This window comes from Pseudomonas sp. MPB23, assembly GCF_046605395.1.
Lineage (GTDB): Bacteria > Pseudomonadota > Gammaproteobacteria > Pseudomonadales > Pseudomonadaceae > Aquipseudomonas.
In genome coordinates this window covers 629,382-685,927 of the sequence record NZ_CP176771.1, presented here as the reverse complement: position 1 = coordinate 685,927, position 56,546 = coordinate 629,382, and the positions used below count along the sequence as shown (strand labels likewise).

Below are 56,546 nucleotides of genomic sequence, written 5' to 3'. Positions count from 1 at the left end.
TCAAGCAGTTCTTGTTGGCCAACCACCCGGAAATCCTGATCGTTTCCAACGTCATCGAAAATGGCCAGTCCATCGGCCTGGGGGATGCGGGCAAATTCTGGCATTCGGACCTTTCCTATAAAGAGCTGCCGAGCCTTGGCTCGATGCTGCATGCCCAGGAACTGCCCTCCGAAGGCGGCGACACATTGTTCGCCGACATGCACAAAGCCTGGGACCAGTTGCCCGAGCACTTGCGCAACGCCGTCGATGGCCGCCACGCCGCGCATTCCTACACCGCGCGCTACAGCGAAACCAAATTCGAAGGCAACTGGCGCCCGACGCTGACGCCAGAGCAACTGGCCCAAGTGGCAGAAGTGGTGCATCCCATCGTGCGCACTCACCCGGAGAATGGCCGCAAGGCGCTGTTCGTCAGCGAAGGCTTCACCACTCGCATCGTCGGTTTGCCGGAAGACGAAAGCCGCGACCTGCTGGCCCAGCTCTACGCCCACAGCGTGTTGCCGGAAAACACCTACCGCCACCAATGGCAGCCCCACGACCTGGTGTTCTGGGACAACCGCTCGCTGATCCACCTGGCCGCCGGTTGCCCGAGCCATCTGCGCCGCAAGCTGTACCGCACCACCATCCAGGGCGACGCGCCTTTCTGATTCGGAGCATGACCATGTCCAGGAACATTCCATTCGCACGGCTGGCCGCCACCCTTGGCCTGGGCGTCAGCCTGCTGGCCGGCAGCCTGGTTGCCCCGGCGGCCGCGCAGGCCGAAGGCGAGATCCGCATTGCCGAGCAGTTCGGCATCGTCTACCTGTTGCTGAACGTGGTACGCGACCAGCATCTGATCGAGAAATACGGCCAGCAGGAAGGCCTCGACATCAAGGTCGACTGGACCCAACTGTCCGGCGGCGCGGCGGTCAACGATGCGTTGCTTTCCGGCTCCATCGACATCGCCGGTGCCGGCGTCGGCCCGCTGCTGACCATCTGGGATCGCACCCACGGCAAGCAGAACGTCAAGGCGGTGGCATCCCTGGGTAACTTCCCGTACTACCTGGTGAGCAACAATCCCAAGGTCAAGACCATCGCCGATTTCACCGATAAGGACCGCATCGCCGTACCGGCGGTGGGTGTGTCGGTGCAATCGCGCTTCCTGCAATACGCTGCCGCCAAGCAGTGGGGTGACAAGGAGTTCAATCGCCTCGACAAGTACACCGTTGCCGTGCCACACCCGGATGCCACCGCGGCATTGATCGCCGGCGGCACCGAATTGACCGGGCACTTTTCCAACCCGCCATTCCAGGACCAGGCCCTGGCCAATCCTAATGTGCACGTCGTGCTCAACACCTATGACCTGCTCGGCCCGAACTCGCCGACGGTGCTGTTTGCCACCGAAAAATTCCGCAACGACAACCCGAAAACCTACAAGGCATTTGTGGACGCGTTGACCGAAGCTGCACAGTTCGCCCAGAACGACAAAGGCGCCGCGGCCGACACTTACATCCGCGTGACCAAGGCCAAGATCGACCGCGCCGAGTTGCTGAAAATCATCGACAACCCGCAATTCGAGTTCAGCGTCACGCCGAAAAACACCTACCCGCTGGCGGAATTCCTCTACCGCGTCGGCGCCATCAAAAACAAGCCTGAATCGTGGAAGGACTACTTCTTCCAAGACGCCAAGCCCCTGCAAGGAAGTTGAGATGAACGCGCCCTTGCAAGGCCACACGGCCAGCAACCCGCACACCACCGCCCCATTGCTGGCGGTGGATAACGTCAGCCTGGAATACCGCACCCCCGAGCGCGTGGTGCGGGCCACGCACCAGGTCAGTTTCGAGATCGACCCCGCCGATCGCTACGTATTGCTCGGCCCTTCGGGTTGTGGCAAGTCCACCTTGCTCAAGTCTATCGCCGGGTTTATCAAGCCTTGCGAGGGCGAGATCCGCCTGCTGGGGCAAAAGGTCGAACAGCCGGGCCCGGACCGCATTGTGGTGTTCCAGGAATTCGACCAGTTACCGCCGTGGAAAACCGTCAAACAGAACGTGATGTTTGCGCTGCTGGCGTCGAAAACCCTGCCGCGTCGCGAAGCCGAACAGCGAGCGCTGCACTACCTCGACAAAGTCGGCCTCAGCGCCTTTGCCGATGCTTACCCGCACACCCTGTCCGGCGGCATGAAAGCCCGCGTAGCGATCGCCCGCGCCCTGGCCATGCAGCCTAAAATCCTGCTGATGGACGAACCCTTCGCCGCCCTCGATGCCCTGACCCGGCGCAAGATGCAGGAAGAATTGCTGCTGCTCTGGGAAGAGGTGCGGTTCACCTTGCTGTTCGTCACCCACTCCATCGAAGAAGCGCTGGTGGTGGGCAATCGCATCCTGTTGCTGTCGCCCCATCCCGGGCGCGTGCGCGCGGAAATCCACAGCCATCAATACGACCTGCACAGCCTCGGTGGCGTGGCGTTCCAGGCGTCGGCGCGGCGGATTCATCGCCTGCTGTTCGACGAAGCGCCTGAAGCCGAACGTGAGTTGGGCTTCGCCGATATCCGCATCGCTTACTAAGGCGTTACTTTTTTCAGGAGCGTCCATGCGCCAGGAATATGAAATCACCCTCGAACCGTTGCTCAGCGTCCCTGTGGAACGCGAACTGCCGCTGCGCCAACGCCTGTGGCAACAAGGCTGGCTGCGCAAAGGCCTGATCCTGATCGTGCTCGCGATCCTCTGGGAAGCCGTTGCGCGCTACCAGAACAATGACCTGCTGCTACCGAGTTTCCTGCAGACCTTTCACGCGCTGTACGAAGGCCTGCTGAGTGGCGAATTGCTCAGCAAAGTCAGCATCTCGCTGGTGGTGCTGATCAAGGGCTATCTGATCGGCATCGTGCTGGCGTTTGCCTTGACCACGCTGGCGGTCTCGACGCAATTGGGCCGCGATTTGCTCAGCACACTGACCTCGATGTTCAATCCGTTGCCAGCCATTGCGCTGCTGCCGTTGGCGCTGCTGTGGTTTGGCCTGGGCCAGAACAGTTTGATTTTCGTGCTGGTGCATTCGGTGCTGTGGGCGCTGGCGCTCAACACCTATTCGGGGTTCCTCGGCGTGTCCGAAACCCTGCGCATGGCCGGTCGCAACTACGGCCTCAAGGGCATGCGCTTCGTGCTGTTCATCCTGATCCCGGCGGCACTGCCGTCGATCCTGGCGGGCCTGAAAATCGGCTGGGCATTTGCCTGGCGCACGCTGATCGCCGCCGAGCTGGTGTTCGGCGCCACCAGCGGCAAGGGCGGCCTGGGCTGGTACATCTTCCAGAACCGCAATGAGCTGTACACCGACAAAGTATTCGCCGGGCTGGCGGTGGTGATCCTGATCGGCCTGTTGGTGGAAAACCTGGTGTTCGACACCTTCGAGCGGCTGACGGTGAAGCGTTGGGGCATGCAGCGCTGATCCACAAGGGCAGCGCTGACAATCAATCAGGTGACCACTGTTCCAGAGCAGTGGTCACCTGCGTCACGGATTACGCAAAAACACCACATACCCCCGAAACCACTCACTGCCCTGCAAATACCCCGGCGCCTGCCACTCCCCACCTTGTATCAGGCCAATCTTGAACGGCACCCCCAACCGGTTCATCCGCGGCAAATACGCGGCGTAGTCCGGGATGCTGTGGCGCCCCTGGTACGTCTGCACCACCACTTCATCCACCACGCCCTTGAGCTGGGCGATGGCGGTGGGGTCGGCGTTGCTGCTCCAGTCCATCAGGCCGGTGATGCTCAGGCGCAGGTCGGCGGGCAGGCGTTGGCGCAGGTCGCGCAGGAAGGCGGCGTATTCGTGCAGGTATTGGGTGCGGGCGTCGAAGTCGATCTGGATGCCGACCACCGGGTTGCCGGCGTCGCGCCAGCGTTGTACTTGGCCGAGCAATTGGGTGTAGACCCGCTCCGGCCAGTGCAGGGTGTGGGCGCGGTAGACGATCCAGACGTCGCCTTCGGTGATACGCGGCACGCTGATGCCCTGGGCGATCAATTGCACGCCGCGCTGAGGGGCGCGGCGGGTGGCGTTGATCTGGCCCTGGAGGATGTACAGGGTTTTCGCCTGCTTGAGCACCGGCTGCGGGGTAACGCCGCTCCACAGCCAGAAGGCGTCATAGTCGCGGGCGTCGACGGCGCCGAACGCCGGGCTTGCCAGCAACAGCACGCCTAGCCACAGGTGTTTCACCAGTAGTACTGCAGCGATTTGCCCCATTGGGTGTCGCCGAAACCGCTCTTGAGCTGGCGGAACCAGGCTTTGCGCACCGCGGGTTCAACGTCCTGGCCGCCACAGCTGTTGTAGCCGGACGGCGCGTAGCAATTGATCGCGCGGAACAGGGCGTAGGCCTTGTCGTTTTTCGCCGCCTTGGCGTTGCCGATCACCTGTTTGTAGCCGTCGAGCCGCGAGAAGGTTTCGCCCTTGAAGTCCGACGTGGTGCTGCCCAGGCTACCGGCGGCGCGCGCCTGTTCCAGGGGCATGCCGTCCAGGCCGTTGCGCAGGATGAACTCACCCAGGCAGTTCAGGCCCTGTGGGCTTTTTGCGTCGTTTTGCAGGGTCGCGGCGGTTTGCGCGAGGGTCGGGCAGGCGTAGCCGGATTCGGCTTTGTCGCCGTTCCATTGGAACAGTTTCAAGCTCTGGCTGGCGCTGTAGACGTAGCCCAGGCTGGTGCCCAGTTTGTCTTCGGGCGCCTGGGCGGGCAGTTGCTTGAGGTCGTCGAGGAAGGTGGCGAACTGGCTGTGCAGCAGATCTTTATAGAGCAGCACGAATTGCGCGGTCTGGCGCTCCAGCGGGTCGTTGGCCTGGGCGATCCGTTGGCGCAGCAGTTCAGGCCCGGCGACGTTGCGCAGCAGGATGTAGCGCACCTGCCTGGCGCCGATCGGTGAGTCGGCGGCGAACACCTTGGCCAGTTGGCCGCTGCGTTCGTAGTTCATCGCCAGGGCCAGTTCCAGTTGGTCGCGCTGCAGCGGCGCTTTCGCCAGCGGTAGCAGTTGCAGCCACAGGGCTTGGGCGCCGCTCCAGTCGTTTTTCTCTTCAAGCGCCAAGGCGCGCAGCGTCTGCTGGCTGAAGGCGAAGTAGTCGAGGTTCGATGGCACATCCTGGGGCAGATGCTTCAAGGCGCTGTCGGGCTGATGCTCGACATACAGGGCGTACACCGCTTGCAGGTAGTCGAACAGCGCCGGATGGCTGGCAAACGTGGGCTTCTGCTGGTCGAGGTCTGCGCGGCTCAGGCGCGGCGGGGTTTGCGCGCGCATCAACATCAGGTCGGTGACGGCTTGCAGCATCGGCTCCCTGACGCTGGCGCTGTTGACCATCAGCAGCTTGAGGTCGGCTTCTTCCACCAGTTCGTCCACCGACACATTGCGCTGGGCCTCGGTGGCCTCGCTCATTTGCCAGGCAAAGTCTTCGGCGAGTTTGTTGTTGTCGCCGGCCAGCCAGTGCACGCGGCGCAGCAGGCCACGGGCGGAGGCACTGTATTGGCCCTGTGGATAAGTGTGCAGGTAGTTGAGCAGGCCCTGTTCGGCCTGGCCCAAGGCGGACTTATCCACATGCTCGAGCTGCGGCATGCCGTATTCATCGAACGCGTCGGCCTGCGCCTGGTTCAGCGTCGTGCGCGCGCTCATGTACAGCGCGGTTTCCTTCAGCCAGGGCAACTCGCTGCTGCTGGCGGCGGCAAAACCGCGCTCGGCTTCACTGAACCGCCCGCTGTAGAAGTCGGCGGCGGCCTGTAGATAAGTGCGCAGCAAGCGGCCGTTGGCGGACTCGAGCGGCTCGGCCACCACTGGGCCATCCCCGTTGCAGGTGCTGAGCAATTGCAGGCGCGCCTTGGCCAGCGTCTGGCGTTCGGCAGCCGGCATATCGGCCTGGGTCACTTGGCGAATGAACGCCGTGGCGCTGTCGTCGTCGTTGCTGCGGCAGCGGCTGCCTTCTCCGTTGAGGAAGGCGTCGCCGGCCGCTTTGGCGTCGTCGCGCTTGATGCCCAGGGGGGCGAGCACGGTGTCGAGTTCGCGGCTGGGTGACTGGCCGGCTTCATCGGTCGTGGCCGGGGCGGGTGTCAGGCGATACACCGCAAACGGCACCGGGCCGAAACCCTGGGCCAGATCGTCTTCGCTCAAGGCATTCGGCGCCAGCGGCGCGGCCTTTTTGTCGGCCAGCAACAGGCGCAGGTTGACCCGGCTGTCGTTTCCCGGGCTGAGAAAAGGCAGGTTGCTGCATGAGTCGAGGCTGTCATGGGAGACCCGCCAGTCGGGGTAGCACGAGTCGTCGGAGCTGGCCTGGGCCGGCAGCGAAATAGCGGCGAGCAGTGCCAGTGCCAGAGGTGACAGAAAACCGATGCGCATGACGTGTCCTTGATCCTGAGTCCTTGGAGGGGGGCAATAATAGCTTGATCCGACGGCGGCTTCGGTAGAGGCCTACACAAAATGCCGATTTGTCCGATTCAAGCAGCGAGCCAGAGGCTTTTGTCCTAGAGTGGCGGTGTTTGTGCTTAGGCAATCAGAGCAGCAGGGGAATCGAGGTGCGTCGGTCGGTGGTGGAGCAAGACGAAAAGGTGTCAGCGTTGCCTGTATTTCAGCGCCTCGGGTGGGAGGACGCCGCCTGGATCAGCCGACTGTGGTGGGTGCCGATCCTGGCATTGGCCCTCGCAGTGCGGTTTTACAAGCTGGCGTCGGCGGCGATCTGGGGCGACGAAGGCTCCAGCCTGCTGCTCAGCGAGTACGCGGCGAGCGATCTGTGGTTTCACGCCGCCCATGATGTGCACCCGCCGCTGTATTTCTTCCTGCTGCGCGGTTGGATCGGGCTGTTCGGCGACGGCATCTGGTCGATTCGCGGCATGAGTGCCCTCCCCGGCGTCGTGGCCGTCGGCCTGGGCATCTGGCTGACGCGGCAACTGTCCACCCGTCGCGCCGCCGTGCTGGCCGGTATCCTGCTGGCGCTGCTGCCGACGGCGGTGCGCTACAGCCAGGAAGTGCGCATGTATTCGCTGCTGGGCGTGTGGGTGCTGGGCGCTACGCTGGCGCTGGTGTACTGGGTACGTCATCCCGCGCGCACGCGTTATCTGGTGGCTTATGTACTGTTGATGAGCGCCGGGTTCTATACCCATTACTTCACGGCGCTGTGCGTGCTGGTGCACTGGGCCTACCTGGGGCTGTTGAGTACCACGCGCTCACCGGGCCCGCGGCTGATCACGCGCCCGGCCTGGTGGGCGGCCAACGCCATGATTGTGCTGGCGTACCTGCCCTGGCTGCCGAACCTGCTGGACCTGGTGCGGCATGTCGAACAACTCAAGGTGGGCGGTGACATTGGCTGGGAAGCGCCGGTCGATGTGTTTTCCCTGCCGTCGATGATCTGGCAGTTCGTGCAGCAGGACGAAGGCGTCGGCTTCTGGCCGCCGTTGTTCTGGGCGTTCCCGCTGCTGCTGATCGCCGTGGTAGGCGTCACCGCCTGGCGCGATCGCGGGCGCTATCGGCCGGCCGGCCTACTGGCGCTGTTTTTTCTGCTGCCGCTGATGCTGGTGTATGGGGTGTCGTTTTTCTCCCCGGTGTTTATCGAGCGCTATCTCACCGTTTACGCCCTGGGCCTGCCGATCCTCGTGGCCGTGGCCATCGACCGCTTGCCAAGGCGCCTGGCATTGCTGGGGGCGGCGTTGTTGGTGCTGTTCGTGGGGGCCGAACTGGTGGGGTTGAATAACAATTTCACCGTGGATGAACAGGACCAATTCAACAGGCCGGTGGAGTTCGTCAATCGCAATTACCACGAAGGCGATCGCATCGTCCTCAGCGACATGATGTGGTACCTCAGCTACGTGTATTACGACCAGACCGACGCCCAACTGCAGCTCTACACCCCGCCCAAACCCGACGGCACACCCACGCGGCCGAACGCCTACGGCTTCGGCACCCTGGTGGACCAGGACGGCGGGCGCATCTACCTCGACCGTCTGTCGGCATTGCCCGCCGACACCCGCCGTGTGTGGCTGATCAGCAGCACCGACATGCCCGACGATTTTGCCCCACTGCCCGAGGGCTGGCGCGAGCTTGGTCGCCAGGACGGCGGCGGCGCGAGGGCGCGCTTGTTTGGGGTGTGCAACATGCCGCAGCCGCTACCCGAAGGTTGCCGCTAGACTCAGGTAACGTTGTTCTATCAGGAGCTCACCATGGAATCGCCAGTGCACAGCTTGCCGTCATTGTTCAAACAACTGGGTTTGCCGAACGACGCGGTCAGCATCGAGCAATTTGTGGTCGCCCATTCACCGCTCAAACCGGAATTGAAACTGGCGGATGCGTCGTTCTGGACGGACAGCCAGAGAGCGTTCTTGCGCGATGAGATTCTGGAGGATGCGGATTGGGCGGAGGTGGTGGATGGGTTGAACCTGATGTTGCGCGGCGGGCGAGGGGTATAACAATCCGATGACAGGTGAAAAAATCCGAGCCTCATTCGCGCTCTCGGCGTCTTGAGCGCGTCGGATTTTGCCGACGCGCCGCAACCAAGTGGCGCGGCACCCACCCATCCGCAAATGTGTTTCAAAACTTGACGGCCTTGGTGCCATCGAGCATATTGATAGTTAGCAAACTAACTGTATGCGAACTATTTCAGTGCCTCGATCCCTCGAACAACTCCAGATGAACCTCAGCAGCAGCATGGTGGTGGGCGCCCGTAACTGGCGCAAAATCTGCCAGAGCACGCTGGTGAGCTACGGTATTTCCGAAGCCTGCGCCGTGCCGTTGTTGATGATCGGCCGCTTGGGCGACGGCGTGCATCAGGTCAAGGTGGCCCAGGCTTCGGGGATGGAAAGCCCATCGCTGGTGCGCCTGCTCGACCGACTGTGTCATGACGGCTACGTGTGTCGCACCGAAGACGTCCACGACCGCCGCGCCAAGGCCTTGAGCCTCACCGCGCGCGGCCGCGAGTTGGTGCAGGCGGTGGAAGTGCAACTGGTGCGCCTGCGCCGTGACGTGTTGGCCGATATCGCACCGGCGGACTTGGAGGCTGCGCTGCGCGTGCTACGCGCCTTTGAAGCCGCCTATCAACACCCAACGGTCGTGGCCCCTTGAACGGATTTTTTACCGGCATGCCGCCGGCGAAGGACTGGTTCTACGGCGTACGGACGTTTGCCGCGTCGATGATCGCGCTGTACATCGCCATGCTCATGCAAATGCCGCGTCCGTATTGGGCGATGGCCACGGTGTACATCGTCTCCAGCCCGTTTGTCGGCCCCACCAGTTCCAAAGCCTTGTACCGCGCCATCGGCACCTTCATGGGCGCGGCGGCGGCGGTGATTTTCGTGCCGATGTTCGTGCAGTCGCCGTACCTGCTGGTGGTGGTGATTGCCCTGTGGACGGGCACCTTGCTGTTCTTGTCCATGCACCTGCGCACCGCGAACAATTACGCGCTGATGCTGGCCGGCTACACCTTGCCGCTGATCGCCCTGCCGGTGGTGGATAACCCCCTGACGGTATGGGATGTGGCCGAGGCGCGGACCGAAGAAATCTTCCTCGGCATCGCGGTCGCGGCGGTGGTGGGCGCGATGTTCTGGCCTCGGCGCCTGATGCCGGTGTTCGACGGGTCGGTGGCCAAGTGGTTTTCCGATGCCCAGGTCTACAGCCAGCGGTTTCTCAGCCGCACGGTGCAGCCGGGCGAAGTCAGTGCCCTGCGCGGTGGCATGGTTGCCACCTTCAACACCCTCGAATTGATGATCGGCCAACTGCCCCACGAAGGTGCGCGGTCGCAGACGGTGCGCAATACCAAGGAATTGCGTGGGCGCATGATCCACCTGCTGCCGGTGGTGGATGCCCTGGACGATGCGTTGTCCGCCATCGAACACCGGGCGCCGCAGTTTCTCGATCAACTCAAGCCGCTGCTCGAGGCGGCCAACGAATGGCTGCAAAGCACCACCAAAGCCGCACCGCTGGAACGCTGGCGCGCCCTGCGCGATCGACTCGACGCCCAGCAACCCGAGGGCGAGGCGCTGGACGATCGCCACACGCTGCTGTTTTCCAACGCCCTGTATCGCCTCGGCGAGTGGATCGACCTGTGGCAAGACTGCCGAAGCCTGCAAGCCGCCATCCAGTGCGAAAGCGAAGACACCTGGCGCGCCGTCTATCGCCACTGGCGCCTGGGCCGGCTCACACCGTTCCTCGACCGCGGGCTGATGTTCTACTCGGCGTTTTCCACCGTCACCGCCATCATCGTCGCCTCGGTGCTGTGGATTCTGCTGGGCTGGACCGACGGCGGCAGCGCGGTGATCCTGGCCGCCGTCGCCTGCAGCTTCTTCGCCTCGATGGACGACCCGGCGCCGCAGATCTACCGGTTCTTTTTCTGGACCGCCATGTCGGTGCTGTTCGCCAGCCTGTATCTGTTCCTGGTGCTGCCCAACCTGCACGACTTCCCCATGCTGGTGCTGGGGTTCGCCGTGCCGTTTATCTGCATCGGCACGCTGACGGTGCAGCCGCGTTTCTACCTGGGCATGCTGCTGACGCTGGTGAACACCTCGTCGTTCATCAGCATCCAGGGCGCCTATGACGCCGACTTTCTCAACTTCACCAACGTCAACCTGGCCGGGCCGGTGGGCCTGTTGTTCGCGTTTGTGTGGACGCTGATCGCGCGGCCCTTCGGGGCCGAACTGGCCGCCAAGCGCATGACCCGTTTCAGTTGGAACGACATTGTCAGCCTGACTGAACCGGCGACCCTGGCCGAGCACCGGCACCTGGCTGCGCAGATGCTCGACCGCCTGATGCAGCACCTGCCGCGCCTGGCCATCATCGGCCAGGACACCGGTGTCGCCCTGCGCGATCTGAGTGTGGCGCTGAACCTGCTCGACCTGCTGGCCTACTCGCCGCGCATCCTCGGCGTGCCACGGGTACTGCTCGACCAGGCGGTCGAAGGCGTGGGCGGTTACTACAAGGCGTGTCTCAAGGCGGGTGAACGCTTGCCGGCGCCGGGTGGTCTGTTGATGACCCTCGATCGCACGCGCCGCGCCCTCAGCGACCAGGGCCTGCGAGACGACACCCGCCTGCACCTGCTGCATGCGCTGGCGGGCCTGCGCCTGGCGTTGTTGCCCGGCGTGGAATTCATTGGCGGCGCCGATGTGGAAGCGCCGCTGCCTGATGGAGCGCCTTTATGATCGGTGATCTGGATATCAGCGGGGTCTTCCTGCCCACGCTGCTGGTGCTGATGGGCATTGCGTACGTGTTGTTTCTGGTGGTGCACGGGTTGTTGAACCGCGTCCACTTCTATCGCCTGGTCTGGCACCGGGCATTATTCAATGTGGGGCTCTACGCGCTGTTGCTGGGCGCGGTGGACTCACTCAGTCGATACCTGATGACATGAAAAAACCTTTTTTGACCATCGGCCGTGTAGTCCTCACGTTGTTGATCGTGACGTTCGCGGTCGTCGTGGTGTGGCGCATGGTCATGTACTACATGTTCGCGCCCTGGACCCGTGACGGCCACATTCGGGCCGACATCGTGCAGATCGCCCCGGACGTGTCCGGGTTGATCCAGCGCGTCGACGTGCGCGACAACCAACTGGTGAGCAAAGGCCAGGTGCTGTTCGCCGTCGACCAGGACCGCTTCAAGCTGGCTCTGCGCCAGGCCCAGGCCGCCGTGGCCGATCGCCAGGAAACCCTGGCCCAGGCCCAGCGCGAGTACAAGCGTAACCGTGGCCTGGGCAACCTGGTGCCGATCGAACAACTGGAAGAAAGCCAGTCCCGCGTCGCCCGCGCCCAGTCGGCCCTGGCCGAAGCGCAAGTGACGGTGGACTCGGCCCAACTCAACCTCGACCGCTCGGTGATCCGCAGCCCTGTGGACGGCTACGTTAACGACCGTGCACCACGCGCCCAGGAATTCGTCACCGCCGGGCACCCGGTGCTGTCAGTGGTGGACAGCAACTCTTTCCATATCGACGGCTACTTCGAGGAGACCAAGCTCGACGGCATCCACGTCGGCATGGGCGTCGATATCCGCGTGATCGGCGACGGCGCACGCCTGCACGGCCATGTGCAGAGCATCGTCGCCGGTATCGAAGACCGTGACCGCAGCAGCGGCGCCAATCTGTTGCCCAACGTCAACCCGGCGTTCAGTTGGGTGCGCCTGGCCCAGCGGATTCCGGTGCGCATTGCCTTCGACGACGTGCCGGCGGACTTTCGCATGATCGCCGGGCGCACGGCGACGGTGTCGATCATTGGCGACAAGCCCAAGGACGGAGCCCAGCCATGAAACAGCTTGTGGCCACTGCCGCGTTGGGTTTGCTGCTGTCGGCCTGCCAAGTGGTGGGTCCGGATTATCAATTGCCGGACAAGGCCGCGCTCAACCGTGGCGACCTGCAAGGGCCACTGGCGGGCGAAGGCAGCAACGTGGTGTCGGCGCCGGTGCCTGCTGACTGGTGGAAGCTGTACCAGGACCCGCGCCTGGATGAACTGGTGCGCCAGGCCATGGCCTCCAACACCGACCTGCGCGTGGCGGCGGCCAACCTGCAGCGCTCGCGCTATCAGGTGCAGCAAGCCGAATCCGCCGGCGGCTGGAGCGCCGGCGCCAAGGCCGAGGCCCAGCGCCTGCAGGAATCGGGCGAAGCGTTTTTGCTGGCGGATAAAGTCCCGGTGGCGAATATCGGCAGCGTCGGCATCAGCACCTCCTACCAGTTCGACCTGTTCGGCACCTTGCAGCGCGGCATCGAAAGCGCCCAGGCCAGCGCCGATGCCGCCCAAGCCGCCGCCGACATCGCCCGCATCACCCTGGTGGCCGATGTGGTGCGGTCTTACACCCAGGTGTGCGCGGCCAACGAAGAGCTGGCGATTGCCAACGAATCCCTGGACCTGCAAGCCCAGAGCACCCGGCTCACCCAGCGCCTGCGCGACGCCGGGCGCGGTGATGAAACCCAGGTGACCCGCTCGCAAACCCAATACAAATCCTTGCGCGCCGACATACCGCGCTACGAAGCCGCGCGCCAGGCCGGGTTGTTCCGTCTGTCGATGCTGCTGGCCAAACCGGTGGAGCAGTTGCCGGCGGGCACCGGGACGTGCGCCGAGCTGCCGCACATCGCCCAGTTGCTGCCGGTGGGCGACGGCGCGGCGTTGCTCAAGCGTCGCCCCGATGTGCGCCAGGCCGAACGCCAATTGGCGGCCGCCACCGCCCGTATCGGCGTGGCGACCGGCGCGCTGTACCCGGACATCAGCATCGGTGCCTCCATCAGTACCGTGGGTATTCTGGAAAACCTCGGTCAGCCGGCCACCAACCGCTGGGGCTTTGGGCCGCTGATCAGTTGGTCGGTGCCGACCAACGGCGCGCGTGCGCGTATCCACGAGGCCGAAGCCGCGACCCAGGGCGCCCTGGCGCACTTCGACGGCGTGGTGCTCAACGCCATCCGCGAAACCCAGACGGGCCTTGCGCAATACACCGCACAGTTGCAACGCCGCGACGCCCTGGCCGAAGCCGACGACTCCGCGCGGGAAGCCGCCGACCAGACCCACCGTTTCTTCCAGGCCGGCCGCGCGTCGTTCCTGGCCGACCTGCAAGCCACCCGCACCTACACCGATGTGCGCGCACAACTGGCGGCGGCCAACAGCCAGGTTGCCATGAGCCAGATCGATCTGTTTCTGGCCCTGGGCGGCGGTTGGGAAAGCGGACGAACGCAAGCCTCGCAGGCCGGCAAACCCTGAGCGACTAGCTATGCTTTGACAGGCGAGTCGCGCGGCTTTTTGTCCGGCCGGCGGTTCGCTTGACACTGCTCGCGTTTGCTCATGGGGATTCCAATAATGAAAAACCCTTATGCTCCCGCTTTCTGGTGCGTGTTCTTCGCACTGGTGCTGTTATCGGCGACTTACTTCTACGGCGTCATGCTCGCCCATCAAATCGACAAGGCCATGGTCTTCCTCGACAGCGCGTGCCTGGTGATCGGTACCTTGTCGATTGGCGTGGTCGCCTGGGCGTCCTACCAAAACCTGCGGGTGAAGAAAAAGCTCCTCGAACAAGGCAAGACCCGCGTGGCGATCTGGGACACCAAGGTCGCCCTGCGCCGGGTCGAGACGGTCTTCGACCGCTATTTCTGGGGCAGCTATTGGCAGCCCGGGCGCACCTTCCAGGAAGTCATGGGCGACCTCACCGGCACGCCCCTGGAAAAGAGTCTCGAAGTCCTGAAAAAACAATGCGTGGTGCTGGATCGACAGGTCGCCGAAGGTAGGCACTGGCTGAATAACGCGCGGGAATTGTCCGACGTCGCCACGCAGATGGCCCGTGAGCGCTACCAACTGGACTTCTGCGATCCCAAGGTCGACACCCCCGGAAATGCGGTGATCCACCGTGAATTCGAGGTGCTGGTGTACACCTGGACTGCGCGCCTGAAGAGTTTCGATCACCAACTCGACGAAATCGAATTGGAATACTCGTGAACCAACGGCCGACCTGAACCCTCTGAAAAGCTGGGCCGTTCGCGGCCGCCAGTGCTAATCTTCCCCCCGTTTTCAACCCCCCTCTCGGGGGTCAAGGAAGACAGCCCACTTCTCACAGGATTTGATCAGGTCACTTCATGAATAAGCCAGCCGTTGTTCTCTTGGGTTTCGTTGTCGCCGTCGGCGTCGTCAGTGCAGGCGGTGCCTGGTACACCGGTAAGCAACTGGAGCCCGTGCTGCAAACGGCGGTTCAGGATGCCAACAAGGAACTGCAGCGCTCCATGGCCGGCGTCGACGGCAGCCTTGCCCTGGAGCTGGTGTCCCTGGAGCGTGGTTTGTTCAGCAGTACCGCACACTATCGCCTCAAGGCGCAGGGTTCGTTCTTTGGTGAGCAGAATCCCAATCCCGAACTTCTGTTCGTCGACCATATCGAACACGGCCCGCTGCCGTTCTCGCGCCTGGTGTCGCTGAAATGGCTGCCGGTCATGGCCACCAGTCACTACGCGCTGGAAAAGAACGCCACCAGCGAAAAATGGTTCGCCGCCGCCAAGGACGTGTCGCCGCTCAAAGGTGTCGTCAATATCGGCTACAACCGCTCGGTCAACGGCAATCTCGAACTGCTGCCCCTGGAGTTCAAGGACGACACGTCCTCGGTGAGCTTCTCCGGCGCCAACCTGGACGTGGACAGCACCGCCGAGGGCAAGAAGGTCAAGGCGGATGGCTACATGAACAGCCTTAAAGTCGCGGTGATCGACGCCAATGGCGCGCCGTTCGACGTTGAGTTCGCCGGCTTGACCGTGGCCAGCAATGTCGAGAAATCCACCTTCGGTTTCTACACCGGCCAGAACACGATTGAGCTGACCGACACCAAGCTGACCTTCGGCCCGCAGAAGGCCGTGCTGACCCTCAAGGGCTTCGAGCAGAAAGACAGCAGCGAAATCAAAGAAAACAACATGGACGGTCGCGTCGACTACAAGATCGACGAGATCGGCTACCAGGGCAAACCGGTCGGCTCCGCCGCCATGGCCGTGAGCTTGAAGAACATCGACGTACCGTCGAGCCTGCTGCTGACCAAGCTGTACCAGGACAAGATGCAGCCGGTGCAAGCCGCTGCCGCCGCCGGCGAACCGGTGCCGGAGTTGCAACTGACCGAAGCCGAGCAGGCCCTGGCCGAAGCCAACGTCAACCAGTTGCTGGCGGCCAAGCCCCATCTGGCGCTGGAAAACCTGTCGCTGAAAACCACCCACGGCGAAAGCAAATTCAGCCTCGTGGTGGACTTGGCCAAGCCGGCGTCCATGGAGCTGCCGCCGGTTGAACTGGGCAAGCAGATGGTCGCGCTGTTGGACGCCAACCTGACCCTGTCCAAGCCGATGATCGCCGACGTTGCCGCCCTGCAAGCGCAGGTGAGTGGCGTGACCGACCCGCAAGCCATCGAGCAGCAATCCCAGATGGCCAGCGAGATGGTCAGCGGCATGGCCGTTGGCACGCAACTGGCGACCCTGGTGGGCAGTGACGTGGTGTCCAAGCTGCATTACGCCAACAATGAAGTGACCTTCAACGGCCAGAAGATGACCGTCGAGCAGTTCATTGGTTTTGTGATCGCCAAAGTCGGTTCGGTGAGCGGCGCGCAGTAAACATCTTCACATCGGTCAAAAAAGCATGGGGGGCGCGGGGTTACCCGCGATAAGGGTCAAAGGGTCGACGCATAAGTCGCCCGAGCGCCGTTATCGCAGGTAAGTCCGGCCCCCATTTGTATTTCAGAATCACGGGGCAAATCTGAACAAATGTTCCGGTTTGTGCTTTTTGATTCAGACCTCGCCGATAGTGATCCCAGGAAAGCCTGGCCGGGTCATCAGACGTCGGCACCCTGAGGTAAATCGCTCAGGACCACCTATCGTTAAAGCTTTCCGTGTGTAAGGAAGCTCACGATATGTTGCGAAACCTCCCCCTCAGTGCTTCAGGTCGGTTGCGACTGCTCATCGGGATCGCCTTGTGCAGTCAACTGCTGGTACCCGCGTTTGCCAAGGCCGATCCGGCCTACGACGCCCTGATCATCCAGGCGCGCAATGGCAACTTCACCCCCGCGCTCATGCAACTTCGTCAGCTCTCCAGCGAACGCCAGACCCCGGGCCAGGTCAGCGATCATCTGGTCATCGCCGGGTGGGCCGGGCAGGACGCCGAAGTGCTGCAGGTGTACGAGGCCCAGGGTAAACATCGCAACCTGAGCACCCAGGCGCTGGCCACCGTCGCGCGCACCTATCGCAACCAGAAGCAGTGGGCGCAGGCCGAGGCGGTCTATCGTCAGGCGCTGTTGCGCGAGCCGAACAATGTCGACTTGCAATTGGGCCTGTCCCTCACCCAGGCCGATGGCGGCCAGGCCAGCGAGGCCGTGCAACGCACCCGCGCGTTGGTGGCCGCCAAGCCTGACGATCCCAACCGGCGCATGGCCCTGGGCTACGCGCTGACCCGTGCGGGCTTGAACTACGACGCGCTGCACGAATTCGACCAGGCGTTTATCCGCGCCGGCGACAAACCTGATGTGGCCCGCGAATACATCGTCGCCCTGCAAAAAGCCCGTCTGCCGGAGCCGGCGTTGCGTCTGTCGGCCCAGCGCCCCGGCCTGTTGGACGCAGTCACCCAGCGCCGCCTGGAAGGCGACCTCGCCGCCGAGCGTGTGCGCATGGCCGAGTTCGCCACGCGCACCGAACAGGAACGCTATGTCATCGCCGACCGCGCGCTGCAGGATTACGACCGCCTGCTCGCCCGCTGGACCCCGGAGCCCAGCGCCCACGACGACGTGGTGACCTGGCGCATCGACCGCCTGGGCGCCCTCAAGGCGCGGGCGCGCATGGCGGACGTGATCCGTGAGTACGAAACCCTCAAAGGCGAAGGCGTGCAATTGCCGACCTACGCTGTGCGCTGGGTGGCCGCCGCCTACCTCGACCAGCGCGAGCCGGAAAAGGCCGAGCCGCTGTATCGCCAGGCGCTGACCGCAGCGGACGCCGACCCGGCCGATCGTGTCGAAGACAGCACCGCGCTGTTCTATGCCTTGCTCGAAAGCGACAAGGTAATGGAAGCCCGCGACGTTGCCAGCAACCTGGCCAACCAGGAAAAACCGCGCGTCGAACTCAAGGGCCTGCCGATCGGCAACCCCAACGACAGCTGGATGGACGCACAACAACTCGCGGCCCAGGCCGGCACCTACGGCGGCGATCTGCCGGGCAGCGAAGCCGGCCTTGAAGCCCTGGTGGCCAGGGCGCCGGGCAACGTTGGCCTGCGCGTGGCCCAGGCCGACATGTACCGCGCCCGTGAATGGCCGCGCCGCGCCGAAGGCACCCTCAAGGAAACCGAAACCCAGGCCCCGCGCGATATCGGTCTGGAGGTGAGCCAGGCCTACACCGCCATGGACCTGCAGGAGTGGCGGCAAATGGATACGCTGACCGATGACGTCCTGGCGCGTAACCCCGACAACCGCCAGGTGCAGCGCCTCAGCCGCCTGCGCGATGTGCACGACATGGCCGAACTGCGCGTCGAGGCCTACACCGGTAAAAGCTATGGCGGCGGCAATAACCAGGATGCCGGTGCGGTGAGCGGCAGCCGTGACTGGGGCATCGAAAGCGTGCTCTACAGCCCGCCTATCGACGAAGACTGGCGCGTATTCGCCGGCGCCGGATACGCCACCGCCGACTTCACCGAAGGCACCGGCCAACACCGCTGGCAGCGCGTGGGCGTGGAGCGGCGCACCCGTGACATGACCCTGGAAGCCGAGGTGTCCAACCATTCCTATGGCTTCGGCAGCAAGCAGGGCGCGGCGGTGTCGATGACCCGCGACATCAACGACAACTGGCAATACGGCGCCAGCCTTGGCTACCTGCTGACCACCACGCCGCTGCGGGCATTGAACGCCGACATCACTGCCAACGGCGGCAGCGGCTTTATCCGCTGGCGCGCCAACGAAAGCCGCGAGTGGAAACTGTCCCTGAGCCCGTCTCATTTCAGCGATGGCAACGACCGGGTCGAAGCCTTGCTCACCGGCCGCGAAGGCGTCTACAGCTCGCCCCATGTGCAAGTCGACCTGGGCCTGGAAGTCGGCGCCAGCCGCAACAGCAAGGAGGACACGGTGTACTTCAACCCCAGGTCCGACTTCAGCGTGTTGCCCACCGTCAACATCAACCATGTGCTCTATCACCGCTACGAGACCCAGTGGAGTCAGCAGTTCCAAGTCGGTGCGGGTACCTACAGCCAGCGGGATTACTCCACCGGTGGCGTCGGTCTGATCGGTTATGGCCAACGCTTGCGCTGGAACGATGTCCTGGAAGTGGGCGCCAACCTCAGCCTGATCAGCCGACCCTACGACGGTGATCGCGAACGCGATCTGCGCCTGCTCGTCGACCTCACTTACCGTTTCTAGAAGAGCCTGACCATGACCGTCCTCAGCCGTTGCTTGTTGGTCCTGGGTGTATTGCTGGCCAGTGCCTGCGCCCAGCAACCCGCGCCGTTCACTCCACCCGCCGAGCGGCCGACCCCGGCCAACGAAGCGCCGTGGCCGAAAAACCACTTCCTGGGCATTGCCTACCACGACGTCGAGGACCGCGACCCCGATCAGGCGGTGGTGGCGGTGCGTACCGAACGGTTGATCGAGCAGTTGGCCTGGCTGCGCGAAAACGGCTATCAGCCGGTGAGTGTCGACCAGATCCTCGCGGCGCGCCGTGGTGGTCCCGCGTTGCCGTCCAAAGCCATCCTGCTCAGCTTCGATGACGGCTATTCGAGCTTCTACACCCGCGTGATGCCGATCCTGCGTGCCTATCGCTGGCCGGCCTTGCTCGCGCCGGTGGGCACCTGGATCGACACGCCGGCGAACCAGCCGGTGGACTTCGCCGGTTCACCACGGCCGCGCGGCGAGTTCCTCACCTGGCAGCAGATTCGCGAAGTGTCGCAGTCCGGCCTGGTGGAAATCGCCGCCCACACCGACGCCAGTCACAAGGGGATTCTGGCCAACCCCCAGGGCAACCTGGAACCGGCGGCGACCTCCCTGCGCTTTGACCCGGCCACCGGTCGCTATGAAAGCGAGGCGCAGTTCCAGGCGCGGATGCGTGCGGATGTGGTGGCGATCTCCAACAAGATCCGCACCGTCACCGGCCAGGCACCACGGGTGTGGGTGTGGCCCTATGGCGCGGCCAAGGGCACCTCGCTGGCGATCGTCGGCGAGCACGGCTATGAGATGGCCCTGACCTTGGATGACGGCCTCGACAGCTCGGGAAGCCTGATGAACAGCCCGCGCTTCCTGGTGGCTTCCGACCCGGACGGCGAGCATTTCGCCAACAGCATCGTTGCGGTGCAAACCCAGGCGCCGCTGCGCGTGCTGCATGTGGACCTGGACAACGTCTACGACCCGGACGCGGCCCAGCAGGCGCGCAACCTCGACCAACTGGTGCAGCGCGTGGTGGACATGGGCGCGGGCACCGTGTTCCTGCAAGCCTTCGCCGACCCTAAGGGCGACGGCTTGGTGCATGAGCTGTACTTCCCCAACCGCCACCTGCCGGTGCGTGCCGACCTGTTCAACCGCGTCGCCTGGCAACTGCATACCCGTGCCCATGCCAGCGTGTATGCGTGGATGCCGGTGCTGAGTTTCGCCCTCGATCCCAAGCTGCCGCGCGTGACTCGCTGGGACCCGCAAACCGGCCAGGTCGGCCTCGACCCGGATCAATACCAACGCCTGTCGCCGTTCGACCCGCAGGTGCGCAAGATCATCGGCGAGATCTATGAAGACCTGGCGCGCAACAATGCCATCGACGGCGTGCTGTACCACGACGATGCGCTGCTGTCGGACTTTGAAGACGCCAGCCCCGCCGCGCTCAAGGCCTATGCCGCCCACGGCCTGCCCGCCAGCATCGCGGCCCTGCGCGCCGACCCGGCGGTGATGCAGCGCTGGACGCGGTTCAAGAGCCGCTACCTGATCGACTTCACCCAGGAGCTGACCGCCAAGGTGCGCGCCATCGGTGGGCCGCAGGTGCAGACCGCGCGGAATATCTTCGCCGAACCGATGCTCAACCCGGCCAGCGAAGCGTGGTTTGCACAGAACCTCGACGATTTCCTCCAGACCTACGACTGGACCGCGCCCATGGCCATGCCGCTGATGGAAGGGCAGGAGCTGAAGACGTCCGATGCCTGGTTGGAAAAACTGGTCGCGACGGTCAAGGCACGCCCCGGGGCACTGCAGCGCACAGTCTTTGAACTGCAAGCCAAAGACTGGCGCACCAAGACCGCGCCCGATATCGACGGTGCGCAGATGGCGCAATGGATGGGGGTGCTCAAACGCCAGGGGGTCACGAGTTTTGGTTATTACCCGGACAACTTCCTGGAAAACTCACCGGACCTGAACACCGTGCGTCCGGCTCTTTCCAACCAATGGAACCCTTGACCATGTTCGACAGAATCCTGGCGTTATTCGTATTGGCACTGGTGTTGGGCGTGCCCCTGGGCCTGATCTTCCTGGTCACCGGGCAGTTCCTGATGGACTTCGTGTTTTTCTATCCGCTGTTCATGTCGGCGCTGTGGATCGCCGGCGGCTTGTACTTCTGGCTGCACTGGGAACGCCACTGGCCCTGGGAAGACGACACCCCGGCGCCGACCCTGGCCGGCAACCCACTGATCTCGATCATCATCCCTTGCTACAACGAAGAGGAAAACGTCGCCGACACCCTGGAGGCGGCGCTGGGCCAGGTGTACCCGAATATCGAAGTGATCGCCGTCAACGACGGCTCCAAGGACAACACGGCGGCGGTACTCGATGCCCTGGCCTTGCAGCACCCGCGCCTGCGGGTGTTGCACCTGGCGCAGAACCAGGGCAAGGCGGTGGCCTTGCGCATGGGCGCGGTGGCGTCGCGCAGCGAATACCTGGTGTGCATCGACGGCGACGCGTTGCTGGACAAAAACGCCGCGGCCTACCTGGTCGCGCCGATGCTCGACAACCCGCGCCTGGGCGCCGTGACCGGCAACCCGCGCATCCGCACGCGCTCGACCTTGATCGGCCGTGTGCAGGTGGGCGAGTTCTCGTCGATCATCGGTTTGATCAAGCGCACCCAGCGGGTGATCGGTCGGATCTTCACGGTGTCCGGTGTGGTAGTGGCGTTCCGTAAAAAGGCGCTGGATCGCATCGACTACTGGAGCACCGACATGATCACCGAGGACATCGACGTCAGTTGGAAGCTGCAGCTCGATCACTGGAGCATCTTCTACGAACCCCGCGCACTGTGCTGGATCCTGATGCCGGAAACCGTCGGCGGCCTGTGGAAGCAGCGTCTGCGCTGGGCCCAGGGCGGTGCCGAGGTGCTGTTCAAGAACATCCGTGGCATCTGGCAGTGGCGTCATCGCTACCTGTGGCCGCTGCTGTTCGAATACTGCTTGTCCACCGGCTGGGCGTTCACCTTCATGCTCTCGGTGATCTTCTGGAGCGTGGGCAAGTTCATCCCGCTGCCCCAGGCGATTGCCGTCGAGTCGCTGATGCCGCCGGCGTTCACCGGGCTGGTGCTGGCGATGGTCTGCCTGCTGCAGTTCGCGGTGAGCATCCTGATCGACCGACGCTACGAAAAAGACCTGTGGAAAACCCTGTTCTGGACCGTGTGGTACCCGATGGTGTTCTGGCTGGTGAGCCTGTTCACCACCTTGGTCAGCTTCCCCAGGGTGCTGTTCAAGCAGCACCAGAAGCGTGCGCGCTGGGTCAGCCCGGATCGCGGCATCAAACCTGTTAAAGAGGAGGTGTGAGCATGAAACTGGTCAGAACCCGTCAACGCCCGGTGATGTGGATCATTGATGTGCTGTTGACCCTGGTGGCCTGGGCCGGGTTGATCTGGTTGCTGGCGCGAGGGATCGGCTCGATGCTCGACACCCATGGCGGCCCACGCTTCGAGGCGCCGATTTTTGCCGCGATCAACACCTTGCAGGTCTACCTGTGGATCGCGGTATTCAACGCCTTGATCCTCATCAGTTGGGCCCGCTACCAGCAACGCCGAGGCCGCCAGTTCGCCCGGCGTCGCGCCGAAGCCCGGGCCTTGACCGACAAAAACCTCAGCGACAGTTTCAGCCTGGCCGAAGGCGAACTGGAGCAACTGCGCCGGCCGGGGGTGCTGGTGATCCACAACGACGAAGAAGGGCACGTCTCGCAAGTGAAAGCCCATGTCTCCCGCGATGTGGAAAAACCGGGGTTGACCCTGGTGCCGGGCCAGGATCAAAACAAGGACGCCAGCTAGCTGCTGTGGTTGGGGCGGCGAATCCCCGCTCGCGCATAACGTGAGCGCCCGGTTTTTATTTTGCCCAAGGCGCTCGTGCGGGTTTCGGGCGATCTGACCCTGGCGTAAAGTCGCGCCCGACAACCTGTCATCCCCCTGCATTCATCACATGGAAGCGCTATCAATGGACCTGAAATTTCTCGCCCTGTGCAGCACGTTGTTGCTGTCCGCCTGCAATCACCAGCCTTGGGTGCCTTACGTCGACCCGCCCGTCGGCAGCGACACCGCCAGGCTGCGCGTGATCACCAATGGCGAAGTGCGGGGCGGTGCGTACACCGGCTGCGTCGGCAATGAACAAGGCCTGGCCAGGGCCGGACGCTTCGGCAGTGATGGCCAGCCCAGCATCAACTACCCACAGTCGCCCGTGACCCCGCCGCAACTGAGCATGCCGCCCCGCAAGCTGCCGACCCTGGATCAATACTTGGGAGCGATCCGCATGGCCGAAGGCGCCTACACCGAGATCGTCGCCGAGTATCGGGTGCCGGCCGGCACGCCGTTTGTGCTCAAGCGCGAAGCGTTGGCCGCCGGTGTCGACGGCCAACGCTATTTCCAATGCGCCGCCGATACCCAGGTGGTTACCTTCGAGAAAGGCAAAGACTACGAACTCTATACCGGGATGAAATATGCCAATGCGCCGGATGGCAGCGTGTCGCGGCGCTGCCTGTTCCTGATTTACGAATTGTCGGCGGGCACCTTCATGCCGATAGCGGCGACCGCGCCGGCCGAGCGTGCGTGTCGATAAGCCAGACTTCCCGTGTCGTCGTTGAGCGTCTTCGCGAGCAAGCTTGCTCCTACAAAAAAATCTGCGTTATGCCGGCTCGAGCGTGGCTTTGGCGGCGATCAATGCCGAGCGCGCCCATGCTTCCACGCCGACTTGCGCCACGTGCTGCTCGTTCGGGATCTCGATGCTGATCGGCAGCTCGGCCGGCAGTGATTGCCAGATCCGCCGCAAGTCGATGGCGCCTTCACCCGGTAGCAATCGCGCGTTGCGTGCGGCGTAGATCAAGCCTTCGTCAGTCGTTGGGCGCTGAGCCGGGCCATCGCAGATCTGGGCGTAGTGCAGCCACTGCGTGGGAATCTTCGCGATGTCCTCGACGCGGCTGTCGGAGCGGTCGAAATGCAGCGCGTCGATCAGGATGCCGCCGTTGGCTTGGTCTGCCTGGCCGACGACACGCAAGGCGGTGGTCAGGTCGGGCACGGCGGTCCACGGCATGAATTCCAGATCGGCGCTCAAGCCATAGGGCCGCATGGCCTCGCAGAGACGCGCGTAGTTTTCCACCAGCCGGCCGAACTCGGCATCGTCGCCTGCAATGAGCACCGCACGCGCGCCGAGCCGCTCTCCGACTTCAAAGAAGGCGAGGTAATCCTGCACGTTGAAATCGGCGTTCAGGCGGATCAGCTCCAAGTCAAAGATGCCGACGCCGGTGTCCGCCATGCGCGCCAACGTTTCGGCGAGCAGGGCCGGGTTGTCCATCAAGGGATAGGCCAGCGCGCCCGGTGCCACGGGCAGCAGGCGCAAGCCGGCATAGCGGTAGCCCGTGCGCGCCGCCAGATCGACCATTTGCGCCGGGTTATGGTAAAGGGCGGTCAGATGAGCCAGTGAATAGGGTGTGGACATGGAAACTCCTTGGTCTTATTTCTGCGGGGCGGTTTGCAGGGATGAGTGGCCGTGGCGACCTTTGATGATCATGGCCAGCACGCCGAGTGATGAAGGCAGGAAAATGAACAGGAACACTTGGCTGAAACTCCAGTTCGCGGCCAGCATCAATGCGCCGATGCCGGCACCGCTGATGGCGCCGAATCGGCCGATGCCGGTCGCCCAACTGACGCCGGTGGCGCGCATGGCGGTCGGGTAGAACTGAGTCGCCAGGGCATAGCTGCCTGTGTTGACGCCATTAATGAAATAGCCCAACAGCAGAATCAGGGGGCAGAGCACTTCCATGGTCGGTTGCTGCAGGGCGATCAGGACGGCGCTCAGGCCGCCGCCCAACAGCGTCAGGCCCACGACGACATGGTGATCCCAGCGGTCCATCTTCATGCCGGTGGTGAAGTTGCCGAGCACGCCGCCCACTTGCAGCAATGAACCGATGACGGCAGCCTGGCCCATGCTCAGGCCCGCGTCCCGGCTGAGCAGCGGCAACCAACTGGACAGCAGATACATGGTCAGCAGGCCCATGAACAAGGTCACCCAGATCATGCAGGTGCCGAGTCGATAGCTGGGGGCGAACAGCGCCGCGACCGAGCTCTTGTTCTGGACCTTTTCCTCGGAGCTGTAGAACACCGTGGTGTTATCGGCGATGCCTGGGGCGATCTGGTTCACGACACGCAGCAGGCGAGACTTGAAGCGTGCATGTTGCGCAAGAAAACCGATGGACTCCGGCAGTGTCGCCAGCAGCACCAGAGCGAAGGCGATCGGTAATACGCCACCGACCACCATCACCGAGCGCCAGCCGAAATGCTGGATCAGCCATTCACTGCCCAAGCCGCCCAGCGCCGCGCCGATGGTGAAACCGCAGTAGATGCCCGTCACCATGTGCGAACGCCGGCGCCGTGGGCCGAATTCCGAAACCAGGGTGGCGGTATTGGGCATCGACGCGCCGAGCCCGACGCCCGTCAAGAAGCGCAGGACGGTGAGGCTGGTCACGTCAACCGCATAGGCGCAGGCCAGGCTCCACAGGCCAAAGAAAAACACCGAGCCGATGATCACCGACTTGCGCCCATAACGGTCGGCCAGAGGGCCTGCCGCCATTGCGCCGAAGGCGAGCCCCAGCAGGCCGGCCATCATCACGGGCCCGAGCGCCTGGCGGGTGATGCCCCAATCGTCGATAAGCGCCGGTGCTACAAAGCCGATGGAGGTGGTGTCGAAGCCGTCGAAGGCCAGGACGATAAAGCCCAGCACCACCACAAGCCATTGCCGGGCCCCCATGGGCCGGGTATCGAGAAAGGTGTTGACGTCCACGCGCGGTGAGCAAGGCATTGGAGCCTCCTGTTCTTGTTTTTGTTGTTCTAGACGACGGTCAGTGGCCGACGTTCGCAAAGTGACCGGGTGAAATTAGCATGATTGGAATGCCATTCCAATAGTGAAGTGTCTTCCTTGTTTCTGCGTCATGACCCTGATCCGGTTTCTTGGCGGCGCTGTCTTGTGGGTGCGGTCAAATTGAATTATTTTGTGGAATGTCATTCCAAAACAATTCAAAAACCGGAAGGTACCGATCATGATCACCCGCTTGTCGCAGATCTCCGAAGGTGAAGCCTTTGACATTGTTGTAGTCGGTGCGGGCGGCGCTGGCATGTCCGCCGCCTTGTTTGGGGCGATTAATGGCGCCAAGGTGCTGCTGGTGGAAAAGTCTGAATATGTCGGCGGCACGACGGCTTTTTCCGCGGGCACCACGTGGGTGCCCAACAGCCACCACGCCCGCTCGGTCGGCGCGCACGACGACAGCCTGGAGAAAGCCGCTCATTATCTCGATCTGGCCGTGGGCGATCGTTCGAGCCCGGCCCTTCGCCGCGCGTTCCTGGAAAACGGCCCGCTGGCGGTCAAGTGCATCGAGGACAACTCGTCGGTGCGCTACCGCGCCAGGCCGTTCCATCCCGACTACATCTCCGACCTGGAAGGCTCGACCCTCAAAGGCCGCGCCCTGGAGCCACTGCCGTTCGACGGTCGCCAGCTCGGTGACCGCTTTGCCCTGATCCGCCCACCGATTCCCGAGTTCACGGTGTTGGGTGGGATGATGGTGGACCGCGATGACGTCAACCACTTGCTGGGCATGAGCAAGTCGTTCAAGTCCCTGCGTCACAGCATCAAGCTTCTGGTTCGCCAGGGCGTCGACCGCCTGCGGCATTCACGCGGTACCCGCCTGGTGATGGGCAATGCGCTGATCGCCAGCCTGCTGCAATCGCTGGATCAACGACGCGTACCGGTATTGACGCAGTGCCAGATGGACAGTGTGGAGCCGGGCAGTGACGGCATCGAGGCGATTGTCCTGTCGCAGCAGGGGCTCAAACGGCGGCTGCGGGTCAAAGGCGGGGTCATCCTCGCCTCGGGTGGCTTCAACCGCCATCCGGAGCGGCGCAAGGCGTTGCTGCCGGGCATTGATGTCAAATGGTGCCCTGGCGCCAGCGGGCACACGGGCCAGGCACATGATGTGGCGCAGGGCGTGGGTGCGCGCTATGGCAAGCCCGGCCTGAGCAATGCGTTCTGGGCACCGGTGTCCACGCGCAAGCGGGCCGATGGCAGTCTCGCGGTGTTCCCGCACTTCATCCTTGACCGAGGGAAGCCGGGGATGATCACGGTCAACCAGCAGGGTAAACGCTTTCTGAACGAGTCGACCTCTTACCACCTGTTCGGTATTGGCATGCAGAAGGCGGGCGTGGCGCCAGCCTATCTGGTCACCGATGCGAAGGGCTTGCGTCAGTACGGTCTGGGCATGGTGCGACCTGGGGGCAAAGGCCTCAAGCCGTTCCTCGAGGATGGTTATCTGACTGAGGGCGCGAGCCTGGCGGCGTTGGCTGCGCGTCTGGGCATCGACGCCAGCGGGCTTCAGGACAGCGTGCGGCGTATGAATGAATATGCCCGGACCGGCGTCGATCTCGACTATCAACGGGGTACCACCGACTATCAACGGGCCAACGGCGATGCGAGCAACACGCCCAACCCCAACCTCGGCGCCCTCGGCACTGCACCGTTCTACGCGATCCGCCTGTACCCCGGTGATATTGGCGCGGCAACCGGCTTCGCGACCGATGCGAAGGGGCGCACGCTGGACGATCAGGATCAGGTCATCCCCGGGCTCTACGCCATCGGCAACGACATGCATTCGATCATGGGCGGTACCTATCCGGGCCCGGGGATTACTTTGGGGCCTGGGCTGACGTTTGCGTATCTGGCGGCGGGCCATGCGGCGCAACGGGCGAAAGCGCCGGCCAAGGAGGCGGTGCTGGCGCCGTGACGCCGTGCGGCAGAAACAACAAAGGCCGGTGCTGACCGGCCTTTGCAGGTAACAACCGCCAGCTTCAGGGCAAGGCCGGCACGCTGGTGGCGGTCATCAGTGACAGATGGGGCACGCTGCCGACCTGCGCCTGCTCCAGTTGCCGAACGGTTTGCTGCAACGCTGGAACCAGTTGCTCCATGCGCTCAAGGGTCAGCCTAACGCTGGGGCCGGCAATGCTGATGACGCCGGCCGCGGTCTTTTGCCCCGCCTGCATGATCGGCATGGCAATGGCGGCGGCACCGGCCTCGAAGCTCTCGCTGACCATGGCGTAACCCTGGTTGCGCGCGCGTTGCAGGCATGCCAACAGTTCTTCGACCGTGGTCGGTGCATTCGGGCCGTATTGGCCGGGTTGCGGCAAGCCTTGGCGATACACCAGTTCCAGCGCCTGTTCGGTGCTCATCGTGCTCAGCCACGCCAGCCCCGAGGCGGTGCAACTCAGCTTGGCCTCGGCGCCCGCATCGGGGTCGTAGCGCAGGCCGGAACGGGTGCCCTGAGCCTTGGAGACCCAGATCAACGATTGCGCATCGACCAGCCCCAGCCGCACCAACTCGCCCGATTCGTTGGCCAGCAGATCGAGCATAGGGCGCGCCAGGTCGACCAGGTCGATGTCGGAGAGATGCTTGAGGGCCAGAGAGATCAGTTTCAACGCGAGGATGTAATTGCCGTGGCGCGGGTCCTGGCGGACGTAGCCCATTTCGACGAGGCTGACGAGCATGCGGTGGGTCGCGCTGGGCGCGATATCCAGCGCTCCGGCGACGTCCTGAAGGGGGAGGCCTTCGCAATGGCCGGCCAGTAATTCCAAGGCGCGAAGGCCACGGCCCAGGGCATTGCTCATGACTGTTTCCTTATATACAAAACGTGACTGGATCGATTTGGAATCTTATTTCATCTCTGCGCGCAAGCATAGCAACCAAAGCGCCGCGCCGGGCGCCCCGGTTGCCTGCGTCGCGAGACTCAGGTGACGGCTTGCGCCACCTTGTCCACGCCGGGGCTGTGCGTTGTGTCCTGGTTTTCATACGTGTCAGCCCCGGCGGCATGCCGGCCGGCCACGTAGCCGAATGTCAATCCGGGGCCCAGGTTAATGCCGCCAGACGGGTAGTGGCCGCCCATGACGCTGGCCATGTCGGTGCCTACCGCGTACAGCCCGCTGATCGGCGTGCCGCGTTGGTCGAGTACCTGCGCCTGGCCATTGGTCTTGAGCCCGGCGAATGTGCCGAAGCTGCCGGGGCGCACCTTGACCGCATAGAACGGCCCGGTTTCGATGGGTGCAACGCAAGGGTTGCCTTGGGTGATCAGCGGGTCGCCCATCTTGCGGTTGTAGGCGGTGGAGCCACGCCCGAATTCCGGGTCTTCGCCGCGTCGTGCGTGTTCGTTGAAATGGCTGACGGTCTGGACCAATTGCGCCGAATCAATGCCGCACGCTCTGGCCAGCGCCTCGATAGTGTCGGCGCGCTGGAGATAGCCGCTGCGCACCGCAGGGCCAACGGGTAAAGGGAAGGGCCGGGAGATGCCCAGCCCGAACCGGCGTTGAAAACGGTGATCGCAGATCAGCCAGGAGGCCACTTCTTCACCCGCTGGTGCGCCTGCCACCATCGCTGCCGTGTAGTCGTAATAACCGTCGGCTTCATTACAGAAGCGCTTGCCGGTGGACAGCACGCCAATGATGCCGGGTTTGCCGCGCTCGATGATGTGCGGGAAATGCCCCGTGCTGCCATCGGCATGCTTGACCAGCGACACGGGCGCCCAGGCGGCCGGGGAGGCGACATGGGTTTCCAGAACGCCGCCAGCGGATTCGCCCAGGCTGATGCCGTCGCCGGAACAGGATTGCGGCGGCAGCGCCAAGTGTTCGTGACCGGTAGGCGTGCGCGGGAAAAGCGCCTGGCGGCGTGCAATATCATTCGGGAAGCCGCCGGCGGCCAATACCACACCCTTGCGGGCGCGGATGTCGAGGGGACCCTTGAGCGTATCGACCCTGGCGCCGAGCACGTTGCCGTTTTCCATCAGCAACTCGCGGGCGGGCGCCGACTCGATCAATATCACGCCCAGGTCTTCAGCCGACTTGGCCAGGCGCCCGGTCAGCGCCACGCCGTTGACCAGATGCATGGCGCGGCCATGCACGGCGAGGTCGCGCAGGTGGGCGGTGAAGCGCTTGGCCACATGGATAAACGCCTTGATCGAGCGAGTCATGCTGAGGAAGGCACTCAGATCGGCGCCAGCCATGATCGGCATGCCGAGAAACGAGGTCTCGCGCATGGTCTTGCGCATGCGTTTGATCAACCGCCCCATTTCCCTTGCATCGTAGGGCGCGGCAATCACCTGATGGCCTTGGGTCGCGGCCCCAGGCACCTTGCCATGGACGTCTGGAATGCCATTGCCATCGACCCACTTCAGCGCGGTAAACCGTTCGAAAAAAGCCACCATGTGAGGCGCATTGTCGAGGAAGGCGTCCACCCGGTCGGCGTTGTAATGCTCGCCCAATTCGTTCTTCAGGTAGGTGCGCGGCTGCTGTGGATCCTCAATGATCCCCGCGCGTCTGGCCAGCGGATTGCCAGGCACCCAGGCCCAACCGCCCGACCACGCCGACGCGCCGCCAAAGTGCGTGTCTTTCTCCACGACCACGACTTTCAACCCATGCCAGGCGGCTGTTACTGCGGCGGCGAGGCCTGAAGCGCCAGAACCGATAACCAGCAGATCGCAATCAATCTGTCGGGGTTGCTGCTGATGGGAAGGTGTCATGAGGGAATACCTGGCAGGGGTGGTCATCCGCTTTTCAAGCCTGCGAAGGGATGAGAAGGGATGATGTTAATATTTGGAATATGGTTCCATTTATAGCGGCCAGGTGTCAATCCGTTCTGTATACGCGCCAACCTCAATGAAATGGCTTGCTCAGCCGTTCGGGGCTGCCTGCGAAGCTATCCAGTGACATCACCGTGAGGTATTGCGCGAGCGTGACGTGGCGATCACCGCCCCCGTAATGATCAACACCGCGGGAATTATCAGGATCGGCTTGGCGTCGCTTTGCCCCACGGCAATCAGCAGCAGCGTGGAAAACAGCGGCGCCAGGTAAGACAGGGCGCCAAGCGTCGCTAGATTTCCGTGCTTCGTCGCGTGATCCCAGGCGAAAAAAGCCAGACCGACCGGGCCCAGCCCCAGCGCAATGATTGCCGCCCATTGGCCCGTGTCAGGCCGCACCGTGGTTTCGAAAGCCAGGTGACAGAGCCCTCCGGCCACTGCCACCAGCCCGCAAATACCGCCGATGATGCTGCTCGGAACATGGCTGAAACGCCGGTTGACGATCGAATAGGTCGCCCAGACCCAAGCACAGGCAAAGGCTGCGGCGTAACCGATAACCGGCATCGACGCACTGTCACTCCGGGCCCGCAGTTGCATGATAAAGGCCGTCCCCGCAAGGCCGAGCAAGGCGCCCAGCAGTTGGCGCCTGCGCAGCGACTCGCCGGTAGCAACACTCGACAGCAGAACAATCAACAGCGGCCACAGGTAGGCAATCAGGCTGGCGTCAGCCGCCGGCGCGGCCTTCAGCGCGAAGAAATACAATGCGTGATAGACAAAAATGCCGGCAAACCCCGTTGCCCACACCGACCAAGGCTGACGCCAACTGCCGAACCCCGCAGCACCACGCAGGCCCAGCATGCACACGCTGGCCAGGAACGCGACCGCGAAGCTCGACGCCAGCAACTGAAAGGCCGGGATCCCGGCGGTCAAAGTGGTCAGAAGCGCCAGGCACGCCCACAAAAACACCGCAATCACCCCGATCAGGGTGGCACGCTTGGCGAGGGTGATAGATGCGTCGGAAGTGCTCATGCAAACCCCGTCTGTGGATAATCCTCAAGCGGGAACAATAGAAAGGTTGGCACCGCGCGTATTGATCAGACCCGCCAAAAAATTGTTCAGGACTGCTGTTTTTTCAGTGGTCCCGCAGGTGTTTACGCACAACGGCCGGCGTCAGATTCCGAGCTTTCTTCAGGGCATGGGTTAACGCACTCTGATCGGCGTACCCGGCGCGATGCGCAATCTCAATGATCGACAAAGACGTTTGGCGCAGCAGATCAATGGCCAGATTCAGGCGCAAATTCGCGATATGCGAGAACGGCGTTGTGTTCAGATGCTGCCCAAATAGCACATACAAACGCCGCTCGCTGGTACCCGCATTACGAGCAATATCAGGCACCGTCAGAGTGCTGCTCAGATGCTGCTCAATATAGGCCAGCGCTCGCGCCAGAATGAACTGGCCGGGATCGTCCCGCGTAACCTCGGGCTGCAATAACGAACCCAACAGCAACCGACTCCAGGACTCGACCATCGTGAGTGAACCGATCAACCGTGACCCGTTGCTATTGGCGTAATCGAGCAAATGACGTACATCGGGCCTGAGCGCAAAAAAGCGCTTATCACTGAGTGGTTCGAGCGACGCAACCGTGCTTTTCTGCGCGTCGCCACAATCCGTCGCGACGTCCAACACCAGGAAACGGTTACGCGTATTGGCCAGGAACGCATGCCGGGCCCCCGCAGAAATCACCACACCCTGACTCGCATCGACCTTGCCCCCACGCCCGTCGACCTCAATCTCCATCGACCCGGATTGGGGAAGCACTATTTGATGAAAGTCATGTTGGTGAAGCTCAACCTGACCGGAGTAAGAGCGCAACGAAAGAGAGAACGATTGGGGGGCGGTGGTGCTCATCCGTGATGCTCCAGTTTTTGGGGGATTTATCCTATGTCACGGTTTTGCTCGCAGGCCAGTTTATCTCGGGTGGGGGGGGCTGGGGGCGTGTTGTTATTGTTGTGTTGGGGGTTGTGGTTATGAGGGTGTCGGGGCTTATGCACAAATGCATATTTCGATTGTCTTTAATGACTGGGTAAATATACAGTATATGCGAGCTGTGCTTTCGCGCCCGACGCATTGCAACCCTCAATCGAAGGGCCAGCCAGCTCGTGTTATCAAGATATGAGTTTTAATCGGACGTTAAGGATAGTCTGAAGTAGGCCGCTATTTTTCGACTGCTAAGCCATAGGTGCTTTCAAAAAACGGCGGCCGTTCAAAACCGATCACGTCTGCCGCCTATTCCATCCATTTTTTCCGCTGAACGCTCCTCGCAGCAGCTATTTTCCTCATTACGGACGCACCTCTCCTGCGCTGGAGAGCAAATATCGACGCGCCATCCAAAGGTTCGACAGGGCGAACAGCGTCACCATCTGAGCAGTGTTTTTCACCAAGCCTCGGAAACGCACTTTCGTATAACCAAACTGACGCTTGATCACTCGAAATGGATGCTCAACCTTGGCGCGAACCTGGGCCTTGGCTTTCTCGATCTTGCGCATCGCTTTGTACAGCGCGCTGCGTTTACCGTGTTTTTTGTAGGTACTGCGCCGGGCTGCAATCTGCCAGATGACGTGGCGTCCCGCATGCTCTTCGCGCTTCTCGACACCGGTATAGCCTGCATCGGCGCAGACCACGTTCTCAGCACCGTGTAGCAGTTTGTCGAGTTGGGTTATGTCCGCGACGTTGGCCGCAGTGACCACCACGCTGTGCACCAGCCCTGACTCATCGTCGACACCAATGTGAGCTTTGGCACCGAAGTAATACTGGTTACCTTTCTTGGTTTGATGCATCTCAGGGTCGCGTTTGCCGTCCTTGTTCTTGGTCGAACTGGGCGCATGAATCAGCGTGGCATCGACGATGGTGCCTTGTCGCAGCGACAAGCCACGGTCGCCCAGATAGCCATTGATCACGCCGAGAATACCAGCGGCCAACTCGTGCTTTTCCAGCAGGCGACGGAAGTTGAGGATGGTAGTTTCATCTGGGATCCGCTCCAGGCTCAGACCGGAAAACTGGCGCAAGATCGTCGTCTCGTACAGCGCTTCTTCCATCGCAGGATCGCTGTAACCGAACCAGTTCTGCATGAGATGAACCCGCAGCATCGCCATCAAAGGATAGGCCGGACGACCCCCTTCGCCCTTCGGGTAATGAGGTTCGATCAGGGCAATCAAACCCTTCCAGGGTACGACCCGATCCATCTCGATCAGGAACAATTCCTTGCGGGTCTGCTTGCGCTTACCGGCGTACTCGGCATCGGCGAAGGTCATTTGCTTCATTGAAAAGCTCGGCGATTGGTGTCCGGAGATTTTGCCAAATCAGGAAGTCTTTTTCAGGATTTCCTTAGGTCTGGGGTTTAATTTGATGTCATCTGGAGTTGTTGACTAACTCATAAGCTATCAAGAATTAGATTTCCCGTATTTGACCTGGATCGTATTATTTCCAATGGGAGTTCCCGGTCATCGTATTCCGTCGCTCCGCATTAAATATGAGAAATTACAAAATAGACCGTCGGCACGCTTCCGGAATGTATAGGTATGTGAAGAGAGTTTCAGCTTAGATTATTTGAAAAAAGCCGCCATGAGGCGGCTTGTAGGTTTTGTGAAGGCTAGTTTTCAGACACTTGAGTTTTTGAGTGTTCCTCAATCATGGCATTCAGCTCCGAACGTCGACGCGTCCGATAGATCTGGTTCTTCAACTCCGTCTCGCCAGTGGTGAAGTCATCGCGGGGGACGATAGCAAGCGACTGCCACACTGCATCGTTTTCGGTCAATAAGGTAACGCTGGCCTGTTCAATAAAGCCAAATAGGACCTCGCCCAGTCGACGAGCTTGCTCGCTGTCTGCTGCCTTCGCATCGTCATGAAACAGCGCTTCTCTATAGAACGCATCTTTCTCAATGTCCCGCTGAATCATCACCTTCTTGCGCTGCAATGCCTTAAGAAAAACCTTAGCCTCGGGAATTTCGACGCGCGGCACGGGGATCGCCAGCGGATGCCGCTTAAGCGCTTCCAGACGTTTGATTTCCGAATACGCGCCTTTGTGCTTCGGAGTGATCTCGGAGATGTAGCGATCAATGAGTTGATGAAAGGCGGTGCGTTCAGCCTCGACGCGAGAGACAAAAATACCCCGGTCGATTTCGCTTTCGATCATGCGTGCCCAGGCTTGGGCATCGGATTTGGTTTCGAAGGTTTTGCGCTGGGCCGGATAGCTCTTACGGCGGATTTGCGCTTCCCACTGATACTCGCCGCGATTCCTAATTGTTGCCATTTCGACCATTCCCGCCACGTTCAAGTGTGGCAAATTTGTGGCAAAAACGACTTTCAGGACTAGGACAGGTTTCTGTCAGGAGCGCTATCCCCTTGTAATACAAGGGAAAGAAGATGGTGCACCCGGCGGGATTCGAACCCACGACCCCTGCCTTCGGAGGGCAGTACTCTATCCAGCTGAGCTACGGATGCTTGTGCGGGCGACATCATACCCATGTCGACCTTGGGCGTCCATGCTGGTCTTTGGCCGTTTCCAGGTAGGAATTTATCCTGATAGGAGCCCTGCGCCGTGCGGTGGGGATCAGGGTTGTTGGAGCGGCCCTGGGTACGCTGATCAGAAAAGTCCGGCAAATGTGCGCTTTTCGTTCTTTTTTTCGAACAGACTATTGCCCTGTACCCCCATTGATCCTAGGATTCGTTTGAGATTTCAAACGCTCTGTCTCCCGTGTGCTCTTTTACTTATCGCGCGCGCTCGGGCTGATTTCCCTGACGGCAGCCCACAAGGCGCCTTTCTACAACTCTAATTCGCTCCGCGTGCGCGCGGTGCTGTTAAGGAAAGCCGATATGCAGCTTAAAGATGCCCAGTTGTTCCGCCAGCAAGCCTTTATCGACGGTGCTTGGGTCGATGCGGACAATGGTCAGACCATCAAGGTCAACAACCCGGCCACGGGCGAGATTCTCGGTACTGTGCCGAAGATGGGGGCCGCGGAAACCCGTCGTGCCATCGACGCCGCCGACAAGGCCTTGCCGGCCTGGCGTGCGCTGACCGCCAAGGAGCGCGCCAACAAGCTGCGCCGTTGGTTCGAGCTGATCATCGAGAACCAGGACGACCTGGCACGCTTGATGACCCTGGAGCAGGGCAAGCCGCTGGCCGAAGCCAAGGGCGAAATTGTCTACGCCGCATCCTTTATCGAGTGGTTCGCCGAAGAAGCCAAGCGCATCTACGGTGATGTGATTCCCGGCCACCAGCCCGACAAGCGCCTGATCGTGATCAAGCAGCCGATCGGCGTGACCGCTGCGATCACGCCGTGGAACTTCCCGGCCGCGATGATCACCCGTAAAGCCGGCCCGGCCCTGGCCGCCGGTTGCACCATGGTGCTCAAGCCTGCGTCGCAAACGCCGTTCTCCGCGTTCGCCCTGGCTGAACTGGCCCAGCGCGCCGGCATTCCGAATGGCGTGTTCAGCGTAGTCTCCGGCAGCGCCGGCGACATCGGCAGCGAGCTGACCAGCAACCCGATCGTGCGTAAATTGTCCTTCACCGGCTCGACCGAAATCGGTCGCCAGTTGATGGCCGAATGCGCCAAGGACATCAAGAAAGTGTCCCTGGAATTGGGCGGCAACGCGCCGTTCATCGTGTTCGACGACGCCGACCTGGATAAGGCCGTCGAAGGCGCGATCATCTCCAAGTACCGCAACAACGGCCAGACCTGCGTCTGCGCCAACCGTCTGTACATCCAGGATGCGGTGTACGACGCATTCGCCGAAAAACTCAAAGTGGCCGTGGCCAAGCTCAAGATCGGCAACGGTCTGGAAGACGGCACCACCACCGGCCCGCTGATCGACGGCAAAGCCGTGGCCAAGGTCCAGGAGCACATCGCTGATGCCCTGGCCAAAGGCGCTACGCTGCTGGCCGGTGGCAAGGTCATGGAAGGCAACTTCTTCGAGCCGACCATCCTGACCAACGTGCCGAAGAACGCTGCAGTGGCCAAGGAAGAAACCTTCGGCCCACTGGCGCCGCTGTTCCGTTTCAAGGACGAAGCCGAAGTGATCGCGATGTCCAACGACACCGAGTTCGGTCTGGCTTCCTACTTCTATGCGCGTGACCTGGGCCGTGTATTCCGTGTGGCCGAAGCCCTGGAATACGGCATGGTCGGCGTCAACACCGGGTTGATCTCCAACGAAGTGGCGCCGTTCGGCGGCATCAAGGCTTCGGGCCTGGGCCGTGAAGGCTCCAAGTACGGGATCGAGGATTACCTGGAAATCAAATACCTCTGCCTGGGCATCTAAGCCCGGCAAGAGATTGCAGTAAACGCAAAGGGCACGAGAGCGCTGACCCTTTGCGTGTTTCACACCGTTATTCGTAGCGGCCGGGAAAGCTGTGGCAGTCGATCATCGCATGCTGCCGTAGTTGCCTCCCAGCCACGTATTCCTTGGACCGCGCCACCCGATGAGTGGCGAATGAGGACTTTATGAGCAAGACCAACGCATCCCTGATGAAACGCCGCGAAGCCGCTGTACCGCGCGGTGTTGGCCAGATTCACCCGATCTTCGCCGACCACGCGAAGAACTCCACCGTGACCGACGTTGAAGGTCGCGAGTTCATCGACTTCGCCGGCGGTATCGCCGTGCTGAACACCGGTCACGTTCACCCGAAAGTCATTGCTGCCGTGACTGCGCAACTGAACAAGCTGACCCACACCTGCTTCCAGGTACTGGCCTACGAGCCTTACGTGGAACTGTGCGAAAAAATCAACGCTAAGGTCCCAGGTGATTTCGCCAAGAAAACCCTGCTGGTCACCACCGGTTCCGAAGCTGTCGAAAACGCCGTGAAGATCGCCCGTGCCGCCACTGGCCGTACCGGTGTGATCGCTTTCACCGGCGCCTACCACGGTCGCACCCTGATGACCCTGGGCCTGACCGGTAAAGTCGTGCCTTACTCGGCCGGCATGGGCCTGATGCCAGGCGGCATCTTCCGCGCGCTGTACCCGAACGAACTGCACGGTGTGAGCGTCGACGACTCCATCGCCAGCATCGAACGCATCTTCAAGAACGATGCCGAGCCGCGTGATATCGCTGCCATCATCATCGAGCCGGTACAGGGCGAAGGCGGTTTCTACGTCGCGCCTAAAGCTTTCATGAAGCGCCTGCGTGAACTGTGCGACAAGCACGGCATCCTGCTGATCGCCGACGAAGTGCAAACCGGTGCCGGCCGTACCGGTACCTTCTTCGCCATGGAACAGATGGGCGTTACCGCCGACCTGACCACCTTCGCCAAATCCATCGCTGGCGGCTTCCCGCTGGCCGGTGTGTGCGGCAAGGCCGAATACATGGATGCCATCGCGCCAGGCGGCCTGGGCGGCACCTACGCCGGTAGCCCGATCGCTTGCGCTGCGGCCCTGGCCGTACTGGAAGTGTTTGAAGAAGAGCACCTGCTGGAGCGCTGCAAGGCTGTCGGCGAGCGTCTGGTCACCGGCCTCAAGGCTATCCAGGCCAAGTACCCGGTGATCGGCGACGTGCGTGCCCTGGGCGCGATGATCGCGATCGAGCTGTTTGAAGGTGGCGATACCCACAAGCCAAACGCTGCTGCCGTCGCCGCTGTGGTGGCCAAGGCGCGTGAGAAAGGCCTGATCCTGCTGTCCTGCGGCCCTTACGGCAACGTGCTGCGCGTCCTGGTACCGCTGACCGCGCCGGACGAGCAACTGGACAAAGGTTTGGCGATCCTCGAAGAGTGCTTCTCCGAGCTGTAAGCTCAATCTGATCCGCTCGACAGAAAAAACCCCGCCTCGGCGGGGTTTTTTTGTGCCCTTTGCCGCACATTCAGGCCCAGTTCATTGTCAGCGGGCGACCCGATGTCTAAGGTGCAGGCATTGCCGATGGAGCGTGCTGGATGAGTGCTGTTGATTTACCGGCTGTACCCCGAGTGTTGATTGCCGAGGCAGACCCCTGGTCGCGGGACCTGCTCAAACAGGTTTTATTGGCGGTACGCTGCGACGCACGGCTGGATGTGTGCGGCGATGGACAGCAGGCCGCTACGCTGCTGCGTGAAAAGGCCTACGACCTGGTCCTGGCGGATTGGGAACTGCCGGGCATCGACGGCTTGAGCCTGTTGCGCAACGTGCGTCAGAAACGCTGTTCTCCCGCGCTGCCGTTTATCCTGCTGAGCAGCCGCAATGACAGCGCCAGCGTGCGCGAAGTCCTGCCCCTGGCGCCTACGGCCTATCTGACCAAACCCTTGAACATGGAAGGCCTGACCCAGCGCCTGCAAGACCTGCTGCTCAACGAAGGCGAAAGCGTGTATTGCGAGGTCCCGCCGCTGGCGCCCGGCATGAGCTTGCCGGGGTTTCTGGAACGCCGCCGCGATGCGTGCGATGGGGCGCCGTTGTGGGTCGACGTGAAAGCTGCCGTGGAGCACAGCCTTGGGCCCGAAGGCCTGAACCTCAAGCGCCTGGAAGACCAGGTGCGCATGGACCCGCAAATCACTGCCGTGCTGATCGCCGCCGCCAACAGCGCCGGGCATCACGGCACACCGGTGCAAACCCTGGCGGCTGCCATGCACACACTGGCCGCCGGGCAAAGCATGAACCTGATCCTCGGCATGGCCCTCACGCACAATGTGGTGCTGGGCGATCCGGCACTGGTGGCTTACGCCGAGCGCCACTGGCAGTTGTCCCAGGACACCGCCGAGCACGCCCGCCGCCTGGCGCGTCTGCTGGAACTGGACCAGGAGCGTTGCTACAGCGCCGGTATCCTGCACCGTTTGGGCGACCTGGCGTTGTTGCGCTGCCTGGAAGACTGGCGTCAGGGCGGCGGTGCGTTGGATGACGAAGTCATCGGCGAATCCCTCTATGCCTTTGGGGCTGCCTATGGTTCGTCCCTGCGCACCCGTTGGCGTTTGCCGTTGGAGCTGCGCCAGTTGATTGCGGCGATCTATTCCCTGGAAGGTGGGGTGTATTCGCGGGAGGCGCTGGTGGTGAACCTGGCGGCGCAAATGGCGCGCTTGAGCGAACATGAAGGGCTGGAAGCACTGGCCAGGAGCAAGACTGCGCGCTTGCTGAAAGTGGGGTTGTCCGAGCTGATGCGGGTGCGCAAGGCCTAGGGTCAGCCGGCGAGCACGCGGTTCTTGCCCAGGCGCTTGGCCTCGTACATCGCCGTATCGGCGCGGGCGAACAGGCTGTCCAGGGTGGTGTCTTGCTCGGTGAGGCTGGCCAGGCCCTGGCTGATCGTTACGCGGAACGCCTGGCCCTCGTAGCTGAACCCCAGGTTTTGAATCTCTTTGCCCAGGCGTTCTGCGACTTGCAACGCCATCTCCGGTGCGCAGCCGGGCAGCATGGCGGCGAACTCTTCGCCGCCAATGCGTCCGAACGGGTCGCCACGGCGCAATACCCCGCGACCGCTCTCGGCGATACGCCGCAGTACCTGGTCGCCCTCCAGATGGCCGTAGGAATCGTTGACGTCCTTGAAGTCATCGATGTCCAGCAGCAGGAAGGCCAACGGCGCACCTTGGGCACGGGCCGTGTCGAAGGCCTGGTTGGCGCATTCGAAGAAGTGCCGGCGGTTGCTGGTCTGCGTCAGCACGTCGGTGGTGGCGAGGCGATGCAGTTCCAGTTCCAACTGTTTCTTTTCGGTGATGTCCTCGGCGATGCCCACCACGATCACCGGTTCGCCAGGCTCACCCTGCTGGTTGATGTAGCACTTGTCGCTCAGCCAGCGGATCTGCCCGTCTGCGGTGATGATGCGGTACTCGCGGTCTTCCACGGTGCCCTGCTCCAGCACGCGGGTGAGGCTGTGTTCGGCGTAGTCGAGGTCTTCGGGGTGGATGCTGTTGCGCCATTCGCGATAGTCGGCCAGCAGCAGGCTGGCGGGCCGCCCGAATACCCGCTCGTAGGCCGGGCTCACGTACAGCACGCGGCGCGTTTCCCAATCGATGGCCCAGAGCACGGCATTCACGCTGATCAGCAGCGAACTCAACAGTTGCTCACGTTCACTCAGCCGCTCGACTTCCCCCTGGGCATGCATCAGCGCCAGCAGCGTTGCCGCTGCCGCCGGGCGAGGATGTTCGGCTGTCGGGACATCGATCAAGCAGGACTTTTCGTGAACCATCGGCACAACTCTCTCTGGGCGCGCCGCACGATTGAGCAGCGGTCACTACAAGGGGCCGCCATGATGGCGAAGTGTTCATTGAGAGAGGTGAATTACAGTGAAGTTCCGTCAACAGGACCGATTGCCGGTGTCTGAGAAATGGCGCCAAAAAGCTGCTGAGTGGGAGGGCAAGCCCCCCCACCGCGCGGTCAGACCGCTGCGGGACGCAGGGAATAGGTTTTCAATTGGTGGGCAAAATCGCGCAAGGATTGAATGCCGCTGGCCTCGGCTTCATGGATCCATTCCTTGATGGCCGCCAGCATATCGTGGCCATTGGTGCTGGTCTTGAGCCAGATATGCTGCAGCGCCAGGCGTTTTTCATAGATCACTTTCAGGGCCTGGCTGTGCTCCAGCATGCTTTGGATGCGCAGATGGTGGCGTTCATCCAGCAGGCTGGTTTCCCGCGACAGCAAGCGCTTGGCGCGATGGAACTGATGGCGCACCGAGTGATCGACCTTCTCCAGCTCCTGCTTGACCAGCGGGCCGATCACCAACTTGCGGTACTGCGCCATGATCTGGAAGCGGTTGTTGAGGATCGCCATGGCGGTGTCCATGTCCAGGTGGCCCTTGCCTTCCACGCGGTGGGCGATCGGCGCGACGCGCTGTACCTTGGCCAGGTGCAGGAAGCTGAACAGCTTGATCCATGCCCAACCGAGGTCGAATTCCCACTTCTTCACCGACAATTTGGCGGAGTTGGGGTAGGTGTGATGGTTGTTGTGCAGCTCTTCGCCGCCGACGATGATGCCCCACGGCACCAGGTTGGTGGCCGCATCGCGGCATTCGAAGTTGCGGTAGCCGATGGCATGGCCCAGGCCGTTGATCACGCCGGCGGCCCAGAATGGAATCCACATCATCTGGATCGCCCAGATGGTGATGCCGATGGTGCCGAACAGCAGCAGATCGATCACACCCATGATCGCTACGCCCAGCAGCGGATAAGGGGTGTATATTTTGCGCTCGATCCAGTCGTCCGGGCAGTTCTTGCCATAGATGCGCAGGGTCTCGGGGTTTTCTGCCTCGGCGCGGTAGAGTTCGGCGCCCTTGCGTAATACGGTGGAAAGGCCTTTGATGACCGGGCTGTGCGGGTCGTCGACGGTTTCGCACTTGGCGTGGTGCTTGCGGTGGATGGCGGTCCACTCGCGGGTGTTCTGCGCCGTGGTCAGCCACAGCCAGAAGCGGAAGAAGTGTTTCAGGCCGGTATTGAGCTCCAGGGAGCGATGGGCTGAATAGCGGTGCAGATAGACGGTGACCGCAACGATGGTCACGTGGGTCATCAACAGAGTGACTGCCACCAGTTGCCAGGCTGACAGGTCAAGAAAACCGTTGTACCACATAGGCTGTATGGCCCTCAGATAAAGAAAAAAACAGCTCACGCATTATCACTAAGCCAACAGAGAAAACCAGCCGGCCTTTCAGATAGGAGTGACTGGATGTTTCTTATTCTATAATCCGCAGCCTTCGTAGGGCATTTCTGTTTTTTGGGTAAGGATTAATGACCATATGCTGTTTTCATACCGAAGTGCCCTACGTGCGGGGCTGGTATACCTGCTGATTTCAGTGGTGTGGCTTCAGCTCAGCAACCAATTACTGATCAGCTTTTTCGATGAACCACGCGAACTGGGGCACTGGCTACAGGTGCGCGGGTATGTCTGGGTGGCCATCAGCGCACTGGCGATTTACTTCATGGGCGCTCGTTTTGCCCGCGCCAGCGAGTTGCAGCAGCCGCTGAAGGAAAACCGCGAGCGTTTGCGCCAGGCTGCGGCGGTGTTCGATTGCACGCGCGAAGGCGTGCTGGTCACCGATGCCAAGGGGCTGATTGTGCACGTCAATCGGGCCTTTATGGAGATCACCGGTTACCGGCGCGAAGATGTCATGGGGCGGTTGCCCAGCCTGTTCAAGTCCGGTCGCCACTCGTCGCTTTTTTACCAGCAGATGTTCCAAAGCCTGCAACGCACCGGCGAATGGAGCGGTGAAATCTGGAACCGGCGCAAAAGCGGCGAAATTTACCCACAGTGGCAAACCATCCGCGTGATTTACGACGATCTGGGCCATCTCAGCCATTACGTCGCGGTATTTTCCGATATCAGCGCCATCAAGGATTCCGAGCACGAACTGGCCCATCTGGCCCATCACGATCCCCTGACCGACCTGCCCAACCGCCTGCTGTTCACCGACCGCGCCGAGCAGGCGCTGGCCTCGGCGCAAATCAACAAGCGCGGCTGCGCCCTGCTGCTGCTGGATCTGGACCACTTCAAAATCATTAACGACAGCCTTGGCCATAACGTCGGCGACCAGTTGCTCAAACTGGCGGGCGAACGGCTCCAGGCGTTGCTGGGCCCCGGTGTGACCCTGGCGCGCCTGGGGGGGGACGAGTTCGCGGTGCTCGCGGAAAACTGTTCACAGGTGGTACAAGCCGCCGCGTTGGCGCAGCGCATCCTCGCGGCGATGCAGCAGCCGTTCAACTTTGATGGTCACCAACTGTTTGTCAGCGCCAGTATCGGCATCAGCCTGTTCCCCAACGACGCCCTGAGCGCCGAGCAGTTGCTGCGTAACGCCGACTCTGCGTTGTTCAAGGCCAAAAGCGCCGGCCGCGAAGGCTACGCCTTGTACACCGAAGAACTGACCGCCCACGCCCAGAACCGCGTGGAAATCGCCAGCGAGTTGCGTCGCGCGCTGCAGCAGGAGGAACTGCGTGTTTACTACCAGCCGGTGCACGATTTAGACGGCGGCCGCCTGATCGGCGTCGAAGCGCTGGTGCGCTGGCAACACCCGGAACGCGGGCTGGTGCCGCCGGGCGAGTTTATCCCCATCGCCGAACGCACCGGTTTGATCGCCGATATCGATGGGTGGGTGATGAACCAGGCTTGCCGACAAATGTGCCAATGGCTGGCCGACGGCATACCGCTGCGATTTGTCGCGGTCAACGTGTCCAGCCGCCTGTTTGCGCGGCGCGAATTGTACGAGCAAGTGGCCAAGGTGCTGCATGAGACCGGCCTGGACCCGGCTTTTCTGGAGCTGGAAGTCACCGAAAGCGCGGTGATGGATGACCCCGAAGTGGCGTTGGAGCAACTGCACCGCCTGCGCGAACTGGGTTTGCGCCTGGCCATCGACGACTTTGGTACCGGCTATTCCTCCCTGCTGCGCCTCAAGCGCCTGCCGGTCCAGAAGCTCAAGATCGACCAGGGCTTTGTCGCCGGGCTGCCGTGGGACGAAGACGACGCCGCCATCGTGCGCGTGGTGATCGCGCTGGCCAAAAGCATGGGCATGCAGGTGCAGGCCGAAGGCATCGAACAGGTTGAGCAGGCGCAGTTCCTGTTGGACCTGGCGTGCGATATGGGCCAGGGGTATTGGTTCGGGCGGCCGATGCCGGCCGCTGAGATCAATTGGGCCAACGTCCCCTCCATTCGCTAGAGCAAGTGCGCTCGCCAAAGGCTCTGTGATTATTTTCAGGGCCGAAAGTGTTGCAACCCCACGTCCTGACAGAAAATTCTTTCTGGTTATATAAACATTCTTAAATAGTATTTTTAAGAATATCCGCGCTTATCTACTATCGCCCTCACGCCGCAAGCAGTGCCGCCACTGCGAGGCACTATTTATTTCAGGAGCGAGACTATGAGCGCATCTCTACGTAGCGTTGACGGCCAGGACGAAGCAGCGATTTTGCGTGAGATCCAGAGCGCATTGCGCGATCTGCGCTTTGGCGCGGTGGAAATCACGGTGCACAACGCCCAAGTGGTACAGATCGAACGCAAGGAAAAATTCCGTTTGCAGAACCCGGGTAACAAACCGGCCTGAGCAAACTCGCTCCTACAGGCGTCAGTCAACACCCCCCAGGATTTCAGGAGCCTTCTATGTCGTCGATTCGCCGTTATGCCCTCGCCGCGCTGGCCAGTGCCGTGTTTGCAGGTTCCGCCGTTGCCAAGGACTACGAGTTGCTCAACGTCTCGTACGACCCTACCCGTGAGCTGTACCAGGACTACAACGCTGAGTTCACCAACTTCTGGAAACAGTCCCACCCGGGCGACACCGTCAAGATCCAGCAATCCCACGGGGGTTCGGGCAAGCAAGGCCGGGCAGTGATCGACGGCCTGCGTGCCGACGTGGTCACCCTGGCCCTGGCCGGCGACATCGACGAAATCGCCAAGCTGGGCAAGACCCTGCCGGAAAACTGGCAGACCCGCCTGCCGGACGCCAGTACGCCGTACACCTCGACCATCGTGTTCCTGGTGCGCAAGGGCAACCCTAAAGGCATCAAGGACTGGGGCGACCTGATCAAGCCAGACGTGTCGGTGATCACGCCGAATCCGAAAACCTCCGGCGGCGCGCGCTGGAACTTCCTCGCCGCCTGGGCCTACGGCCTCAAAACCGGTGGCAGCGAAGCCAAGGCCCAGGAATACGTCAAGGCGCTGTTCAAGCATGTGCCGATCCTCGACACCGGCGCGCGCGGTTCGACCATCACCTTCGTCAACAACGGTCAGGGTGACGTGTTGCTGGCCTGGGAAAACGAGGCGTTCCTGGCCCTGAAAGAAGACGGCGGCGCCGACAAGTTCGACATCGTCGTACCGTCCCTGTCGATCCTCGCCGAACCGCCGGTGGCCGTGGTCGACAAGAACGCCGAGAAAAAGGGTAATACCGAGATCGCTACCGAGTACCTCAAGCATCTGTACAGCCCGGCTGGCCAGGAGATTGCGGCGAAGAATTTCTACCGCCCACGCGATGAGAAAATCGCCGCCAAATACGCCCAGCAGTTCCCGAAACTGGACCTGGTGACTATCGACAAAGACTTCGGCGGCTGGAAAACTGCCCAGCCGAAATTCTTTAACGACGGTGGCGTGTTCGACCAGATCTACTCGGCGCAATAACCAACACCCGCCCTCTGTAGGCGCGAGCTTGCTCGCGAAGAAGGTCCAGGCACTGCGTGTACCCAGAGTGTGCGCGTTATCGTTGACGTTTTTCGCGGGCAAGCCCGCTCCTACAGGGTTTTGTGTGTCAGACCCGCTAACCAAGGACTCTTATGTCGCGTCGTATTTCCCCCGTCATACCCGGCTTCGGGCTGACGCTGGGCTACACCGTGGTGTACCTCAGCCTGATCGTACTCATCCCCCTCGCGGCGATGTTCGTACACGCCGCCCAACTTACCTGGGATCAGTTCTGGAACATCATCACCGCACCGCGTGTGCTCGCGGCATTGAGCCTGAGCTTCAGCACCGCGCTGTACGCTGCGCTGATCAATGGTGTGATCGGTACGCTGCTGGCCTGGGTGCTGGTACGCTACACCTTCCCCGGTCGCAAGATCATCGACGCGATGATCGACCTGCCGTTCGCCCTGCCCACCGCCGTGGCCGGTATCGCGCTGACCGCGCTGTACACGCCCACCGGCCTGGTCGGCCAGTTCGCCGCTGACCTGGGCTTCAAGATCGCCTACAGCCCCCTGGGCATCACCCTGGCGTTGACCTTCGTCACGCTGCCGTTCGTGGTGCGCACGGTGCAGCCGGTACTCGCCGATATCCCCCGTGAAGTCGAAGAGGCCGCCGCCTGCCTGGGCGCCAAGCCGTTGCAGGTGTTCCGCCACATCCTCGTGCCCGCCTTGCTGCCGGCGTGGCTGACCGGTTTCGCCCTGGCGTTTGCCCGTGGCGTCGGTGAGTACGGTTCGGTGATTTTCATCGCCGGCAACATGCCGATGAAAACCGAGATCCTGCCGCTGCTGATCATGGTCAAGCTCGACCAATACGACTACCGCGGTGCCACGTCCATCGGCGTGCTGATGCTGGTGGTTTCCTTTGTCCTGCTGCTGCTGATCAACTTGCTGCAGCGGCGCATCGAACGTCCATAAGGAGGCGCGGAACATGTCCCAATCGTCTATTTCCGCCGCGTCCTCGGCCAACGCTGCCCGTCGTGGCAGCGCGGTGTCGCGACGTATCCTGATCGGCCTCGGCTGGCTGGTGTTCTTCCTGTTTCTGCTGCTGCCGCTGTTTATCGTGGTGTCCCAGGGCCTGAAGAACGGCCTTGGCGCGTTCTTCACCGCGATCCTTGAGCCGGACGCGCTGTCGGCGCTGAAACTCACGGTGATCGCCGTGCTGATTTCGGTGCCGCTCAATGTGGTGTTCGGCGTCAGCGCCGCCTGGTGCGTGAGCAAGTATTCGTTCCGTGGCAAAAGCATCCTGGTGACGCTGATCGACCTGCCGTTCTCGGTGTCGCCGGTGATCGCCGGCCTGGTCTACGTGCTGATGTTCGGCGCCCAGGGCTTGTTTGGTCCGTGGTTGCAGGAGCATGACATCCAGATCGTGTTCGCCTTGCCCGGCATCGTGCTGGCGACCATCTTCGTCACCGTGCCTTTCGTGGCCCGTGAACTGATCCCGCTGATGCAGGAACAGGGCACCCAGGAAGAAGAGGCCGCGCGCCTGCTGGGCGCCAATGGCTGGCAGATGTTCTGGCATGTGACCGTGCCGAACATCAAGTGGGGCCTGATCTACGGCGTGGTGCTGTGTACCGCGCGGGCCATGGGCGAGTTCGGCGCGGTGTCGGTGGTGTCCGGCCACATTCGCGGCGTGACCAACACCCTGCCGCTGCACGTCGAGATTCTCTACAACGAATACAACCACGTTGCCGCGTTTGCGGTGGCGAGCCTGTTGCTGATCCTGGCGCTCTTCATCCTGCTGCTCAAGCAGTGGAGCGAGAACCGTATCAACCGCCTGCGCGCAGCAAGCGGTGAGGAATAATCCATGTCCATCGAAGTCCGTAATGTCAGCAAGAACTTCAACGCCTTCAAGGCCCTGAACAGCATCAATCTGGACATCCAGAGTGGCGAGTTGGTGGCGTTGCTTGGGCCTTCCGGCTGCGGCAAGACCACCTTGCTGCGCATCATCGCCGGTCTCGAAACCCCGGACACCGGCAGCATCGTGTTCCACGGCGAAGACGTGTCCGGCCACGATGTGCGTGATCGCAACGTCGGGTTTGTGTTCCAGCACTACGCGCTGTTCCGCCACATGACCGTGTTCGACAACGTCGCCTTCGGCCTGCACATGAAGCCGAAAAACCAGCGCCCGAACGAAAGCCAGATCGCGGCCAAAGTCCATGAACTGTTGAACATGGTGCAACTGGACTGGCTGTCCGACCGCTATCCGGAACAACTCTCCGGCGGCCAGCGCCAACGCATCGCCCTGGCCCGCGCCCTGGCGGTGGAGCCCAAAGTGCTGCTGCTGGACGAACCCTTCGGCGCCCTCGACGCCAAGGTGCGCAAAGAGCTGCGCCGCTGGCTGGCGCGCCTGCACGAAGACATCAACCTGACTTCGGTGTTCGTGACCCACGACCAGGAAGAGGCCATGGAAGTCGCCGACCGTATCGTGGTGATGAACAAGGGCGTGATCGAGCAGATCGGCTCACCGGGCGATGTCTACGAAAACCCGGCCAGCGATTTCGTCTATCACTTCCTCGGCGACTCCAACCGCCTGCACCTGGGTGAAGACCAGCACGTGCTGTTCCGCCCCCACGAAGTGTCGCTGTCGCGGCATGAACTGGAAGATCACCATGCGGCCGAAGTGCGCGATATCCGCCCGCTGGGCGCCACCACGCGGGTGACGTTGAAAGTCGAAGGCCAGAGCGAACTGATCGAAGCCGAAGTGGTGAAAGACCACGACAGCCTGATCGGCCTGGCGCGGGGCGAGACCTTGTTCTTCAAACCCAAAGTCTGGCAAAAAGCCTGAACACACTGCAATAACAAATGTGGGAGGGGGCAAGCCCTCTCTCACATTCAGACTTCTCTCGGCTTCAGATCACGGCGAGCGACTGGCCCCGAGCGCTCTTCAATCTGCTGCTTGAGGTCCTGCCGCAACCCCAGCAAAAACGCCAACTCCGCCACCACGAACAACGGCCCCACGATCAAACCCGACACATCATCCACAAACGCCGGCTTCTTGCCTTCGTAGTAATGCCCGACAAACTGGATCACCCAACCCACCACAAACAGGCCGATGCCGCTGCTCAGCCAGACCGGCGTGCTTTGCGCCGCCAGTACATGCCCGGCCCACACCGACAAGCCCATCAGCACGCTCATCAGCACGCCCAGCGCGAGTTCCAGGCGCAGGTAGAACCACGCCGCAAGCAGCGCGACGATCAGCGCCGGCGAGAGCCAGAGCCCGGCCAGCGGCCACTCCGGGCGTGAGAGCAGCACGGCCACGGCGACCACGATCAACGGGATGCCTATGAAGTGGCTGGCGATGTTGCGCGGGTCGCGGTGGTAGGCGGCGTATTGACTGAGGTGGTCGACGAGGCTTTTCATTGTTGTTCCTCCTGTAGGATGTTTGATCATGCCCTGTCAGCCCGTGCCTAACTGTCAACTGGGCGACAATCTTTGGAGTGCTCATGAACGCAGCGCAATGGCACGCCCGGCTGGCCACGGGGCATTGGTTCCGCCACCTGCCCGCACCGTTTCAGCATAGCCTGCTGGCCCAGGCCCGATTGCGCTCGCTCGCGGCGGGGCAATACCTGTTCAAGCGCGGCGATCCGCCTTGTGGCTTGTACGCGGTGCTCGACGGCACGCTGCGGGTCAGCGCGGTGAATGAACAGGGCAAGGAGGCCGTGCTGAGTTTGGTGGAGCCGCCTTACTGGTTCGGCGAAATCTGCCTGTTCGACGGCCTGCCCCGCACCCATGACGCCTGCGCGGTCGGGCCATGCACGCTGCTGCAGGTGTCACAGCAGGCGCTGCTCAACCTCCTTGCTGAAACCCCGCAGTACTGGCGCGACTTGGCATTGTTGATGAGCCATAAGCTGCGCCTGAGTTTTATCGGCCTCGAACAGCTCAGCCTGATGCCGGCTTCGGCGCGCCTTGCCCACCGTTTGCTGATGATGGTTGAGGGCTATGGCGATACCGAACATTCCAAGCGCGTGTTGCAACTGCCCCAGGAAGACCTGGCGGCGATGTTGAGCCTGTCGCGCCAGACCACCAACGTGTTGCTCAAGGACCTGCAGGCCCAGGGCATCGTGCGCCTGGGCTATGGCGAGATCGAAATCCTCGATGCACAGCAGTTGCGGCAGGCGGCGCATACCTGAAGGGGCGTAGACTGCACGCTTGATCAATCGAGGTGTGTTATGCGCGTGCTGTTAGTGGAACATGAATCCGAAGAGGCACTGCGGATGGCTCAGGGCTTGAGCGAGGCCGGCTACAGTGTGGAAGTCGCCGCCAATGGCATGGCGGCGCAGCGGTTTGTCGAAAGCGCCGAGTACGACTTGGTGATCCTCGATGTGATGCTGCCCGGCCTGCATGCCTGGACGTTGCAGCAGGCGATCCGGCAGCAGGGCGACACGCCGGTGTTGTTCCTGACCACGCCGGGTGGGATTGAAGATCGCCTGCGCGGGTTGGAATTGCATGAGGATGACTATTTGCTCAAGCCGTTCGAGGCCAAGACCTTGGTGGCGCGAGCCAGGAAATTATTGCGCCGCGACCGTGGGCGCTGATTGATCCCGGGTGTGCTCGGCGTCGGCAAAACACCCCCTACCGCAACCCCTCCCGAAATTGCCCCGGCGTCATTCCGGTCCAGCGCTTGAACGCGCGGTTGAAGCTGCTGGTGTCGGCGAACCCGAGCAGATGACTGACCTCGGCCAATGAGCACTGCGGGTCGCGCAGGTGCTGCAATGCCAGGTTCTGTCGACAGTCGTTGAGCAACGCATCGAAGCGACAGCCTTCATCGGCCAGGTGCCGCTGCAAGCTGCGCACGCTCAAGTGCAACGCCTGGGCCATCCGTTCGACACTCGGTTCGCCGTCGGGCAATTGCGCCTCGATGGCCGCACGGACCTTGCGCTCCCAGGTCAGCGGTTGCAGTTGGGCGAGGGTGCGCTTGAGTACGGTCTCGTTGTGTTCGGCCAGCTCCGGGTTGGCGTCGTCCAGGTGGCTGTCGAAGTCGCGTGCGGCGAATTCCAGGCGATCTTCCCCGGCCCCGAAAAACAGCGGCGCGCGAAACACCGTGTGCCAAGGCGTCGGGTCCGCGGGTTCGGGGCGCCGCAGGTAGACGGCCAACGGCGCGTAATCGCGGCCCAGGCGATTGCGGCAGGTGCGCACGTAGATCGCCGCGAAGGCATCGATGGCCTCCAGCGCTGGCGCCGGGCTGCCCGGCGGTTGCAGCAGGCGAAAGCGGTAACGTTCGCCCTCGCGGCTCAGCTCCAGCGTCAGGGCATCGCTGACCACCGGGTGATAACGCACGATGCGCTCGAACACCTCGCGCAGACTGCCGCTGGCCACCAGCGCATAACCCAACGCATGGAAGGTCGTGGGGCTGACAAACCGCGACACCCGCAAGCCGATGGCCGGATCGCCGCTGACCTGCACCGCCAATGCCCAAAGGCGGGACGTGGCCGACAGCGGGTAGCGCGCATTCGGATCGTCCATCAACTGCGGGTCGAGCCCGGCCTGCACGCACAGCGCCGCGCTGTCGAGGCCCAGGGCGTCGAGCTGCTTGCGCAGGGCGCGGGTCCAACTGGCGAGTGAAGTGGGTTCGGTCATGGCGATTGGCGCTTGCGGTCAACAGGTTGGCGTGTGGGGCTAGCGTCCTGCGCGCCGGCTTGGGGCAGGATGCAGGCATCGATAAACAAGAGGATGGAAGCATGGACGGTACTTCTGCAAGTCCCCAACAGATGAACACGCAACAGCGCGCGGCGCATATCCGCGAGGTGGTGCTGGCCGAGGGCGTGCGGCTGCGCCGGCAGCATCCCTGGCTGCAGCATCAGGACGCCCTGGGCGCGGGCATCCTCGCCGTTGCGCTGGTGGGCATGATCGGCTCGGCGGCGCTCTACATCAGCGGGTATATGGCCTGGTGGGTGTGCCTGCTGCTCAATGCCTTCCTCGCCTCACTGACCCACGAGCTGGAACACGACCTGATCCACAGCATGTACTTTCGCAAGCAGCGTCTGCCCCACAACCTGATGATGGGCCTGGTGTGGCTGGCGCGGCCGAGCACCATCAACCCGTGGATTCGCCGGCATCTGCACCTCAACCATCACAAGGTCTCCGGCACCGAAGCCGACATGGAGGAGCGCGCGATCACCAACGGTGAACCCTGGGGGTTGGCGCGCTTGCTGATGGTCGGCGATAACGTCATGTCGGCGTTTATCCGCGTGCTGCGGGCCAGGACCTGGAAGCACAAACTCAGCATCCTCAAACGTTCGCTGCTGGTCTACGCACCGCTGGCGCTGCTGCACTGGGGCGCGTGGTACCTGTTCCTGGGCTTCCACGCCGCCAATAGTCTCGCCAGCCTGATGGGCACGCCGATCGCCTGGTCCGCCGGCACCTTGCAGATGATGCAGGTGATCGACATCGCCGCCGTGGTCATCATCGGCCCCAACGTGCTGCGCACCTTTTGCCTGCACTTCGTCAGCTCCAACATGCACTACTACGGCGATGTCGAACCGGGCAACGTGATCCAGCAGACCCAGGTGCTCAACCCGTGGTGGCTATGGCCGTTGCAGGCGTTTTGCTTCAACTTCGGCAGCACCCACGGCATCCACCACTTTGTGGTGAAGGAGCCGTTTTACATCCGCCAGATGACGGCCGGGGTGGCGCACAGGGTGATGGCGCAGATGGGCGTGAGGTTCAATGATTTGGAACGTTTGCGCGGGCCAATCGGCTTGGCTTTCCACCGCCCGCAGGCTTTCGATCAGCGCCTTCGCCGCAGGTGGCAAGCGCACCCCCGCGCGGCTGATCACCCGCAGCGGTTGTGCGGACTGTCCAGCGACTGGCGCACGAGGGTCGCCAGCGCGGCAGAAGAACACCGTGCGACTTTTTGCCTGGAATTTACCCCGGCCACTAGATCAGCGAATCAAGGTCCCGCACATAAGGCTTGATGCGGGTACCCGCAAGCATTTCCTCGACGCGGTTCGGCTCGGGAATCATTGCAATCTGCACCTGCTGGGTGTTCTCGCGCTGGTCTTTCCAGCGCGCCAACGCGACGTCAAAAGTGGGCGACTGCGCCGCGCTGCCGTACACATTGGCCAGGGTCAGTTTGGTTGCGTTCAGCAGACTGAGGCGTTGCAGCGAGGCGACAAGCTTGCCCGACTCGCGGGACAAGTCCGCCTCCGCCTGCTGGTAGTCGGGGTCGTTGAGATCCCGCTGGCTGTTGTGCATGTGCCAGGATTTATCCTGAACCTTGGCGCGCATGGCCTTCAATGCCTTTTCCAACAGGGCGTATTCACGGTCAGTGACCAGCGTCCCGCGGGTTTCCTGGGTTTGCTGCCAGCGTCGCAGGGTCACCCAGGACAACGGGATATAGGCGCCCGGGATGCTGTGGTCGCCCAGGCTCATGAGTTGGGTGATCCAACCCTCGCGGTAGGGCAGGTCGCCATCCTGGGCCAGCGCGCGGGTGCAGGCGGCTTGCTCGATGGAGTCGCAGCCCGGCTGCCACAGAATCGATGACATTTCCTTCGGGTTGAACGGCACGAGCATGAAGTGATGCAGCTTGCCGTGGTGTTGATAAGGCGCGCCGCCGACGCGCACCAGGCCGGCGACGAAGATCAAGGCGCCCAGCACCGGGTTGGTAATGAACAGGGACTTGAACCCCGGGATCCAGATGTTTCGTCGTGCGTTCATCCACGGCGCGGGGACGCTGGGGATCATGTCGTTGTTGTTCACCGTGCGGTGGTGCGCCAGCGGTTCGGCAGCGGCGACGAAGGTGGCATCGCCGGCGCGGGGGGAGCCGTAGGTGTAGAGGAGGATGTCGTATTTCTGAGCTTTATCGCATCGCAATGCTTCCGCCAGCAGCAATGCAATTGCGCCACCGAGGCTGTGGCCGCTGATGATGATTTTTTGCCCGATATAAAATCGAAAAAGATAGTCTTGGACAAATTTTTTCAATGCCTTGTAAGCCTCGTAAAAACCACGATGAACTTTGCCTTGTCCCTCTTCAAAAGGCACTTGTTCCGCATCCAGGTCACGCCACCAATCGGCCAACTCCAGGGTGCCACGGATGGCGATCAGAATGACCTCATCGTGATGGGTGATGAACGCCTGTGTGCTCTTCGCGCTCAGCCAATGGGTGCTGGTGTCATCGAAAAAGTGCAGCTTGGCGGGATGTTCCTGTTCTTCGCCCGGTTTGTTTTGCTCATACAGGGTGGGATCGAACGGCAAGATCTCGAAGCGTTTCGAGTAAGACACTTCTTCGTAGAGGGGGTAATAGCGGTGAACTGGCGATTGGGAATTGTCCACTTTCCAGCTTTCCCGGTAGTTCGAAAGGGCTTCACCAAAGAAGTGACCGACGCTGGGGTCCAACGGAAAACTCACCCGGTCCACCGGGTCTTTGGCGGGGTGCTGGCCGAAATCGCAATAACTCAAGTTCGCCATGATCGCCAGTTGGTACAGGTTCAAGGCACAGAACTTATTGTCGGTCGAGAACATGGGCCGGAACGCCCGCAGTGGGCGCACCTGGAGCACAGTGTGCCGGTTCGATAACAGCCCGACACCGAACGTCACGACGGGTTCGGGACTGAACCTCAGCTCATTGAGCGCTCTTATCAGGATGTCCTCGGGCGGGTATTTACGGTCAACAATCGGTGGCGGTAGATGTGCGCTGTGTTTGACCAGGTCTCGCACTTCGACCTGGATGAACTTATCTCCCGGTTTTAGCGCGGGGTTGTGCTCGCGAGGGAGCCCGTCTGTGTGAAAGAAGCGGGTTTGTTCGGCGCGAACTTGGAGTTCGGTGATGGGGAGCTTGTACGAAGGACGCTCCATGAGTGTTTTATATGGATTTTCTTCTCCTACATATTCCGCATTTAGCATTAATACGACAGGTCCTTGATAGCAGTCTTCAATTTTTGCAAATCCATCGGCATCCAACCTCCCCGAATATTGTTGCTCTGCGCTGTCCTGAAGGGTATACGCAAGGCCCCCATAAGGTTTGCCATCACCGAACTCATCCACCAACTGGAAACTAATAAAGTGTCCCCTTAATGGGCAGGCCAGCATCTTTCCGTTAAAGAACGGCCTATCCTCATCTTTCATAGGTTCATACAGACTCATGATTAATGTCCTTTATTCAGTGCAGTTGGGATAGACGGTGCAGTCACGGCCGTCAGGCATTTTGAAAGGTACGAAATCCGTAGTTTTGCCATGGCAAAAACCATAAAAATCGTTGGGTCCTTTACCCATGCAACGCTTCCAACCCGCTGGGAACTTAACCCAACTATCACCAAATGCCGGCCGTTCCTCTTTCGCCTCCACCAGCACCAGCTTTACGGTCCTGCCCGCTAACCCTTCGCGCAGCATCGATCCACCCGCCAGGCGTTTCTGGACGACGCCATTCGCGTCGAGTGCCCGGCACTGGAGGATTTTGACGATATACCGATGCGGTCCCATCGTGCGAAACAACCACTGGCACTGGCCCTGAAAGACCAGTGGTCCCGACGCGGGAAAAGGGCGAGTTGTTTCAGTGGGTTCATCGCGGATGGATAGCGCGCCACTTTCCAAACTCATGTCCAGTTCCCGCTTGCCCCATTGCCCTTCGATATTCAGCACAACGCTTTTCAATACCCTGGAGCACCCCTTCACCCTTGCTGTGAGTGGCAACTTGAGTTCAATCAGTTGTGTGCCCTTGGGTTGTTCGCTTTTGACCACTTTATGCCCCGGACACGACTCGCCCGAGGCGGCGTCATAATAAGTAGTGGCACTTATCGTGAAGTTTTCCGGCAACTCGGCCTGGAAGTTAAAACTTTCGGTTGGCAGCAGTGAGCAGCCTGAAACGGCCCAGGCCATTACGCTTATATATAAGAGCTGTAGGCAGTGGCGATTAAAGTGTTGCATGTGTTTCATATTGATTTTTCTCCTGGTGCGCGCTTATACGAGCTATTGTTTTATGTCCCTATTCAGTGCAGTTGGGATAGACGGTGCAGTCACGGCCGTCAGGCATTTTGAAAGGTACGAAATCCGTAGTTTTGCCATGGCAAAACCCATAAAAATCGTTGGGTCCTTTACCCATGCAACGCTTCCAACCCGCTGGGAACTTAACCCAACTATCACCAAATGCCGGCCGTTCCTCTTTCGCCTCCACCAGCACCAGCTTTACGGTCCTGCCCGCTAACCCATCGCGCAGCATCGATCCACCCGCCAGGCGTTTCTGGACGACGCCATTCGCGTCGAGTGCCCGACACTGGAGGATTTTCCTGATAACCCGGTTCGGTCCCGAGGTGCGAAACAACCACTGGCACTGGCCCTGAAAGACCAGTGGTCCCGACGCGGGAAAAGGGCGAGTTGTTTCAGTGGGTTCATCGCGGATTGATAAAACGCCCTTTTGCAAACTCATATCCAGATCACGTTTTCCCCATTGCCCTTTGATATTCAGCACAACGCTTTTCAACACCCTGGAACACCCCTTCACCCTTTCCGTGAGTGGCAACTTGAGTTCAATCAGTTGTGTGCCCTTGGGTTGTTCGCTTTTGACCACTTTATGCCCCGGACACGACTCGCCCGAGGCGGCGTCATAATAGGTAGTGGCACTTATCGTGAAGTTTTCCGGTAACTCGGCCTGAAAGTTAAAACTTTCGGTTGGCAGCAGTGAGCAGCCTGAAACGGTCCAGGCCATTACGCTTATATATAAGAGCTGCAGGCAGTGGCGATTAAAGTGTTGCATGTGTTTCATATTGATTTTTCTCCTGGTGCGCGCTTATACGAGCTATTGTTTTATGTCCCTATTCAGTGCAGTTGGGATAGACGGTGCAGTCACGTCCGTCAGGCATTTTGAAATCAGTGAAAGTTGGCGGATTTTGGCAGCGGAACGTTTCCTTGGTTTCGATACAGGGCTTCCAGCCTTTAGGTGTTTCCAGCCATGACCGCCCAAAATACGGCTCTTCCTCTTTCGCCTCCGTCAGTACCAACTTCACGGTCCTGCCCGCTAACCCTTCGCGCAGCATCGATCCACCCACCAGGCGTTTCTGGACGACGCCATTCGCGTCGAGTGCCC

The 56,546-nt window shown here is 61.7% G+C and carries 48 protein-coding genes, 1 tRNA gene and 1 pseudogene (2 of these 50 cut by a window edge); 31 read left to right on the top strand and 19 right to left on the bottom strand.

Annotation, left to right across the window (positions count from 1 at the left end):
* The 4 genes in view from ACLH0J_RS03060 to ACLH0J_RS03045 are tightly spaced (at most 25 nt apart) and all read left to right on the top strand, a layout consistent with a single transcriptional unit that may run on beyond the window.
* Positions 1-644, top strand: the 3' portion of a protein-coding gene (locus ACLH0J_RS03060; protein ID WP_411390394.1) for a TauD/TfdA dioxygenase family protein. The gene continues 250 nt to the left of window position 1, outside the view; only the last 644 of its 894 coding nucleotides appear in the window; the start codon falls outside the window, past its left edge; its stop codon occupies positions 642-644.
* Positions 645-658: 14 nt separating this feature from the next.
* A complete protein-coding gene (locus ACLH0J_RS03055; RefSeq protein WP_411390393.1) occupies positions 659-1,684 on the top strand; it encodes an ABC transporter substrate-binding protein in 1,026 nt (341 codons plus the stop codon).
* Position 1,685: 1 nt separating this feature from the next.
* Entirely contained in the window at positions 1,686-2,537 is an 852-nt protein-coding gene (locus tag ACLH0J_RS03050) for an ABC transporter ATP-binding protein (RefSeq protein WP_411390392.1), read from the top strand.
* 25 nt (positions 2,538-2,562) lie between these two features.
* The gene (locus ACLH0J_RS03045) at positions 2,563-3,411 is read left to right on the top strand and encodes an ABC transporter permease (RefSeq protein ID WP_411390391.1); all 849 of its coding nucleotides are present in this window, start codon (positions 2,563-2,565) and stop codon (positions 3,409-3,411) included.
* A gap of 63 nt (positions 3,412-3,474) precedes the next feature.
* Here the strand turns inward: ACLH0J_RS03045 and ACLH0J_RS03040 are convergent, their stop codons facing one another.
* Together ACLH0J_RS03040 and ACLH0J_RS03035 are read right to left on the bottom strand one after the other, a co-directional pair.
* Entirely contained in the window at positions 3,475-4,179 is a 705-nt protein-coding gene (locus ACLH0J_RS03040; RefSeq protein WP_411390390.1) for a DUF3142 domain-containing protein, read from the bottom strand.
* On the bottom strand, positions 4,176-6,329 hold the full coding sequence (locus ACLH0J_RS03035; RefSeq protein WP_411390389.1) for an outer membrane assembly lipoprotein YfiO: 2,154 nt from the start codon (positions 6,327-6,329) through the stop codon (positions 4,176-4,178). The genes ACLH0J_RS03040 and ACLH0J_RS03035 overlap by 4 nt, the downstream gene beginning before the upstream one ends.
* A 176-nt stretch (positions 6,330-6,505) precedes the next feature.
* Here ACLH0J_RS03035 and ACLH0J_RS03030 point away from each other — a divergent pair, with 176 nt between their 5' ends.
* The 14 genes from ACLH0J_RS03030 to ACLH0J_RS02965 all read left to right on the top strand — a co-directional run bounded on the left by ACLH0J_RS03030 (position 6,506) and on the right by ACLH0J_RS02965 (position 23,401).
* Positions 6,506-8,110 (top strand): glycosyltransferase family 39 protein, encoded by a 1,605-nt coding sequence (locus ACLH0J_RS03030; RefSeq protein ID WP_411390388.1) that lies wholly within the window; start codon positions 6,506-6,508, stop codon positions 8,108-8,110.
* 33 nt (positions 8,111-8,143) lie between these two features.
* The gene (locus ACLH0J_RS03025) at positions 8,144-8,389 is read left to right on the top strand and encodes a DUF2789 domain-containing protein (RefSeq protein WP_411390387.1); all 246 of its coding nucleotides are present in this window, start codon (positions 8,144-8,146) and stop codon (positions 8,387-8,389) included.
* A gap of 220 nt (positions 8,390-8,609) precedes the next feature.
* Positions 8,610-9,041, top strand: coding sequence for a MarR family winged helix-turn-helix transcriptional regulator (locus ACLH0J_RS03020; RefSeq protein ID WP_411390386.1), 432 nt, complete (start codon positions 8,610-8,612; stop codon positions 9,039-9,041).
* Positions 9,038-11,110: an FUSC family protein gene (locus tag ACLH0J_RS03015; RefSeq protein ID WP_411390385.1), complete on the top strand. Its 2,073-nt coding sequence runs from the start codon at positions 9,038-9,040 to the stop codon at positions 11,108-11,110. Before ACLH0J_RS03020 ends, ACLH0J_RS03015 begins: the two co-directional genes overlap by 4 nt.
* On the top strand, positions 11,107-11,316 hold the full coding sequence (locus ACLH0J_RS03010) for a DUF1656 domain-containing protein (protein ID WP_010565350.1): 210 nt from the start codon (positions 11,107-11,109) through the stop codon (positions 11,314-11,316). The genes ACLH0J_RS03015 and ACLH0J_RS03010 overlap by 4 nt, the downstream gene beginning before the upstream one ends.
* A complete protein-coding gene (locus ACLH0J_RS03005; RefSeq protein WP_411390384.1) occupies positions 11,313-12,203 on the top strand; it encodes an efflux RND transporter periplasmic adaptor subunit in 891 nt (296 codons plus the stop codon). Before ACLH0J_RS03010 ends, ACLH0J_RS03005 begins: the two co-directional genes overlap by 4 nt.
* On the top strand, positions 12,200-13,642 hold the full coding sequence (locus tag ACLH0J_RS03000) for an efflux transporter outer membrane subunit (protein WP_411390383.1): 1,443 nt from the start codon (positions 12,200-12,202) through the stop codon (positions 13,640-13,642). Before ACLH0J_RS03005 ends, ACLH0J_RS03000 begins: the two co-directional genes overlap by 4 nt.
* Positions 13,643-13,738: 96 nt before the next feature.
* Positions 13,739-14,371, top strand: coding sequence for an NADH:ubiquinone oxidoreductase subunit N (locus ACLH0J_RS02995; RefSeq protein ID WP_411390382.1), 633 nt, complete (start codon positions 13,739-13,741; stop codon positions 14,369-14,371).
* Between the two features lie 137 nt (positions 14,372-14,508).
* Positions 14,509-16,005 (top strand): YdgA family protein, encoded by a 1,497-nt coding sequence (locus ACLH0J_RS02990; protein ID WP_411390381.1) that lies wholly within the window; start codon positions 14,509-14,511, stop codon positions 16,003-16,005.
* Between the two features lie 296 nt (positions 16,006-16,301).
* The gene (gene pgaA / locus ACLH0J_RS02985; RefSeq protein ID WP_411390380.1) at positions 16,302-18,782 is read left to right on the top strand and encodes a poly-beta-1,6 N-acetyl-D-glucosamine export porin PgaA; all 2,481 of its coding nucleotides are present in this window, start codon (positions 16,302-16,304) and stop codon (positions 18,780-18,782) included.
* A 12-nt stretch (positions 18,783-18,794) separates the two neighbouring features.
* Entirely contained in the window at positions 18,795-20,792 is a 1,998-nt protein-coding gene (pgaB, locus tag ACLH0J_RS02980) for a poly-beta-1,6-N-acetyl-D-glucosamine N-deacetylase PgaB (protein ID WP_411390827.1), read from the top strand.
* Between the two features lie 2 nt (positions 20,793-20,794).
* Positions 20,795-22,135: a poly-beta-1,6-N-acetyl-D-glucosamine synthase gene (pgaC, locus tag ACLH0J_RS02975; protein WP_411390826.1), complete on the top strand. Its 1,341-nt coding sequence runs from the start codon at positions 20,795-20,797 to the stop codon at positions 22,133-22,135.
* A 2-nt stretch (positions 22,136-22,137) separates the two neighbouring features.
* On the top strand, positions 22,138-22,620 hold the full coding sequence (gene pgaD / locus ACLH0J_RS02970) for a poly-beta-1,6-N-acetyl-D-glucosamine biosynthesis protein PgaD (RefSeq protein ID WP_411390825.1): 483 nt from the start codon (positions 22,138-22,140) through the stop codon (positions 22,618-22,620).
* A 163-nt stretch (positions 22,621-22,783) separates the two neighbouring features.
* The gene (locus ACLH0J_RS02965) at positions 22,784-23,401 is read left to right on the top strand and encodes an amidase (protein WP_411390824.1); all 618 of its coding nucleotides are present in this window, start codon (positions 22,784-22,786) and stop codon (positions 23,399-23,401) included.
* Between the two features lie 66 nt (positions 23,402-23,467).
* On the opposite strand, the gene ACLH0J_RS02960 is transcribed toward ACLH0J_RS02965, so the two are convergent.
* Both ACLH0J_RS02960 and ACLH0J_RS02955 read right to left on the bottom strand, forming a co-directional pair.
* A complete protein-coding gene (locus ACLH0J_RS02960; protein ID WP_411390823.1) occupies positions 23,468-24,277 on the bottom strand; it encodes a sugar phosphate isomerase/epimerase family protein in 810 nt (269 codons plus the stop codon).
* A gap of 15 nt (positions 24,278-24,292) precedes the next feature.
* Positions 24,293-25,636, bottom strand: a complete 1,344-nt coding sequence (locus tag ACLH0J_RS02955) for an MFS transporter (protein ID WP_411390822.1) — start codon at positions 25,634-25,636, stop codon at positions 24,293-24,295.
* Positions 25,637-25,874: 238 nt separating this feature from the next.
* On the opposite strand from ACLH0J_RS02955, the gene ACLH0J_RS02950 reads away from it, so the two are divergent.
* Positions 25,875-27,608, top strand: a complete 1,734-nt coding sequence (locus tag ACLH0J_RS02950) for an FAD-dependent oxidoreductase (protein ID WP_411390821.1) — start codon at positions 25,875-25,877, stop codon at positions 27,606-27,608.
* Positions 27,609-27,672: 64 nt separating this feature from the next.
* Here the strand turns inward: ACLH0J_RS02950 and ACLH0J_RS02945 are convergent, their stop codons facing one another.
* From ACLH0J_RS02945 to ACLH0J_RS02915, 7 genes are all read right to left on the bottom strand, one after another.
* Entirely contained in the window at positions 27,673-28,485 is an 813-nt protein-coding gene (locus tag ACLH0J_RS02945; RefSeq protein WP_411390820.1) for an IclR family transcriptional regulator, read from the bottom strand.
* Between the two features lie 119 nt (positions 28,486-28,604).
* On the bottom strand, positions 28,605-30,386 hold the full coding sequence (locus tag ACLH0J_RS02940; RefSeq protein WP_411390819.1) for an FAD-dependent oxidoreductase: 1,782 nt from the start codon (positions 30,384-30,386) through the stop codon (positions 28,605-28,607).
* Positions 30,387-30,575: 189 nt separating this feature from the next.
* On the bottom strand, positions 30,576-31,472 hold the full coding sequence (locus ACLH0J_RS02935) for a DMT family transporter (RefSeq protein ID WP_411390818.1): 897 nt from the start codon (positions 31,470-31,472) through the stop codon (positions 30,576-30,578).
* Between the two features lie 103 nt (positions 31,473-31,575).
* On the bottom strand, positions 31,576-32,352 hold the full coding sequence (locus tag ACLH0J_RS02930; RefSeq protein WP_411390817.1) for a helix-turn-helix domain-containing protein: 777 nt from the start codon (positions 32,350-32,352) through the stop codon (positions 31,576-31,578).
* Positions 32,353-32,783: 431 nt separating this feature from the next.
* Entirely contained in the window at positions 32,784-33,764 is a 981-nt protein-coding gene (locus ACLH0J_RS02925) for an IS5 family transposase (protein ID WP_198865554.1), read from the bottom strand.
* A 329-nt stretch (positions 33,765-34,093) separates the two neighbouring features.
* Positions 34,094-34,762 (bottom strand): hypothetical protein, encoded by a 669-nt coding sequence (locus ACLH0J_RS02920; protein ID WP_411390816.1) that lies wholly within the window; start codon positions 34,760-34,762, stop codon positions 34,094-34,096.
* Positions 34,763-34,867: 105 nt separating this feature from the next.
* A tRNA-Arg gene (locus ACLH0J_RS02915) sits at positions 34,868-34,944 on the bottom strand.
* 372 nt (positions 34,945-35,316) lie between these two features.
* On the opposite strand from ACLH0J_RS02915, the gene gabD reads away from it, so the two are divergent.
* The 3 genes from gabD (at position 35,317) to ACLH0J_RS02900 (ending at position 39,568) form a co-directional block, all read left to right on the top strand.
* Positions 35,317-36,759 carry an NADP-dependent succinate-semialdehyde dehydrogenase gene (gabD, locus tag ACLH0J_RS02910; protein WP_411390815.1) on the top strand — a complete coding sequence of 481 codons (1,443 nt, stop codon included), beginning with the start codon at positions 35,317-35,319 and terminating at the stop codon, positions 36,757-36,759.
* Between the two features lie 182 nt (positions 36,760-36,941).
* Positions 36,942-38,219 (top strand): 4-aminobutyrate--2-oxoglutarate transaminase, encoded by a 1,278-nt coding sequence (gene gabT / locus ACLH0J_RS02905; RefSeq protein WP_411390814.1) that lies wholly within the window; start codon positions 36,942-36,944, stop codon positions 38,217-38,219.
* 140 nt (positions 38,220-38,359) lie between these two features.
* Positions 38,360-39,568, top strand: coding sequence for an HDOD domain-containing protein (locus tag ACLH0J_RS02900; protein WP_411390813.1), 1,209 nt, complete (start codon positions 38,360-38,362; stop codon positions 39,566-39,568).
* Between the two features lie 2 nt (positions 39,569-39,570).
* Here the strand turns inward: ACLH0J_RS02900 and ACLH0J_RS02895 are convergent, their stop codons facing one another.
* Both ACLH0J_RS02895 and desA read right to left on the bottom strand, forming a co-directional pair.
* A complete protein-coding gene (locus ACLH0J_RS02895) occupies positions 39,571-40,572 on the bottom strand; it encodes a GGDEF domain-containing protein (protein WP_411390812.1) in 1,002 nt (333 codons plus the stop codon).
* A 188-nt stretch (positions 40,573-40,760) separates the two neighbouring features.
* The gene (gene desA / locus ACLH0J_RS02890; RefSeq protein ID WP_411390811.1) at positions 40,761-41,945 is read right to left on the bottom strand and encodes a delta-9 fatty acid desaturase DesA; all 1,185 of its coding nucleotides are present in this window, start codon (positions 41,943-41,945) and stop codon (positions 40,761-40,763) included.
* A gap of 166 nt (positions 41,946-42,111) precedes the next feature.
* Here desA and dibA point away from each other — a divergent pair, with 166 nt between their 5' ends.
* The 6 genes from dibA (at position 42,112) to ACLH0J_RS02860 (ending at position 48,314) form a co-directional block, all read left to right on the top strand.
* The gene (gene dibA / locus ACLH0J_RS02885; protein ID WP_411390810.1) at positions 42,112-44,022 is read left to right on the top strand and encodes a phosphodiesterase DibA; all 1,911 of its coding nucleotides are present in this window, start codon (positions 42,112-42,114) and stop codon (positions 44,020-44,022) included.
* Positions 44,023-44,223: 201 nt separating this feature from the next.
* On the top strand, positions 44,224-44,406 hold the full coding sequence (gene oscA / locus ACLH0J_RS02880) for a sulfur starvation response protein OscA (RefSeq protein WP_010565387.1): 183 nt from the start codon (positions 44,224-44,226) through the stop codon (positions 44,404-44,406).
* A gap of 56 nt (positions 44,407-44,462) precedes the next feature.
* Positions 44,463-45,473 carry a sulfate ABC transporter substrate-binding protein gene (locus tag ACLH0J_RS02875; RefSeq protein ID WP_411390809.1) on the top strand — a complete coding sequence of 337 codons (1,011 nt, stop codon included), beginning with the start codon at positions 44,463-44,465 and terminating at the stop codon, positions 45,471-45,473.
* Between the two features lie 152 nt (positions 45,474-45,625).
* The gene (cysT, locus tag ACLH0J_RS02870) at positions 45,626-46,444 is read left to right on the top strand and encodes a sulfate ABC transporter permease subunit CysT (RefSeq protein ID WP_411390808.1); all 819 of its coding nucleotides are present in this window, start codon (positions 45,626-45,628) and stop codon (positions 46,442-46,444) included.
* 13 nt (positions 46,445-46,457) lie between these two features.
* Complete coding sequence (cysW, locus tag ACLH0J_RS02865) at positions 46,458-47,330, top strand: sulfate ABC transporter permease subunit CysW (RefSeq protein WP_411390807.1); 873 nt, start codon at positions 46,458-46,460, stop codon at positions 47,328-47,330.
* A 3-nt stretch (positions 47,331-47,333) separates the two neighbouring features.
* The gene (locus tag ACLH0J_RS02860) at positions 47,334-48,314 is read left to right on the top strand and encodes a sulfate/molybdate ABC transporter ATP-binding protein (RefSeq protein ID WP_411390806.1); all 981 of its coding nucleotides are present in this window, start codon (positions 47,334-47,336) and stop codon (positions 48,312-48,314) included.
* A gap of 47 nt (positions 48,315-48,361) precedes the next feature.
* Here ACLH0J_RS02860 and ACLH0J_RS02855 read toward each other — a convergent pair whose 3' ends face one another.
* Positions 48,362-48,889, bottom strand: coding sequence for a DUF962 domain-containing protein (locus tag ACLH0J_RS02855; protein ID WP_411390805.1), 528 nt, complete (start codon positions 48,887-48,889; stop codon positions 48,362-48,364).
* An 83-nt stretch (positions 48,890-48,972) separates the two neighbouring features.
* Here ACLH0J_RS02855 and ACLH0J_RS02850 point away from each other — a divergent pair, with 83 nt between their 5' ends.
* Both ACLH0J_RS02850 and ACLH0J_RS02845 read left to right on the top strand, forming a co-directional pair.
* Positions 48,973-49,659, top strand: a complete 687-nt coding sequence (locus ACLH0J_RS02850; protein ID WP_411390804.1) for a Crp/Fnr family transcriptional regulator — start codon at positions 48,973-48,975, stop codon at positions 49,657-49,659.
* Positions 49,660-49,698: 39 nt separating this feature from the next.
* Positions 49,699-50,064, top strand: a complete 366-nt coding sequence (locus tag ACLH0J_RS02845; RefSeq protein ID WP_411390803.1) for a response regulator — start codon at positions 49,699-49,701, stop codon at positions 50,062-50,064.
* A gap of 37 nt (positions 50,065-50,101) precedes the next feature.
* On the opposite strand, the gene ACLH0J_RS02840 is transcribed toward ACLH0J_RS02845, so the two are convergent.
* Positions 50,102-51,106 carry an AraC family transcriptional regulator gene (locus ACLH0J_RS02840; protein ID WP_411390802.1) on the bottom strand — a complete coding sequence of 335 codons (1,005 nt, stop codon included), beginning with the start codon at positions 51,104-51,106 and terminating at the stop codon, positions 50,102-50,104.
* Positions 51,107-51,207: 101 nt separating this feature from the next.
* Here ACLH0J_RS02840 and ACLH0J_RS02835 point away from each other — a divergent pair.
* Positions 51,208-52,301: pseudogene (locus ACLH0J_RS02835) on the top strand (fatty acid desaturase).
* A 104-nt stretch (positions 52,302-52,405) separates the two neighbouring features.
* Here the strand turns inward: ACLH0J_RS02835 and ACLH0J_RS02830 are convergent.
* The 4 genes in view from ACLH0J_RS02830 to ACLH0J_RS02815 are tightly spaced (at most 49 nt apart) and all read right to left on the bottom strand, a layout consistent with a single transcriptional unit that may run on beyond the window.
* The gene (locus ACLH0J_RS02830) at positions 52,406-54,610 is read right to left on the bottom strand and encodes a lipase family protein (RefSeq protein WP_411388348.1); all 2,205 of its coding nucleotides are present in this window, start codon (positions 54,608-54,610) and stop codon (positions 52,406-52,408) included.
* A gap of 12 nt (positions 54,611-54,622) precedes the next feature.
* Positions 54,623-55,399, bottom strand: a complete 777-nt coding sequence (locus tag ACLH0J_RS02825) for a hypothetical protein (protein ID WP_411388347.1) — start codon at positions 55,397-55,399, stop codon at positions 54,623-54,625.
* A gap of 49 nt (positions 55,400-55,448) precedes the next feature.
* On the bottom strand, positions 55,449-56,225 hold the full coding sequence (locus tag ACLH0J_RS02820; RefSeq protein ID WP_411388346.1) for a hypothetical protein: 777 nt from the start codon (positions 56,223-56,225) through the stop codon (positions 55,449-55,451).
* A gap of 49 nt (positions 56,226-56,274) precedes the next feature.
* Positions 56,275-56,546: the final stretch of a hypothetical protein gene (locus ACLH0J_RS02815; RefSeq protein ID WP_411390801.1), read on the bottom strand. The gene runs 436 nt beyond the window's last position; 272 of the gene's 708 nt are visible here — the last part of the coding sequence; its start codon lies off the right edge, out of view — the gene reads right to left on this strand; its stop codon occupies positions 56,275-56,277.

What these genes read in the sequence shown, in the direction of transcription:
- ACLH0J_RS03055 (WP_411390393.1), top strand. Translation starts at nt 659, where the DNA reads ATGTCCAGGAACATTCCATTCGCACGGCTGGCCGCCACCCTTGGCCTG.
- ACLH0J_RS03050 (WP_411390392.1), top strand. Translation starts at nt 1,686, where the DNA reads ATGAACGCGCCCTTGCAAGGCCACACGGCCAGCAACCCGCACACCACC.
- ACLH0J_RS03045 (WP_411390391.1), top strand. Translation starts at nt 2,563, where the DNA reads ATGCGCCAGGAATATGAAATCACCCTCGAACCGTTGCTCAGCGTCCCT.
- ACLH0J_RS03035 (WP_411390389.1), bottom strand. Translation starts at nt 6,329, where the DNA reads ATGCGCATCGGTTTTCTGTCACCTCTGGCACTGGCACTGCTCGCCGCT.
- ACLH0J_RS03025 (WP_411390387.1), top strand. Translation starts at nt 8,144, where the DNA reads ATGGAATCGCCAGTGCACAGCTTGCCGTCATTGTTCAAACAACTGGGT.
- ACLH0J_RS03020 (WP_411390386.1), top strand. Translation starts at nt 8,610, where the DNA reads ATGAACCTCAGCAGCAGCATGGTGGTGGGCGCCCGTAACTGGCGCAAA.
- ACLH0J_RS03010 (WP_010565350.1), top strand. Translation starts at nt 11,107, where the DNA reads ATGATCGGTGATCTGGATATCAGCGGGGTCTTCCTGCCCACGCTGCTG.
- ACLH0J_RS03005 (WP_411390384.1), top strand. Translation starts at nt 11,313, where the DNA reads ATGAAAAAACCTTTTTTGACCATCGGCCGTGTAGTCCTCACGTTGTTG.
- ACLH0J_RS03000 (WP_411390383.1), top strand. Translation starts at nt 12,200, where the DNA reads ATGAAACAGCTTGTGGCCACTGCCGCGTTGGGTTTGCTGCTGTCGGCC.
- ACLH0J_RS02995 (WP_411390382.1), top strand. Translation starts at nt 13,739, where the DNA reads ATGAAAAACCCTTATGCTCCCGCTTTCTGGTGCGTGTTCTTCGCACTG.
- ACLH0J_RS02990 (WP_411390381.1), top strand. Translation starts at nt 14,509, where the DNA reads ATGAATAAGCCAGCCGTTGTTCTCTTGGGTTTCGTTGTCGCCGTCGGC.
- pgaA (WP_411390380.1), top strand. Translation starts at nt 16,302, where the DNA reads ATGTTGCGAAACCTCCCCCTCAGTGCTTCAGGTCGGTTGCGACTGCTC.
- pgaB (WP_411390827.1), top strand. Translation starts at nt 18,795, where the DNA reads ATGACCGTCCTCAGCCGTTGCTTGTTGGTCCTGGGTGTATTGCTGGCC.
- pgaC (WP_411390826.1), top strand. Translation starts at nt 20,795, where the DNA reads ATGTTCGACAGAATCCTGGCGTTATTCGTATTGGCACTGGTGTTGGGC.
- pgaD (WP_411390825.1), top strand. Translation starts at nt 22,138, where the DNA reads ATGAAACTGGTCAGAACCCGTCAACGCCCGGTGATGTGGATCATTGAT.
- ACLH0J_RS02965 (WP_411390824.1), top strand. Translation starts at nt 22,784, where the DNA reads ATGGACCTGAAATTTCTCGCCCTGTGCAGCACGTTGTTGCTGTCCGCC.
- ACLH0J_RS02960 (WP_411390823.1), bottom strand. Translation starts at nt 24,277, where the DNA reads ATGTCCACACCCTATTCACTGGCTCATCTGACCGCCCTTTACCATAAC.
- ACLH0J_RS02955 (WP_411390822.1), bottom strand. Translation starts at nt 25,636, where the DNA reads ATGCCTTGCTCACCGCGCGTGGACGTCAACACCTTTCTCGATACCCGG.
- ACLH0J_RS02950 (WP_411390821.1), top strand. Translation starts at nt 25,875, where the DNA reads ATGATCACCCGCTTGTCGCAGATCTCCGAAGGTGAAGCCTTTGACATT.
- ACLH0J_RS02945 (WP_411390820.1), bottom strand. Translation starts at nt 28,485, where the DNA reads ATGAGCAATGCCCTGGGCCGTGGCCTTCGCGCCTTGGAATTACTGGCC.
- ACLH0J_RS02940 (WP_411390819.1), bottom strand. Translation starts at nt 30,386, where the DNA reads ATGACACCTTCCCATCAGCAGCAACCCCGACAGATTGATTGCGATCTG.
- ACLH0J_RS02935 (WP_411390818.1), bottom strand. Translation starts at nt 31,472, where the DNA reads ATGAGCACTTCCGACGCATCTATCACCCTCGCCAAGCGTGCCACCCTG.
- ACLH0J_RS02930 (WP_411390817.1), bottom strand. Translation starts at nt 32,352, where the DNA reads ATGAGCACCACCGCCCCCCAATCGTTCTCTCTTTCGTTGCGCTCTTAC.
- ACLH0J_RS02925 (WP_198865554.1), bottom strand. Translation starts at nt 33,764, where the DNA reads ATGAAGCAAATGACCTTCGCCGATGCCGAGTACGCCGGTAAGCGCAAG.
- ACLH0J_RS02920 (WP_411390816.1), bottom strand. Translation starts at nt 34,762, where the DNA reads ATGGTCGAAATGGCAACAATTAGGAATCGCGGCGAGTATCAGTGGGAA.
- gabD (WP_411390815.1), top strand. Translation starts at nt 35,317, where the DNA reads ATGCAGCTTAAAGATGCCCAGTTGTTCCGCCAGCAAGCCTTTATCGAC.
- gabT (WP_411390814.1), top strand. Translation starts at nt 36,942, where the DNA reads ATGAGCAAGACCAACGCATCCCTGATGAAACGCCGCGAAGCCGCTGTA.
- ACLH0J_RS02900 (WP_411390813.1), top strand. Translation starts at nt 38,360, where the DNA reads ATGAGTGCTGTTGATTTACCGGCTGTACCCCGAGTGTTGATTGCCGAG.
- ACLH0J_RS02895 (WP_411390812.1), bottom strand. Translation starts at nt 40,572, where the DNA reads ATGGTTCACGAAAAGTCCTGCTTGATCGATGTCCCGACAGCCGAACAT.
- desA (WP_411390811.1), bottom strand. Translation starts at nt 41,945, where the DNA reads ATGTGGTACAACGGTTTTCTTGACCTGTCAGCCTGGCAACTGGTGGCA.
- dibA (WP_411390810.1), top strand. Translation starts at nt 42,112, where the DNA reads ATGCTGTTTTCATACCGAAGTGCCCTACGTGCGGGGCTGGTATACCTG.
- oscA (WP_010565387.1), top strand. Translation starts at nt 44,224, where the DNA reads ATGAGCGCATCTCTACGTAGCGTTGACGGCCAGGACGAAGCAGCGATT.
- ACLH0J_RS02875 (WP_411390809.1), top strand. Translation starts at nt 44,463, where the DNA reads ATGTCGTCGATTCGCCGTTATGCCCTCGCCGCGCTGGCCAGTGCCGTG.
- cysT (WP_411390808.1), top strand. Translation starts at nt 45,626, where the DNA reads ATGTCGCGTCGTATTTCCCCCGTCATACCCGGCTTCGGGCTGACGCTG.
- cysW (WP_411390807.1), top strand. Translation starts at nt 46,458, where the DNA reads ATGTCCCAATCGTCTATTTCCGCCGCGTCCTCGGCCAACGCTGCCCGT.
- ACLH0J_RS02860 (WP_411390806.1), top strand. Translation starts at nt 47,334, where the DNA reads ATGTCCATCGAAGTCCGTAATGTCAGCAAGAACTTCAACGCCTTCAAG.
- ACLH0J_RS02855 (WP_411390805.1), bottom strand. Translation starts at nt 48,889, where the DNA reads ATGAAAAGCCTCGTCGACCACCTCAGTCAATACGCCGCCTACCACCGC.
- ACLH0J_RS02850 (WP_411390804.1), top strand. Translation starts at nt 48,973, where the DNA reads ATGAACGCAGCGCAATGGCACGCCCGGCTGGCCACGGGGCATTGGTTC.
- ACLH0J_RS02845 (WP_411390803.1), top strand. Translation starts at nt 49,699, where the DNA reads ATGCGCGTGCTGTTAGTGGAACATGAATCCGAAGAGGCACTGCGGATG.
- ACLH0J_RS02840 (WP_411390802.1), bottom strand. Translation starts at nt 51,106, where the DNA reads ATGACCGAACCCACTTCACTCGCCAGTTGGACCCGCGCCCTGCGCAAG.
- ACLH0J_RS02830 (WP_411388348.1), bottom strand. Translation starts at nt 54,610, where the DNA reads ATGAGTCTGTATGAACCTATGAAAGATGAGGATAGGCCGTTCTTTAAC.
- ACLH0J_RS02825 (WP_411388347.1), bottom strand. Translation starts at nt 55,399, where the DNA reads ATGAAACACATGCAACACTTTAATCGCCACTGCCTACAGCTCTTATAT.
- ACLH0J_RS02820 (WP_411388346.1), bottom strand. Translation starts at nt 56,225, where the DNA reads ATGAAACACATGCAACACTTTAATCGCCACTGCCTGCAGCTCTTATAT.